Origin of the sequence: Vitreimonas sp. (genome assembly GCF_036392335.1) — a bacterium.
In the GTDB taxonomy this organism is placed as follows: domain Bacteria; phylum Pseudomonadota; class Alphaproteobacteria; order Caulobacterales; family Aquidulcibacteraceae; genus Vitreimonas.
The window spans coordinates 1-55,415 of the sequence record NZ_DASVYD010000036.1 but is presented as its reverse complement, the minus strand read 5'-3'; the positions used below and the strand labels follow the sequence as shown (position 1 = coordinate 55,415).

Genomic DNA, 55,415 nt, shown 5'->3' with positions numbered 1-55,415 from the left:
ACGCAAAACCAAACCGGGGTGGGACGGGACGCGGCGCTTCTGCTGTGTACGGCCCGCCGAGATCAGATTTCAGGGCAGGCAAAAGGGCAGATTATGACGTTGATGAATTCCTTGCTGACGTTCGCGCAGCAGAGCGCCGCTCCGGCGGCTGAAGGCGCGACTCCCGCGCCGGCGCCGGTCCCGGCCGCTCCGACCTCAGCGGCGGAACTTGAAGAAGCCAAGCAACGTGGCGCCGAGGCGGCCGCTGAAGCCGCGGGCCAGCAAGAAGTGTCGATGATGGAACTGCTTCAACACCTCAACGGTGTTGAAATGGGCGTCATGGTGATCCTCGGCCTCTGCGCGATCTATGCCGTCGCGCTGCTGTTCGAGAAGATTTACGTCATGCGCAAGGCTTCCGGCCAAACGAAAGAATTCCTCGCCGCGTTCCGCAAGGCGAACTCGGTGGAAGAGGCTGAAGCCATCGTCCGCAAGCTGCCGAACTCGGGCATCAAGTCGATGTTTGACGCTGGCATGGCGGAAGTCCGCCGCACGCAAGACCTCGGCCTCTACACGATGCGCGATGCGCGCGATCACACCATGCAGCGCGTCAGCGCCGCGATGGCGACGCGCCAAAACGAGCACCTGGACGACCTCGGCTCGTCGATGACCTTCCTCGCGTCGATCGGCGCCAACGCGCCGTTTATCGGTCTGTTCGGTACGGTGTGGGGCATCATGGTGGCCTTCGTCGGCATCGCTAAGACCCAAACCACGTCGCTGGCCGTCGTCGCCCCGGGTATCGCCGGCGCGCTGCTCGCCACCGCCGCTGGTCTGGCCGCCGCTATCCCGGCCGTGCTCATCTACAACTTCGCCGCCAAGCAAATCTCCAAGCAAGGTACGAAGCTCGACGACTTCGCGTCCGAGTTCATCGCGCTGGTTTCGCGCGACATGGACCGCCGCGCTGGTTGAGCTTTAACCGAGCATTGGAGGACCCCCAATGGCGGGTAAAGTAGGAGGAGGTGGCAGCGGCAAAGGGCTGGATGTCAACGCGGATCCCAACGTGATCCCGTTCATCGACATCATGCTCGTGCTGCTGATCATCTTCATGATCGCCGCGCCGATTTCGAGCGTGGATATTCAAGTGGAAATGCCAGAGGCGCGCATTATGCCGTCTCAGCGTCCGCCGCGTCCGACCTGGATTTCGGTGAACGAGGATGCTGCCGGCTTGCACGTGTACGTGATGAACGATGAGGTCAACATCAACGATCTCGGCGAACGCACGTATGAAGCGGTTCAGGCGAACACCCCGACCATCGCCGGCAACGATGATGAGATTCGGGATCAGCGCATCTACATCCGTGCTGACGGAACTCTCGCGTATCGCAATGTGGTGCGCGTGATGAACCGGCTCCAGGACAAGGGCTTCACCAAGATCGGCCTCGTCGCCGAAGATCGGCGGAGGTAGGTCATGGGAGCCAAAGTAGGTGGTAACAAGGGTGGCCCGGTTTCCGAGCCGAACGTCATCCCGTTCATCGACATTCTGCTCGTGCTGCTGATCATCTTCATGGTGACGGCGCCGATTCCGACCGTCGATATTCGCGTTGATTTGCCGCCCCCGAATCCGGTGCCGATCAGACTCCAGGGTTTGAACCCGACGGTCGTGGGCATTCGCGAGGGCGCGGCCGGCATGGAAGTCTTCGTGGACGAACAGGTCGTGCAGATGTCGCAACTCGGCGACGTCACGCTGGAGCATGCGATCCGCAATAATCCGGCCCTGAATATTCAGGACATTTATGCGGAAGCACGCATCTTTGTGCGCGCCGATCAGAGCACTGCGTATGGCAACGTTGTCGACGTGATGAGTCAGCTTCAAGAAGCTGGGTTCGTCAAAGTGGGCATCTTCGCCGAACTGGCAAGCGAGGGGTAAGACTATGGTGCCTCTTCGTTTAGCCTCGCTCGGCCTTGCCGCGCTGATCTGCATCACGTTGGTGTGGATGGCCGTGAACCAGAAGTTCTCGGCGATCACGGACCTTTTTGAAGAACAGGACGCCGTGAAGGTGGAAATTGAGGAGGAGGAAAAGCCGCCTCCACCTCCGCCTCCGCCGCCGGATCGTCCGCCGCCGCCTCCGCCGCCTGAGCAGCGCGTGCCGCCGCCGGATCTGTCTGCGCCTCCGACGCCGACGCCGATCCCGGTCGCGGTCGACCCGCCGCCAGCGCCGCCGACGCCGTCGGTCATCACCAACGCGGTGTTCACCGAGCAACCGGACGCGCGTGACTTCGCCCGCTACTATCCTGAGCGTGCTCAGGAGCGTGGTCAGGAAGGTCGCGCCACCGTCGAGTGTATTGTGGGCGCGGACGGTCGTCTGTCGTGCACGATCACCAGCGAGGATCCGCCTGGCTGGGGCTTCGGTGAAGCCACCCTGCGCGTGTCGCGCCACTTCCGGGTCGCTCCGGCGACGCGGGATGGTCAGCCCACTTCGGGGGGCCGCATTCGTCGAACGATCCGGTGGGTGTTGCCAGACTGATCTCGACAGGAAGTTGAACGGGGCCGTCGGAGCGATCCGGCGGCCCTTTTTCTTGCCGGCTTTCCGGCTTAGGCCGCGTGATTGTGGCTCATTGGCGAACACGTTTGACGGCGCTGGCGGGGGCGACGCTGCTCGTCGCCGCCGTCCTGGTCGCCGTGTTCAGCGCGCGCTTCGTGATGATGCGCGATGCGACATCGGATGTTGCGCCGGTCGTAAGTGAGATCGTGCGTGCAGGGAGCGACGTCCCGACGCTCGAGCCGCCGCCGCGCCGTGAGGAGCCGCGTGTGACGCCAACGCCCGAAAGGGTAGCGCCGCCGCAACCCGGACCACCTGCACCGGCGCAAGCTGAAGCGGAGCTGCTGATTGTCGATCCGATCTGGATCGCGCGACCGTCCAATCCGGAGCGCTTCTATCCACGCGGCGCGTTCATGCGCGGCATTGAGGGGCGCGTAGAACTCGATTGCCTCGTTGAGATCGATGGTCGGCTTTCCTGCGAAGTCGCAAGCGAGAATCCTGGCGATCAAGGATTTGGGGAGGCCGCGCTTGCGTTGGCGCGCGCGCACGTGATGCAGCCGGCGATGCGCGATGGCGCGCCGGTGCGCGGGCGATATCGGATGGTCGTGCCGTTCTCAACGCGCTGATCCCGGAAGCGTGATCAAGATCGCGCGCGTGTGAATTGGGATGCATCGCAACTCGTGGGAGCCTTCGCGATGGACGCTGCGCGTAGACGCGGCGCATGGGAGGCAAACATGGCGATCGCCACACTACCGCGTGCGCGTGCGCGGCGCATGAGTCCGGCTGCGGAGCCGAATGTCATTCCCTTCATCGACGTGCTGCTGGTGCTGCTGATTATCTTCATGGTGACGGCGCCGAAACCCACAACGGACTTGCGTCTTGATCTGCCGAGCAGCGGGCGGTCCGTTCCGCTCGATATCGCGCCCACGATCGTCGACATTGCGCCTAATGCGGATGGCGGCGCGCGCTTGCTCCTCGATGGATATGAAGTGGCGTGGGATGAGCTCAACGACGCTATTCTGCGGCATGTTTCAACGCAGAGAGACGATCTAGGCGAAGGCGCGATACGCGCGGAAGCGCGCGTCTTCGTGCGCGCTGATCTCGAGATCTCGTATGCGCACGTCGTCGCTGTTATTGACCAATTGCAGAATGACGGCTTCGAGAGGGTAGGTGTGTTTGCGCAGTTGGCGGACTGAAGCACGCGCATGTGATCGCGTTCTCGCGCCTGTGAATTGAGTGTGGCGCGTAGGCGAGTGAGCCTCTTACGGACGTCGGCGTTTCGATCGGCGCATATAAGGGAGGCAATCATGGAGCATGCAATGGGCGTGCGCGCGACCTCGTTCGCCGCCGCAGCTGGGGTGATGAGCGTCGCTGCGATCGCGGCCCTCACCGCGACCTTCTCGAATTTCATCCTGCCCATGCCGCCGGCGCCGGCGCCGATCGACATGATGCCGCCGATCGAACCGCCGGCACCGCCGCCGGTCACGCCTCAAACACAGGCCGCGCCGCCGGTGGACGCGCCGTTCGCGCCCACTGACATGACGTATGACGAGATGGTGCGTGTCGAGGAGATATCGACCGAGCCAGTGGTCGGCGGACCCAATCTCGGCCCGCCAATGATTTCCGATCCGCATTGGACGCGCCGGCCGCGCGATCTCGCGCGCTATTATCCCCGCCGGGCGATGGAGCGCGGGGTGGAGGGCCAAGTGGTGCTTGATTGTCTGGTCGCCACGACGGGGAGGCTCAGCTGCGTAGTCGTTTCCGAAACACCCCAGAATTGGGGTTTTGCCGAAGCGGCGCTTCGCATATCGCGCGACTACCAGATGGTCCCCGCGACCCGCAACGGAGAGCCGGTCGTGGGTCGGTATCGGATGGTCGCGCCTTTCCGTTTGGAATGAGCTTTTCGTGACCGCATTTTGGCCGCGTTTGGCTCGCACATGCGGCGCGCGAGGGCTATAGAAGGCGATCCTTCAATGGAGAGGTTTGGTATGAAGTTTCTGATCGGCGCCGCTGCCGCCACTCTGCTCATGGCGTCGCCCGCCCTCGCGCAAACGCCGGACTTGCCGGAAAGCTGCACTGGCTTTGCCGCCCCGCCAACCCTGCCGGATGGCGCGACGGCTGATCGCGATGCGATCACGGGCGCTGATGCGCAATTCCGCGAATGGCATGGCGCCGGCACGACAAAGCTTGGCCAGTGTCGCTCGGAAGTCGAAGCAGCGCGTGCGCGCGTTGCGGCGATGGAAGCGGCGTACAACGCGGCCGTGGCGCAATTGAACGGCACACGCGATGCCTGGGTTGTGGAAGTGGAAGAATTTAACGCCCGCGCCCCGCGTACGGTGCGTGGTCGCTAAGCGATCTTGAAGCGCCAAAGCGGCGTCATTATAGCTAACGCGATCGCGGCGAGCGCTAGTCCCGCGCCTGGGATGAGCGCCGCCGCACGCGAACCGAACTCCGCGGCGGCGAAGCCAACGGCAATCGAGCCAATCGGCGCTCCGCCCATGAACCCCATCGAGTACACTGCCAAGACGCGCCCCAGATAGCGCGGGTCAGCAGCGCCCTGTGTGATGGTGCGGCTGGTCGAGATAGCGATTCCAGCGGCAAAGCCCCAGAGGGCGACGACCAACGCGAATACGTAAAATGGTTTGTCGAATCCGAAGCTCGCTAACGAGAGCGCGCTGATAATGTGGGAGATCAGCATCGCTTGTCCCGGACGCTTCAGTGGCTTCAGGCGGCTCAGCAGCACGGCGGACACGAACGACGCGCCCCAAAAACAGGCGAAGAGAAGCCCTAGCCGGGCCTGCTGCGTTTGCGCGTCGCCGCCATAGGCGTCGCGAACGATCAGCGGGAATAACACTTGAAACGACCCGACGACGAAGATGCCGACATAAGCGGCGGAAATCAGCATCGAGGACATGATCGGATTCCGGAAGGCGTAGCTCAGGCCTTCGCGGACGTCGTTCAGTGCGCCCGTTAAAGAGCGTTCGTGTCCGGTTGGTTTTGGCGCCCGCAGGGCAAGAGAGAGCGCCGCGCCGGCGATTAATATGACAGCCTGCAATGCGATGAAGGGGGCAGGCGACGCGCCCGCGAAGCGCGCAACCAGGATGCCCGCGATCTGCGCCCCGATTTGCACGGCCGTGGTGGTGGCAGCCGCAGTGGCGATCGGCGTATGGCGGCCGCGCTCCGCCTCGCGCGCGATGACGCCGTTGAGTGCGGCATCACGCACCGGCATCATGAATGCCGCGCATCCGCCAACCAAAATCGCGTAGCCAATGAGAATGGGGTAGTTGAGCGCGCCTTGCGCCACGATGGCGCTGAGCGCGATGGACGCGAAAGCGAAGATGAGATGCAGCTGGGCGAGTGTCCGCCCGGCCTTCGCGCGTTCAGCTAGGAGACCGCCGAACAACAGCAAGCAAAACATTGGCGCCGAGAGAGCGGATTGCGCGATGCCCAGGCCTTCGGGCGTTGCGCCAAGATAGAAGGCGACCAGTGACGGGAACAGAACGAACTGCATCCCGAAAGCGAAGAAGTAGAGCCCGACAAGCGTGTAATAGACTGCGAGCTCCGGCACGCCGCCGGAGGCTCGGTTTTGGTCGTGACCGCCCGCTGGATCCATCCAGACTGCAATAAGCGCGGGGGCTCACCCACGTCCAGCGCCTGCGCGTGCGTTAACGGGCGGTTAGCGGCGCGCGTGCTGACTCCGGATGTTATGCCTGCCGCGAATCAGCCCCGGTCGGAACTCTCCGGCGTGCTGCCGCCGCTCGAACTGAGCGAGCCGCAGACGCCGAAGGCGCGCCTGGCGCTGTTAACGCGCCTGTGCGAGCTGGTGTCGTGGCCAGAAAGTCGGATTCCGGCCTATGAACGCCAATTGGCGGCGGACATTCTCGTTGGTCTGTTGCGCACCGCGAACCTGGAGATGCGCCAGCGCTGCGCGCAAGGCCTGGTGCGTATCGCAGACGCGCCAAAAGCGCTGCTCCGCTATCTTGCGCGCGATGAGATCAGCGTCGCCGGGCCACTCCTTGAAGGCGGCGTGGGTTTCGATGATTCTGACCTGATCGCCACGATCCGCGCCGGCATCGCTGCGCACTGGGCAGCCATTGCGCGCCGGCGTGGTCTCACTGAATCGGTTACGGACGCGCTCATTCAGACGGGCGATGTGGCGGTCATAGAGGCAGTGCTGCGAAATCAGTACACAAAGCTCTCGATGCAAGGCGTGGACGTGATCGTCGCGCGCTCGCGTCAAGCCGCAAGTTTGCCGAAACTACTCGTCGCCCGAACAGAATTAAGGCCCACACAGGCCTTGGTGTTGTTCTGGTGGTCTAATTTCGAAGCTCGCGTGCAGATTCTGCGGCGCTTCGCCGTCGACCGCAGCGCCCTGATCGTTGAGCTTGGCGATGTCTTTAAAATGGCCGCGGCCGAAGGCTGGGCGGACGCCGATACACGCAAGGCGCTGCAGGTGGTCGAGCGGCGCCAGCGCAATCGCGCGGCCGCGGCGCAAAGCCCTTATGGTTCGCTCGAAGGCGCGCTCGCCGCTGCCGAGCATGGGCTCGACCGTCACCTGTTGCATGAGATCGCACACCTCGCCGGCATAAAGCCGACGACAGCGCAGCAAATATTTACCGACCCGGGCGGCGAGGCGATTGGCGTGCTCTGCAAAGCGGTCGGCCTGAAGCGTCCGCTGTTCCTCGCGCTCTGGCGCGCGCTGCGGCGACCTTATGGCGACCCCGAAACGACCGACAACCCGTTGGGCCGCGCGGCATACGTGTATGACACTTTGGCAACCGCCAAGGCGCAGACCGTTGTGCGGTATTGGAATTGGTCGTTCACGGCCGATGCGATGGATCTACAGCGTTTGGCCTTCGATGATGACGCGCTGGAGCTGCCGCTCGCGCGGCGCAACGCCGCGTTGCTGCTGAGCCGCAACGGCTGATCCGCCACAGGTCAACAACTGGCGAATCCGTCGCCCAGCGGCTAATCGTTTGAGCCTTCGCGCCGGCGGCGCAGGGAGGCTCAACGTGCTTCACGCCGCGTCCATGCTGACGGGTCTGTGGATAATCTGGCTGCTTGTGGCGGGCGGCTGGCGCACCAACGCGGATCTCGCGATCTCGGTGGCGGCGGCGCTTGCGTGTCTGCTGTTCGCCTGGCGCGCCGGCGGAGTCAGCGGTGCGATATCGAGACTCCCCGCAGCGCTGACGCGCGCTGCCTCGCGCATGGGCGCGGTGCTTGGCGGCGCGTTGGCGACACTCCGCGCCGCGATCGCCGCGGATGTCACGCTCAATCCCGCACTCGTGCGCGTGAAATCGCGAGCGCGGGCGCAAGAAGAGCGCGCTGCGTTTGGCGCGATGATCAGCGCAACGCCAGGTATGGCCGTCGTTGACGCCGATCCCGACGGATTACTGGTGCACGTGCTGAATGAAGACGCGGTCGATGCGGATGATCTCGGCCGCCTTGAGGCGCGGGTCATCGGCCGGCGCGGCGGCGACCGCGAATGATGGGGCTGATCGCAATCCTTGGCGCCGCCATTGCGCTGGTGATGACGCTGATGCGGTTCGTCTCGGGCCCATCCTTGTATGATCGCGCCATGTGCGCGGCGCTGGCCTTGATCGAGATTGCGCTGATCTGCGCCGGCGCAGCGGTGTTCCTGGAGGCGCCCCTGATCATGGACGCGGCATTGGCGCTCGTGTTCGTCGCGGTGACGGTGAGCGTCGCGGTGTTGAAATTCTTCCGCGCGCGGACGTTCCAACCGCCGCTAGTGCGGGCCGGAGATGACAGCTGATGGCGGCGATATTTGAAGCGGCGCGGCTCGGCCTCGGCGGCTTGGCTGTTACTGTCGGTCTCCTTTTCATGCTCGGCGGCGCGATCGGTGTGCTGCGCTTTCCAGATATTTATACGCGTCTGCACGGCGCGACCGTCGCGAATCCGCTTGGTGCGGTGCTTGTCGTGATTGGATTGACGGTCAGCGCGCCGACCGTCGGTCTCGCGATCAAGCTGGCCCTAATGGGCGCTTTGTTGGCGGCGCTTGGGCCGCTCTGGTCGCATGTGTTTGCGAGCGCTGCGCACGCGGGCGGGTTGGCGCCGATCACCGGGAAATACATTGCGCCGCGACCCGGTTCGGGCGTGTCGACAGGTGATGTCTCGTGATCGAGATCGCGCCATGGATTGCGCTCGCATTTTTTGCGGCCGCGTTCGCCGCCGGTATCGGCGCGGTGCTGTCGCGTGCGCTATTCGTCACGTGCATGTATCTCGTCGCGTGCGGCGCGCTGGCCGCGGGAGCGATGGCGTTGCTTGGGAATGGCGGCGCAGCTCTGGTTACGGTGCTGCTTTTCGCCGGCCTCGCTCCGATCATGCTGCTGGCGCTTGTATTGCTTAGCTCGCGAACGACCAAGGTGCAGCGCCGCGCGCGACCCTGGTTGAGCATTGGCGCGGCTGCTGCGGTCGCACTCGCCGTATTGTGGGCGACGCCGGAAATTGGCGTTGGCGGCCAGCGATCGGAGGAAACAACGGACGCGCTCGGCGCCTGGCTGGCGCCCCTCGTTTTCGTTACGGCGATCGCATTCATCGCATTGCTTGGCTATGGCGAGCGTGGCGCGCTGCAGCGCCCGCAAAGTGCGGACGCGGAGCCATGAAGCCCGGCGCCTTCATCATGGTCGCCGCGACGGCGCGGCTGTACGGGCCGTTGATCGTGCTCTTCGCCTTGAGCTTGCTGGCGGGATCGCCCTCAGGCACAGGCGTTGGCTTTGTCGCGGGCCTGGTCTTTGCCTTGGCCTTGACGCTTCACGCGCTGGTGTTCGGCGCGGCCGCCGCCCGGCGCGCGTTCCCACCCTGGTTGTGCCGGGTGCTGATGACACTGGGCCTCGCGACAGCATGCGCTGGCGTTGGCTTGCCGGGGCTTGTGGTCGCGCCGCGCCTGGTGGAGGCGGGCTTGTTTGCGATTACGGTCGGCGGATTGACGCTGATGATTGTGTCGTTGTTCGGCCGAGCGCCGACGTTGCGGGAAGGCGAATGGTGACGCTTGATCCCCTCGTCGCGCGGCTTCTGCTCGCCGTTGCTGTCGCCCTGCTGATGTTGGGTGCGGTGACGGCGTGGACATCCGCCAATGTGATCAAGCGGGTGGTGGGTGTCGTGTTGGCCTGTCTTGGCGCGCTGGGCGGGCTTGCAGCGCTTGGCGCACCTCACGCCGTGCTCGTGTTGGGGGCGGGCGCCGCATTGGCCCAGCTTGCCATGGGCGTCGCGCTGGCTGTTCGGCTGCAGGAGGCTTATGGCGGCGTTGAGGCTGCGGAGTTCGATCAGGCTGATGACGTCGACGAGCCTGCGGAGCCGAAGGCGTGATTGCACAATATCTGGCACTCGCGCAGCTGCATGCGCCTTTGTTGACGATGCTCATACCGCTGTGCGGCGCAGCCTTGGCGATATTGCTGCCCAGCCGTGCGGCATGGGCGGTCGCGGCAACGGCGGCGTTGGCTGCGGCGTTGGTGGCGGTGGACGCCGCGCTGCGATCGTTGCTGCCGGCGGAGCCGCTGACCGCGACGATCGAAGGCGTCATGCTCTATGCGGACGGCATCGCGATTTACACGGCGGCGTTGCTAGCTGTGGCGCTCGCCTTGGTCGTCGTCGGCGCGGGCGCCTTCTTGCGCGATTTCCCGGCCCCGATTGCGTCGACCGCGCTCGCTCTCAGCCTGTGCGCTGGCGGCGGGTGGATTGGCGCGCTATTCGCCCGCGATCTGTTGGGGATTTTTGCGGCCGTTGAATTCGCGTGGCTCGCAACAGTCGGCCTGCTTGCCTTGTCCGCCGAGCGGGGCGCGCTGAACGGCGCTTCCCGCATGTTTGTCGCTGGCGGCGTATCTTCGGCCATGTTCCTGCTGGGCCTGGGCCTTGTGCATCACGGCGTTGGCGCGACTGATCTCGCGGTCTTGCCCATGACGCAGATAGAGGCGCCGAGGCTGGCGGCGGCGGGAATTGGGCTGGTGCTTTTGTCGGTCGCGTTGAAAGCGGGTGTGGCGCCGTTGAATTTCTGGATCGGCGCTGCATACGGGCGCGCCTCGCGCCTTTCTGTTCTAGTGCTTGGCGGGATCGGGGCGATTGGCGCGCTTTGCGTGGTGGTGCGCTTGGCGTCGTTCGCGCTGCCTGCTCCTGCAATCGGGGAAGGCGTCTCGATCACGCTGGCGATGCTCGGCGCGTCGAGCGTCGTGATCGGATCGGTGCAGGCCGTCGGCGCGCGCAATGTGCTGCGCTTGGCCGCCTACGCGGGAAGCGCCCAAGCGGGCGTAGCGCTGCTTTGCGCCGCGCTGGGCTCGCCGGCGGGGTTTGCCGCAGCGGTGGTGCAGACACTTGCGATGTTGGTCACGACGCTGGCGTTGCTCGGCGGCGTGGCGTTCGGCGCGGGCGGCGCTGCAAAGCTTGAGGCGCTGGACGGATTGGGTCGGCGGTCGCCGCTGGCGAGCGCGGCGATCACCGCAAGCGCGATCAGTCTGATGGGGGCGCCGCTGACAATCGGCTTCCTGGGTCGGTGGCGGCTCGTGGAGGCTGGCGTCGGCGCTGGGTGGTGGTGGGCGGCTGGCGCGGTGATCGTCACTTCGTTGGCGGGCGTTTTCTATGGGGGTCGGCTGGTTGAGCGGGTGTATTTCCGCCGTGTGAGCGGCGCGGTCCAAACCGCGAGTGAAATATGGCGCTTCGCCGGCGCGCCGCTGCTGATTGCTTCCGTGTGCGCCACTGTGCTGGGCCTCGCGCCAGACTGGTTGCTGCGCGCGGCCGATGGCGCGGCGGCCTTGATGGCGGGCGCACCATGACGGCCGAGCTTGCCCTGTTCATCGTGTTGGTCGCGCCGGTCGCGCAGGCGCTGCTGGTGATCGCGCTGGCGCGGCCGCCCGGGCTGCGCGACGTGGCGCACATCGCCGGCGCGCTCACAACGGCGCTCGCGGCGCTGTATCTGGTTGGTGTTGTCGCCGACGGCGGCGGGGCGCGGATCGTGTTGGCGCGGCCATTGCCGCAAGTCGACTTGGCGTTCGTGGTCGAGCCCCTCGGTGCGCTGATGGCGGCGACGCTTGCTTTGCTTGGCGTGCTGCACGCGGCGCATTCGGCTGGCGTCGTACGTGCGACGCACGAAAGATCGCCTGCACGCTTGATGGCGTTCATGGCGCTCGCGGCCGCGGCGACGATGGCGATCGCATTCTCCGCTAATCTCTTCACCTTTTTCGTCGCGTACCAGGCGCTCATCTTGGCTGTGTTTCCGTTGGTGGCGCATCGCGGCGATGAGGGCGCACGTAAGGCCGCTCGCGATTTTCTCGCGACTTTGCTGACCGCCTCTGTCGGTCTGTTCCTGCCCGCGATGGTGTGGACCTACGCACTGGCGGGAGCATTGGAATTTCAGGCAGGCGGGATGTTGGCCGGGCGCGTCGATGCGGTGACCGCCAATATCTTGCTCGTGCTCTATGTGCTGGGGCTCGCGATGGCGGCGACGCCGCCACTGCACCGCTGGCTCGCGGCGTCAAGCAGCGCCCCTTACCCCGCGCTGGTGTCCATCCAGGCGCTCGCGGTGCTGCCCGCCGGTGCGATAGGCGTGTTGAAGATCGGTGCGTTCGTGTTCGGGCCAGCCTTGCATGAAGCGCAGAGCGCGACGCGCGCGCTGATCGTGCTTGTTGGCGTGGGGATGTGCGCGGCAGCGCTGATCGCGCTGTCGCGACAGGACATTCGTGAGCGTCTGGCCTATTCGGCGATGGCGCAGGTGTTGGCGGTGACGATGGGCACATTGCTGGCGCTTCCAGCCGGGCTGTTCGCCGCGGCATTGCAGGTGGTCGCGTTTGCGTGCGCCTCCGCGACGCTGATGATGGCGGCGGGCACGACGGCGGCGGTGACTGCGCGTGAGAAAGTGGCGGACTATGCTGGGCTTGGGCGTGTGATGCCGTGGACCTTCGCGGGATTTGCCATTGCCTCAGCAAGCATGATCGGTCTGCCGCCGTTCGCCGGCGCTTGGGCCAAGCTCTGGTTGATCACGGCCTCAGCTGGTGCGGGGTTGATATGGGCGGCGGCGTTGGCTGGCATTGCGGCGATCTTGACCTTCACCCATCTCGGACCGCTGGCCGCCCACGCGCTGGCGGCGCGGGCGCCCACCGACGCATTCAAACGTCCAGACGGCGCCTCAATCCTACTTGCAGCGCCAGTCGTGCTGGGCGCGGCGGCCACACTTCTGCTTCTTCTGCTTGCCGACCCATTGGCCTCATTCCTGTCACCGATTTGGACGCCCGCATCATGACGAGAACCCCGCGCGCACCGTCTCAGGGCGGGCTGCTTGGCGTTGCGACGCTGGTCTGCGGCGTGGCGGCCATCACCGGTCTGGCCTTCGACTTTTCTCTGCGCGGATTTGGCGGCTTTTGGGTGGGCGCTCAGTCGGGCGGCGCGGCGGCCATTGGCGCAAGTGCGGCAATATTCGTCGTGCTCGCGGCGCGCAGCGCCCGTTGGCTGCTGGCGCGAAAGACCTCGCCTGTTGTTGCCGAGCAGAAGGGGGGCGAAGCCGATGCTGACGCTCTCACTTAATCCTGGGTTTGTGCCGATCTTGGCGGCGCTCTTGTTGCTGGCCGCGCCGCGCGGGTTGCGTGCGCCGACAATGGCGGCGGCAGCGATCGGCGCGCTGTGGCTTTTGCTGGATCACGAGTTTGGCGCGGCGGCCGCGATGGCGCAGATGGGGCTGCCGGTCGTGCTGCTCAATCTTGACGCCCTCAATCGCATCTTCGGTATCGCGCTGCTTATCGCTCTTATCCCGATTTCGATCTACGCGAGCGCGCGGCCTAATCGCTACGAGGATAGCGCAATCCTATTGATGTTTGGCGGTGCAGTGTCGGCGCTGTTCGTAGGCGATCTGATCAGCTTCGTGGCGGCCGCGTCCTTGGCGGGCCTCGCAGCCTCATGGGTGGTGTTTTGCTCCCCGCTGGAGGACGCCAGCCGATCAGGCGCGCGCCTGCTCATCTGGCACGGCCTGGAAGGCATGTTGTACCTTGTGGGCGTGGCGCTGCATTTGTCGGCAGGCGCCGAGGCCTCCGTGTTCGCGCGCATGGAAATCGCGAGCCTCGGCGGTGCGTTCATCTTCGCAGCCTTGTTGATCCGGGTCGGCGCGCCGATGGCGCATGTTTGGTTGAAGGATGTCGTGGCGCACGCCTCGCCAGTCGGCTCCGCGGCGCTGTCGGCCACGACGACAATGCTTGGCGTCTACGCGCTCGCGCGGTTGTTTCCGGCTGAGCCGGTGTTGATGTTTATCGGCGCGGGCATGATCGTCATCGGCGCATTCTACCTCGCCGCGGAAGATGATCTGCGCCGCGCCGGCGCTTACGCGCTGACGGCGCAGACTGGCATATGCGTCGCGCTGATTGGCTACGGGTCGCCGTTGGCGATGGCGGCCGCGGAGGGCGCGTCGTTTGCGGCGATCTTGGCCTTTGTGGCCTATCAGGCCACGCTCGGCGGCATCGTCGATCGGACCGGCGCTGCGCGTATCTCCGGGTTTGTGGGGCTCTCGCGGGCCATGCCGTTCACTTCCTTTCTATTGCTCGGAGCTGGTCTGGCCGTTGCCGCCGTGCCGGGCTTTGCGCTCTACGCGACGCATGCAGTTGCGCTGGAAGCTTTCGCGCAGTGGGAAACGATCTGGTTGTGGGCGATGACCGCATTCGTGCCGGGAGTGACCTTTGTTTGCTTGGCGCTGCGGCCGGCGCTGTCAATCTACCGCCCATTGCCGCGACCGATGCGCATGAACGAGGCGCCGTTTCCAATGTTGCTGGGCGCGGGGCTGGCGACGTTCTTCTGTCTGTCGGTCGGCATGGCGCCGCGTTGGCTCTACGATCTCATGCCCGCGCAATTGTCGTTCCAGCCGTTTGAACTCGACCGTCTTGCCCCGCAATTGCAACTGCTTGGTGTGGCGGGGCTCGTGGCGATCGGGTTTCGCGTTACCGCCGTGATGCCACGCGATCTTCCGATCCAGTTGTTGGACATCGATGCCCTTTATCGTGGGCCGTTGGCGAGCGCGGGGCGTTGGGCAGGCGTGCTTTTGTTGCGCGTGTACGGAGGTTGGCAGGATCTGTCGCGGCGCGCGGCTAGAGCCGCCGCGACCGCGGCGCAAGCTTGGATCAGCCGTTGCGACCGCCCCTACGCGGCATCGATCTCAAGCTTCGTGCAACTGACCTCGATCGCCGTGGCTCTCGCGGTGTTGCTCCTCGTTCATTAGTGCAATCCTCGCACACTTCTATCGAGTATTTAGTAATCAGAAACCAAGTCTCGGTCGGTACTAGAAAAATCGCAAATAATGACGCCGCGAATGGCTTGCAGGAAGGGGGTTCTTTCCTGTACTAGACCTACAATTGACTTTGCCGACGGCGGACTGGGTGATGGATCAGCAAAGAGATTTGGTCGGCATGGTGGCCGAGATTGTCTCGGCGTACGTGTCTGCCAATCAAATTCCAGCACAGGAACTCCCGGCGGTCATCCGCACGGTTCATGCCGTGCTTCTCGAAGTGTCGGGCGTTCCCTTGGCCGCCGCTGATCAAGCGCACGAGCCCGCCGTTCCAGTGAAGAAATCGGTCACGCCGGATTTCATCATCTGTTTGGAAGACGGCAAGAAATTCAAATCGCTGAAGCGCCACTTGCGTACGCGGTACGGCATGACGCCAGACGAATACCGGACCAAGTGGGGGCTGCCGCACGACTACCCCATGGTTGCGCCGAATTACGCCAAGGAGCGCTCCACCCTTGCGAAGCGCATGGGGCTCGGCACGAGCCGCAAAGGCGCTTAGGTTACGGTAGCGGAAAAAAATCCTAGAAATAGGAAAAAATCCCTAATTATGCACTTGACACACCGCGACCCCATCGGTAGTGTGGGCGCATGGAAAAGCCGTCCGACCTCCAAAACCCGCTCTTCACCGATGAAGACGCCGCGTGGGCTCACTATGAGACGCTCCGCTGGCCGGATGGCGTCGTTTGCCCGAAGTGCGGCTCCGTAGGTAATGCGACGCGCCTTGCGAACAAGACCACGAGGCGCACGCGCAAGCTGAAGGACGGAACGACGAAGGAAGCCGAGTGGACCCGTCGCGGTGTTCACAAGTGCAAGGATTGCGGCTCGCAATTCACCGCCACGGTCGGCACCATCTTCGAGGACTCGCACATTCCCATGCACAAATGGCTCATGGCCGTGCATCTGGTTTGCGCGAGCAAGAAAGGCATGTCCGCCGCGCAGCTTCACCGCATGCTGGGCTTTGGCTCGTACCGCACCGCTTGGTTCATGCTTCACCGCATTCGCGAAGCGATGGCGGAGCGAGGCTCGCTTCCACCGCTTGGCGGCGCGGGCAGCAGCGGCATTGTCGAGGCCGACGAAACGTACCACGGCAAGGTCGAGAACCCGACTGAATACACGACGAAGGGCGAGAAGTTTCGACGCTCAAAGGCCGGTAAGGGCCCGTCGAATAAGCGTGCGATCGTCGCTCTGATCGAGCGCGGCGGCAAAGCGCGCGTGTTTCACGTCGCGACGGCCAACCGCGAAAGCGTTGAGCGCATTGTTCGCGAGAACGTCGATAAGTCGGCGCGTCTGCACACGGACGAAAGCCGCCTCTATCCGCGCGTTGGGCACGAGTTCGCAGCACACGAGCGCGTGAAGCACTCACGCGGCGAGTATGCGCGCGGCGATGTGCACACGAACACTGCCGAGGGTTTCTTCGGGGTGTTCAAGCGCGGCATGACCGGCGTGTACCAACACTGTGACGAGAAATATCTGCATCGCTATCTCAGCGAATACGAGTTCCGCTTCAACACGCGGACCAAGCTTGGCGTGAACGACAAGGAGCGTGCGACGCTTGCCCTTAAGGGCGCCGCTGGCAAGCGCCTCACGTTGCGACCAACTCAAAACGCCTAGCCTTCGCTACATCGTTGAGCGCAGACGTCGCGCGCTTCGTGTTCATCAAGCATGGGCGCGGCGGCGGAAAATCGGATCGGCCACGGATCGAAACACGACGCGCGACCTATTCGACGAGCCGTGAAACGTAACGGAACGATTCGCGTGCGGAATCATGTGGTGCGCGGTGCCAATGCACACACGCCATTAGCAACCGATTAACCGCGTTATCGGACCTTGCGTGAAGGTAAGTGCTAGCCAGTGCTGCGGGCCGCCACGGGGGCGGAGCTGACGTATCTAAGCCTAGCAAACTGCCGGAGCAGGCCCCCGTGGTGACGACCACGGAGCCCCGCATCCTGCCAGGATCAGATAATTCGCCGTCACGGGAAACCGTGGCGGCGTTGCTCTTTTATGGCCAATACCCTTAATAGGACCCTAATGCGACCCTCATAGGGTCGCGATAGGGTCCTGTCGGTGGCGATTGTTCAAAAGAAGTTTGCGATCACGAACCGCCATCACCGCTTCATCAATGCACTGGTGAAGACCGGACGTTCTGGCGGAGACCGCGGTGAGGTTGTGCGCCGCGCACTAGATCTTTGGATTGACCTCAAAATCCAAGAAGAACTCATTTCGGATGCGGACGGCGGAGATGTCGAGGTCTTGGATGATGCGGACGACACTTAGAGTGCCAGCCCACGCACCCAATCAATCGCGGCGAACACCGCCCAAATCGCAAAGCAAAAGACGATATAGAGCGCAATTGCCGCCACCACTGGCCCGCATCCGTTTGGCGCAATTCGATCCCAGAATTTTTGTCTAGACTGATACACGCTCATGATGATCGCTATGCCAAACGGGGTGACGATTGCCGCGATCAACATCTCCCATGGCATGGTGCGCGCTAAGCCTTGTCGCGCTTCCGCTTCTCGTCCGCGTCCTTGATTAGGCGGCCAATAGGCTCCGGTGACGCGCGGCGCTTTGGCTCGTCCTTGTGCGCTTTTGGGGGCATGTCGATCATGCGACGCATAACTTCATCGCGCTGGCGCTCGATTTCATCGTCCGTCATGCCGCTTCTCCATCAAGTAAGCTGTCCACCCACCGATAGTACGGTCGCGAACTCATGTTCTCGCTGGTTCGACGCCCTTCGTCCACCGTCACCGAGCGGCGATACTCAGTCTCTGTCTTATCGGGCCGCAGGAACGAGTCTTTCAGATCCAATGCATGGCGTGGGTTTTCGTGAAAATGCCGGATCAAAGGGTAGCGATTGAGCCAAACGCCGGCTTGCCCCTCCACCGGCACGCAATGCTCTGTGGTGAAGACTACAGCGTTGACGCGCGCACTGGCGCCAAACAACCGCCTCACGCACCGGTGCAACACCTCGTGCACATTGTCTTCCGCAAACCAGCCTTCTGGCAGCACGCAAATCACAACGCCGGGCTTGTCGGCCGGAAGTTGTGCGCGCTTTGTTTGAAGCGCGTTGAATATTGTTGTCTCATTGAAAGTAGGCGCGGTTAGCGCCGTTACCTCGACGCAGATTCTGCGGCCGTTCTTGATCGCGGTGAAGTCAAAATCCGCTCCGCGCACATTGGTCTCTCTAACAGCAATGATCTTGAACCCATCCTGAGAGAGTGCGTGCGCCCAGAAGCATTCCCAAAAAACGCCGCTCATCTCGCGCGTCGTGAGGCGGCGGTGAAAATCTTCGAAGCACCGAAGATTTCGAAGTGTGAATAGTGCGACGGCGATGGCGCGTAGTCGGCTCAACGCTGGGCCAGGTATCCCGCCCTCGGCATTGAGTTCAAACTTGAAGAATGGATCGGCCTTGCCCGGTATCAATTCGATGTCGAGATACGCCGCGATCACCGCCAACGCTGCGAACGAGTATCGAAGGTCGCCGCGCCGCGCCTGTGGCGGCAGATTTCGGATCATCAGTTCGGCGTCAGCGTGTAGTCGTGCCGCTAACGCGCGCGAGGTTTTTCGCTGTTGCTTGCGCCGCCTCTTCGCAGTCAAACGTGTGCCCCGATGCGGACTCGAATACCTCCCAAGTTACATCGTTCGGAGGCTTCGACCACCACGTGCGCGCGTCGTCGCCGAGGCGCACACGACCGCCTCCCGCGATTTGCAGGAGTAGTACAATTGATCCATCTGGGCGTTTGAACCTCAGGCCATACACAGCTCAGGTCCCGCGTTCTGCGGGTGCAAGGGGAGCCGGCCTGTCACGCAGGAAAAGACTATCCCTAGCACCCGGTGTGTCAAGTGCATAATTAGGAAAAAATCTATTCAACCCTGTTGGGCGGGACTTATCCTGCCGGTTCACGGGCCTAGAGGCCCAAAGCCAAGACAGGAGTTGGATGATGAGGGTGCTTGGACGGCGGGCGCAGGATGCGACGGCCGCTCGCCTCGCGGTGGATGTGACGGCCTACGCGCTCAAGGTCTCCGCGCAGGATGTGATTGAGGGTGGGCGCGGAAGCGCGGATGTCGCCATGGCGCGGCGCGTGGCGATGTATCTGTGCCACGTCGCCTTCGAATTGAGTTTGCAGCGGGTGGCCGAAGCGTTTGCGCGCGACCGATCTACGGTCGCCTATGCATGCCACACCATAGAGGATAGACGCGACGATCCACGGTTCGACGCGTGGATCGCGAGCCTTGAAATGACGTTGCGCACCGCGCCGCCACCTACGCTGAGCGTCCCCGCGGAGCGAGGACCGTGAACAAGGCCCGGGTGTTGGCGCGGTTGGCGTCGTCGGGCGCTGTACTGGCGCCAATCAAAGATGGCGCTGTCTACGGCGTCTTTCCCGGCGGTGATCGTCGACGCCGGCCGACTGCGCGTTTGTCTCGCGCGGAAGTGCGCGAACTCGTGTCGGACGGCGCGATCCGCGAAGCCGGCGCTGGATCTTATGCGCTCAATGAAGCGGGCGGCGCGCGTGTGCGGCGTGAAGCTGCGGCGCCTGGGGAGGAATTCCTGGCGCAGCACGCGTCGATCGTTGATCGATCGGTGATCAGCGGTGCCGCGAATATCCGCGTGCTGCGCGGATTCGCGCTGAACGGCGTGATCAAGCGTCTCGCGGCATTGCGCGATCACGCTGATCGACCGTGGCTCAGCGACGCGGAAATTGAGGCGGCGGCGCGTCTGCGCGCGGATTGGGAGGCAGCCCAAATAGGCTTCCTGCGCGGCTCGGATTGGAGTGCGCCGCCGCGGAGCGGCACGGCCCGCGGATCAAGCGCTGCGGTCGAAAATGCAATGACCCGGCAGAGCGATGCGCGACGGCGTGTGAATGAAGCGCTCAATTCCTTGGCGCCGCCGCTCCGGCGTGCGGTCGAGCGCGGGTGCTTGCACGAAGACGGCATGGAGGCGTTGGAACGGGCTGAGGGCTGGCCGCAGCGATCGGGGAAATTGGCGCTGAAGCTCGGCTTAGCGCAGCTCGCCACGCGCTAGACTGCTTCGCGCGCCTCTTTTTGGATGCGGTTCATCATCGAGAAGAGGCCGTTGGAGCGCTGTGCGGTGAGCGCATCCTTTAGGTCGAGACGTTCGAAGACGGCTTTGGGGTCGATCGAGAGAATCTCCTCCGGCGTGCGCCCCGAAAAGATACGCAGCAACATGGCGATCTCGCCGCGCACAAGGTGGGCGTCTGAATCGCCGCGGAAGAAGAGTTTATCGGGCGCATCCGAGCGACGCTCGCTGACCAACCACACACGGCTGACGCAGCCGCGCACACGATTTTCTTCCGTGCGTTCGGCGTCGCTGATTGGTTCCAGCGCGCGCGCGAGGTCGATCACATGCGAAATGCGCTCCTCCCAATCGGGGAGGAGCGCAAACTCGTCGGCGAGTTCATTGATGGTTTGATCGATGCCGGCCATGCCGACGAAATGCGCCTTCGCGCCCTCGTGGGCAAGAGTGGCCTAGTCGCGACCAGCGCGGCCGGTCGCGGTGGGCATCGGCGACATGGCGGTCGTGTCGGGCTGGGCGACAGCGCCGATGCAGGTGCCGATGTCGCGCAGGCCGTGTTGGCCAAGGCAGAACGCGTTCTCATAACGGAAGCGCGCCGCCGACATGCATTGATAGAGCTGCAATTGCGCCATCTCGAAGCAATCGCGCGAGCGCGGGTCGTTGATGAGGCGCGTGACGGCGCTTTGGTTGGTCTCGGTTGCGTCGAGCGCCTGCAGGGCGGCGACCGCAGCCATGCGGTCGAGCGCTTCGCCGCGGGTCACGTTCACGCGAAACTGACGGCTGGCGGGAGTTGAGGCCACCTCCACCACTTGATCGCCGCCACGCAACGAGTCCCAGAAGCGACGGCCGCCATAAGCGGTGGGGTCGCTGGCGGGCGTCATCGAGAGCGGCGCGACCGTCAGGCGCGGCGCGTAATCGGCTGGCACGGCGTTCGCTGGCGCACCTTCGCGGCCGAGCGAGCGAATGCGCTGTAAGCGCGCGGGCTGCCCCGGCGCGACCTGATTGCCCCAGCGCTGACGTTGCACCGAATAGGCGAATTCCTGGTAGCGGTCGGCCACGGCGGTAATGCGGGCGGAATCCGCGTTGGCGGAGTCGAGCAGGATGCGCGTAGCCTCTTGGCCCCCGCGCAGCCCGCGCGCATAGGAAGGATCGACGGTGACCGCCCAAATCACCGCGTCACGGCCATAATAGGCGGCGGCGTCACGTACCCCTTGCACGAAGGCAGGCGATTGCGCCGCAGCCTGGGCGCCGTACGCAATCCAGCCGCGCGTCAACTGATCGCGATTGTGGCGGGCGACGCGGTCGAGAGCTTGCTCAAGGCCGTTGGCGTCGCGCGGGGTCGTCGCGCGCAACTCCGTTACGTCGTTGTGGTAGGCGGCGTAGGCCGTGACCGCGGTGTGCAGATCGACCGGCGCATCGTTGGCGGGCGTCTGAGCGTTGGCGACGCCCAACAGGGCGACGGCCGCGGTAGTGGTTGTCCAGACCGCAAGGCTACGCATCGGCTGTGCTCCCCTAATCCTGAAATGGTGAGTCCGCTTCCGACATCGACTCAGAGCGGGCATCGTGATCCCCAGCGCGTTAAGAAGACTTTTACTCGCGAGCCGCCTTTCGGTGTCAACGAAATCAGCAGTAACCATCCCTGCAAAAGCAGCGCCGCGCCCATTGGGGGTCGTCCTGGCCCTCTGGGCCTGGGCGGTCGGCGTTGTCTTCGTGGGCATCGTTTCGGCCCTGAATGGCGCGAAAATAGGGCCGTTGGCGGCTGCGAGCGTGTTGGCGCTCGCGCCATCTTTCACAGGTTTCATCTTGCTGCCCCGTCTGGGCAGCCGTTGGGGTGCGCTGAGCTTTATCTGCGTTTGGCTGTTAACCGCGATTGGTCTGATTTCTGGAACCGGCGGCGCCGGCTCGCCGCTGACCGCAGCGCTGTTGATCGCTCCAGCGACGGCCATGGCGCTGGGGCGGCCATGGGCGCCTGAAGCGGGAGCGGCGGCGGTTCTGGGGTTCGCGGTGGCCGCTTTCCTCGCGCGCATTGAGGCAGGTGCGGAGCTTGGGCCGTTCGCCGAGGGTCTGTCCGTTGTGGCGATCGCCCTGGTCGTGGGGCTGATGGCGCTCAGCCGCGACGCGCCGTCGCCTGCACGGACGCAGGTGATGGGTGCTCGCATCGCGGAAGTGTCGCATGAATTGCGGACGCCTTTGACGCATATCCTCGGTTTCTCGGAGATGATTGAGCGTCAGATATTTGGCGAGTTGAGCGCTCGCTATGTCGAGTACGCTGGGCTCATCCGCAGGAGCGGCACGCACCTGCTCGGACTGGTCAACGACCTGCTTGACCTCTCCCGCATCGACGCGGGGCGGTACGAGATCGAAGCGGGCGATTTCGATGTGCGCGGCGTCGTTGAAGAGGTCGTGCGGCTTTCCATCGATGGCGCCGAGAAGAAGCAGATTCAGCTTGGCATGTTGACGCCAGAGGCGCCTCTGCTGGTGCACGCGGATGCGCGCGCGGTGAAGCGCATGCTTATCAACACGGTCGGCAACGCGATCAAGTTTACGCCGGAAGGCGGGCGCGTGATGGTGGTTGCCGAAGCCCGCGACGGCGCGCTTGTGCTTGAGACAATCGATAACGGGCCGGGAATTCCAGAAGAAGACCGCGACAAACTTGGAGAGCCTTATGAGCGCGGCTCGGGCGGCGCGCGTGCGGAAGGCACCGGATTGGGATTGGCCTTGGTACGCGCGCTGGCGACGCTGCATCGTGGAATTCTCAGCTTCCATGATGCGCCTGGCGGGGGGGCGCTGGTGCGGGTGAGTTTGCCCGTGCTGAAATCGCCTAGCGGCGAAGCGTAAGGAACGCGCGTGCTGCTGCGATGTCGCCAACCTCGACCAGCAAACGCTGCGTCACACGGCCGGTTTGCACTTCGATTGCCACGGTCTCGCGTGGGTCGAGCGCGAGCAGGTCGCGGAATGCATCGTCGGGAAAGGTGAAGACGGCTTGGTTGCGATTGGCGTCGACGCGTTCGATGCTGCGCGTGGCGGGGATAGTCTGTTGTGCATGCGCCGGCGCCTCGCCGGCGGCGAGTCCATAGGCCACCCGTTGCGGCAAGCTGATCTCGGTGGCGCGCTCCCGTGCTTGGTCGCGCATGACGAGCCGCGCCGACGTGGGCGCCGCTGCGCCGCGTGCGACGGGGAGTGTCAATGTGAGCCGCTGCGCCGAGGCTTGCTGGCGCACGCCGAACGTCGCCGCGATCGGCGCATCGATCATCTGGCTGATGCGCCAGCCTTCATGAGCGCGGCGTGCGGTCCAACCGCGCTGCCAGCCGGGAAATTGCATCGTCGCGGCATTGGCCCAGGAGGCGAATGAGCGATTGGCGTCAGCGACCGATTGGCGCGAGCGGGGATCATCGCAACGACGCGATTGCGCGGCGCCGACAACGCTCTGCTCAAGTTGGCGGACCTGCGCGGTGGACCAGCCCTCCCGCAGCAGCGAACCGCGCGCTTGCGCGAGGCCGATCTCCAGCGCATCGCGGATGGAGCGATCGAGCAGGCGGCACTGATTGTCGATTTCGATGAGGCCGCGTCGTTCGACGTATGCTTCACGCGCGTTCGGGCCCGCCTGCGCCGAAGCGGCGGCGGCGAAAAAGGCGGTTAAGGCGGCGGCAAGAAGTAAGGCGCGCATAAGAGTGAAAGAGGTTAAGGGAATGTCGTTGCGTTCGCGTGAACGAGAGGCCGCATGGATGAGCTGAAGACAGAGTTCTGGGCGAGCGCGCTCATCCGTCGCGCCCAGATCGGCGGCGCATTTGCGGGCGTGGTGCGCAAGGGCGACAGGGATGCTGGGGCCGTCATGGTCAAAGTGGCGACCCTAGATGGTAAGGCGCGGCTCTATGGGCCGGCGCGCAATGGCGAGGGCGAACGGATTTGGCTGGATCTGTCGGCCGGACCGCTGGGAGATGTGGAGGCCGAAGTGGACGCCCATATCCGCAAACGCGCCGAGACCGATCCGGACCTTTGGGTCATCGAGGTGGAGGATAAGCAGGGGCGGCATTTCCTGCAGGAACCCGTGGATTCCGGGTCCTGAGCGCGGCGGGTTGCCCCACTCAGTCCTTCGGCGTAAACGCGCCGCTTCGCTTTTAGACCGAGATTCATGTCCGCCGACCCCGCCACCGAGGCCGCCCGCCGCCGCACGTTCGCGATCATCTCGCACCCCGACGCCGGCAAGACGACGCTCACCGAAACCCTGCTGCTGGCCGGCGGCGCGATCCACTTGGCCGGTGCGGTGGCCGCGCGCGGTCAGGCGCGACGGACCAAATCGGATTGGATGAAGATCGAACGCGAGCGCGGCATCTCGGTGTCGAGTTCGGTGATGATGTTCGAGCACGACGGCAGAGTGTTCAATTTGCTCGACACGCCGGGCCACGAAGACTTTTCGGAAGACACCTATCGCACGCTGACGGCCGCGGATTCCGCGATCATGGTGCTCGACGCCGCGAAAGGCATCGAGCCGCAGACGCTGAAGCTGTTCGAGGTCTGCCGCCTGCGCGACATCCCGATCACGACCTTCATCAACAAGATGGACCGGGAAGCGCAGGATCCTTTCGCGCTGTTGGATGAAATCCACTCGAAGCTCGCTATGGATACCGCGCCGATGTACTGGCCGGCCGCGTCCGGCCAGCGCTTCGCCGGCATGCTTGATCTGACAACGGATGAGTTCGTGCCGTTCAAGCGACTTGAGGCTGGCGAAGAAGGGTTCGCAAGCCATGGACGCCAGAAGCGCGGCGACCCGAATTTTCTTCAAGGTGTTGGCGATGATGTGCGCGCCGAACTGATGGAGACCGCGGAGCTGGCGCGGGATGGCCTGCCGAAGTTTGACCTTCAGTCGTTCCGCGAGGGCCATTTGACGCCGGTCTATTTCGGATCAGCGTTGCGCCGTTTTGGTGTTCTTGAGCTGTTGGCCGGCATTGGAGCGCACGCGCCCGCGCCGGCCGCGCAAAGGGCGATCGTTAAGGGTGTCGATAGTGAGATCCAGCCTGGCGACGAGCGCGTCACCGGCTTTGTGTTTAAGATCCAAGCCAACATGGATCCCAAGCACCGTGACAGGGTTGGCTTCTTCCGCGTTGTCTCAGGCCGGTTCAAGCGTGGCATGACGTTGAAGAGCGCAATTGGCAAGTCGCTCAACGTGCACAATCCGATGATGTTTATGGCGCAGGAGCGCGAGATCGCGGACGAGGCGTTTCCAGGCGATGTGATCGGCATTCCCAGCCACGGTGGACTGCGCGTGGGAGATTCGCTTTCCGAAAACGGCGACGTGTCGTTCAAAGGCATTCCGAATTTCGCACCAGAGATTCTGAAGCGCGTGCGCGTGAAGGACCCACTGAAGCAGAAGCATTTGCGCAAGGCTCTGGAATCGCTTGGCGAGGAGGGCGTGACGCAAGTCTTCAAGCCGATTACAGGCGGCGATCTGGTCGTCGGCGCAGTGGGGCAGTTGCAATTCGAAGTGCTCGATGAGCGGATGAAGGCGGAATACGGGCTCGAAGTAATGTTCGAGGCTTCGCCGTATCAGGCTGCACGTTGGATCAGCGCGGACTCGCGCAGCGACCTCGACGCCTTCATCGATAAATCGAAGATGCAAATGGCAGAGGATGTAGATGGCTCGCCGGTGTTTCTCGGCAAGAGCGATTGGGAGATCGGCTACGTGCTGGACAAGAACCCGAAGATTAGGTTCAGCGCGTCAAAGGAGCGCCTCTAGGCTCTAGGCGGCGCGCGCACCTTCGGCGCCCTTGCGAACCTTAAAGAAGCGCATGGCGCGTTGGGCGGCTTCGACAGGTACGGAATTGTACATGCGGCCGAACTCCTCGGCCTTGGCCATAGCTTCGTCGCCGCCGCAGGTGAGCACCGCGAGTGTGACGAACAGAGGGCGCTCGATGTTCGACGCACGGCAGATCATCGCCAGACCATCTATGTCCTGACGTTCGATGAGGTCGGCGACAGTCTGGTGGTCCAGATTGGTGATCTCGGCCAAGCCGTACAAGAAGTGCATTTGCTTGGCTTCGCGGTACAGCGACACCAAAAGGCGTGCATCGAGTTCGCCGGAATTCTTCTTCGAGGTGATGAACGCCATGGCGTTCTTGGCTTCGGCGCTCATGTCGGCGGCCGCGACGCGCATCCGCTCGCGGGCCTTGGCCAGTGCGGCGTCGAGGGTTGCCTGATCCACCTTGGAATTGCGCTCCATGATCTGATCGCGCAGCCGGGTCTCGACGACAAAATACATCTCGTTGAGCAGGTCGAGCGGCAGGTCGGCGCGCTTGACAACGCCTTCGTGCAACAATGTGTTGCGGCGGGCGCGGTCGACCGCAGCTTCCATGCTGACGCGCGATATCTGCGCGGTGTCGTTGCGGATGAGCGCATCGAGGGCGTAGTCGTCGCCAAAGCGGACGATGGCGTCGGAGATCTTCTCGCTGACGCCCTCTCGCTGGGCCACGGCCTTGATGTGGCTCTGGCTCTGGTAATTGACGACATGCAGAAGCGTCTGCTCGTCCAGCACCTTGCTGTTGCGCAGCACCGGCCCGGCGATCTCGAACGAGTGATTGGCCAGATCGCGCATCAGGCCCGTCGGGGCGTTGTCGGCGTTGGCAAACCGTTCGGCGAGTTCGGCAAGCACCTCGTCCTGCATCTCTGCAGCGACGAGTTGCATGACGTCGTCGAATAGGGCGGATTCCCGCTCGGTGCGGCTGTTGGAGGTCGCGAAGAAGAGATCAGTGACCTCGCGCAGCAATTCCCGGCGCTGATTGCTGTCTGGCGTCTTGGCCAGATCGATCAGTTTGGCGAAGCGCGCTTGCGTCATGAGTCTTCAGTCCTGAATCGCGCGCACCATAAGGGGCTAGCGTAAACAAACCTTACCGGGCGCCGCCGAAAGCTGGGCGGAGACTGGCGGAGTCTTCCTCTGGGCCGCCCAATAGCGCGGCCGTTTCAACGGGTTCGACAGGCCTTCGCGGCATTGGCTCCGGCGCGTGCGTCCGCGCTGGTGGGGGGACCGCAATTGAGGCGGGAGTCAGGGCTTGGGGCTCTGGCCGGAGTGCGGAAGGCGCGCGGGGGCTGAGGCCTGTCGCGACGCTTGCCGGCAGACTTGCGGGCACGGTGGCGCGCAGGGCGCAGTAGCCTTCGGTGTAAACCCAGGCCATGCACAGCGTGTCGCCCGCACAGAGCCGGGCGCAGGCGTCGGCGTTAGCGACGTGTGTGTTCGAATAGGCGCCATTGGCGCGTGGGGCGTCGAACGCGGCGAGGGCGATCACGGCGAGCGCCGAGGCGGCGGCAATGATGAGGCGCATCGGGTAAGTGTGCCGTGCGCTTGGTTAACAGAGGATTCATGGCTGCGACAGCGCCTCGCGCTTGAGCTCAATGTCGAGCCACTCGGCCTCGGCGGTGTCGCGTTCGGTGCGCGCGGCATCTAGGCGTGCGTTGACCTGCGCAAACCTCTTCGGGTCTCGGGCAAATAGCTCGGGATCGGCCATTTGTTGCTCAAGCGCTTCGATTTCCTGCGCGAGCTTGGGCAGAAGCGCATCGATCTCTGCGGCGCGGCGTTCATCTTTGTAGCTGAGCTTGGTCGGACGCTTGGGCTGCGCAGCCGCTGGGCCTTGCGGCTTGGGTGCGGCAGGCTGGCGCTTGGGCGTAACGCCGCCGTATTCGCGTTCGAAGTCAGCCCAGCCTCCTGGTGTCTCGGCCCAACGGCCATTGCCGATCGGGCCGATGATTTGCGTCGCCACGCCATCGAGGAACGCGCGGTCGTGGCTGACCAGGATCACCGTGCCGTCGTAAGCCGCGAGCATTTCTTCCAGCGCGTCGAGCGTATCCATGTCGAGATCGTTTGTGGGTTCGTCGAGCACGAGCAGGTTGGCAGGTTGCGCGAGGGCGACGGCCAGGGCGACGCGGTTGCGCTCGCCGCCCGAGAGGGCGGAGACCGGCTGACGCAATTGTTCGGGGCCGAACAGGAAATCCTTGGCGTAGGCGGCGACGTGGCGCGGCTTGCCGTGCACCATGACTTGGTCGCCTCCTTGCGGGACAAGCGTGTCCCAGAGTGTGGCGTCACTGTCGATGATCGCGCGCGCTTGGTCGACATAGGCAATGCGCAGGTTCTCACCGAGCTTGACCGTGCCATTGTCCGGCTCGCGGCGACCGAGCAGGATTTCCAGCAGCGTGGTTTTGCCCGCGCCATTGGGGCCAACGACGCCGAGGCGGTCGCCGCGCATGAGGCGCAGGGTCAGATCGCTAATGATGTGCTTCTCGCCATAACTCTTGCTGATTTTCTTGGCGTCGATCACCAGGCGTGCGGATTCGCCGCCGCGTTCGGCTTGGATCGCGGCGGACGCGCCGCCGATCTGCGATTTTCGCTCGCGACGTTCGGCGCGCATCGCCATCAGTTTGCGGCGGCGCCCTTCGTTGCGGGAGCGCCGGGCGGTGACACCGCGTTGCAGCCAATGCTCTTCCGCGCGCAGATGGGTCTCCAGCCGCGCGAGGGCGCGCGCTTCCTCCTGCTCGACGCTCTCGGCCCATTGTTCAAACGCGCTGTAGCCGCGATCGAGCTTGATGAGGTGGCGTTGGCGCAGCCAAAGCGTCGCGGTCGAGACGCGTTCGAGGAAGCGGCGGTCATGGCTGATGATAAGCGCCGCGCCGCGAAACTGCGCGATGCGCTTCTCTAAGTCTTCGATCGCGGCGATGTCGAGATGGTTGGTCGGCTCATCGAGCAGCAGGATGTCGGGATCGGCGGCGAGCGCGCGGGCAAGCGTGGCGCGGCGGGCTTCGCCGCCGGACATGCCTTGCGGAGCGCGATCCGGATCAAGTCCGAAGGCTTCAAGAGCGGCCTCGGCCGCGTGCTCCGGTGTTGGGGCTGTGCTGCCGCGCAGCGATACGGATGGCGCGCAGGCGTAGTCACGCAGCGTGCTGAAGCCGTCGAAGCTTGAATCTTGCGGGGCAAGCGCGACTTTGACGCCGGAGGTGTAGACAATCTCGCCAGCGTCTGGCTCGGCGAGGCCGGCCAGCATGCGCATCAGCGTGGATTTACCGGCCCCGTTCGCGCCAATGAAGGCGACGCGCTCGCCCTTGTGCAGCACAAATTCCGCGCCGTCGAACAGGGGTGCGCCGCCGCCAAGCGTTAGGCGCAAGTCTTTGACGTGCGCGAGCGCGGGTCCAGTCGATGCCATGAGGATTAGTTGAAGATGTCTTCGAGGTCCGGGAAATCGGCGCCCGCCTCGCCAAATGCGTTGGCGAGATTGTCGAAGAAGCTGGCCATCTCTACTTCGCGCGGCGTGCGCACCGGCTGCTCAATGCCTGGCAGGGGGTGATCTTCGACGTCGCGATGGGCGACACGCATGGTGTCGGACCAGATCTGCGCGGGCAGTGAGCCGCCCGTGGTGCGGCCCATCGAGGTGAAATCGTCGTGGCCGACCCAGACGCCAGCGGTGAAATCGGCGCTATAGCCAATGAACCAAGCATCGCGCCAATCCGAGCTTGTGCCGGTTTTGCCCGCGATGTCGCGATCGCCGATGCGTGCGCCGGTGCCGGTGCCACGCAGGACCACGGCGCCCATCATCGAGTTCATCTGCTGCACGATAGCTTCATCAAGCACGCGCTGTCCTTCATAAGGCGGGCGCACATAGAGCTCCTGGCCGGACGAATTGGTGACGCGGGTGACGATGTGCGGATCGACACGCATGCCATTGTTCATGAAAACGGCGAATGCCGAGGTCATGTCCCACAGAGTGGTCTCGATTGATCCCAGCGCGATCGAGGGGGGAACGAAGGCATTGCGCTCCGGCATGCCGTTCACGCCCATACGACGCGCCACATCGGCAACGCGGGCGGGGCCGACTTCGTAGCCGACTTCGGCCGCCACCGTGTTGATCGATTGGGCGAACGCGGTGCGGAGCGTCACCGCGCCGCGATAGCCTTCGTCGTAATTGCGCGGGCGCCAGCCATCGATGACGACGGGCTCGTCATAACGCACATCTTCCGTGCCAAGGCCGCTTTCGAGCGCTGCGGTGTAAACGAATGTCTTAAAGGTCGAGCCGGGCTGGCGCTGCGCCTGCGTGACCCGGTTGAACTTCGAGGCGCTGTAATCGGTGCCGCCGACGAGCGCGACGATGCCGCCCTGGCGGTTCACCGCCATGTACGAGGCCTGCAGCGGCCGTCGGCCAAAAGCGCGGTTGCCTAGGCGGCGACGAATGGAATCCGCGGCCGCGGCCTGCACTTCGCTATCGATCGTCATTTGGATGACGAGATCCGGCACGTCGCGACCGACGGCAGCGCGGGCTTGCTCTACGGCGAGGTCGAAAGCGTAGCCCATGGTGCGTTCGAAGTTCGGGCGCTCGACGATGCGGATGCGCGCTTCGCGCGCTTCGTCGCGCTGGGCTTCGGTGATGAAGCCGGCGTCGACCATCGCTTGCAGCACGACGTGTTGGCGTTCGATAGCCGCTTCGAGATGTGACGAGGGCGCGAGGTCGGACGGCGCTTTCGGCAGGCCGGCGAGCAGGGCGGCTTCCGCGAGCGTAAGTTCGGTGGCGGGATGGCCGAAATAGCGCCGCGCGGCGGCGTCGACACCGTAGGCTTGGTCGCCGAGATAGACGCGGTTCAGATAGAGTTCGAGGATTTCATCCTTGGTGAGCCGTCGCTCGATGCGTGAGGCGAGCACCATTTCGCGGAGCTTGCGATTGATCGTCTGGCGTTGGGTAAGGAAAAGGTTGCGCGCGAGCTGCTGGGAAATGGTGGAACCGCCCTGCACCGTCTCGCCAGCCTGCACGTTGGCCAGCAGCGCGCGCAGCACCGCCATGCGGTCGACCCCCTCGTGCGAGTAGAAGCGGCGGTCTTCGATCGCGAGGAACGCTTGCGGGACGTGTTCCGGCAAATCGCCGAGCGCGGTACGACGCGCGTAATAAGGTCCCCGCATGCCGAGGATGTCGCCTCGGCTGTCGACGAACATGATCGAGTTCTGGCGATTGAGCGCCCAGATCGATTCCGCGTCCGGCACACGCGGCAAGCCCCAATAAATCCAAACCCAGAGTCCGAACACAAAGGCAAGCGCGCAACCCGCGACAATGCTCGCGACGGTGCGCCAAGTGATCCTGCGGCGGCCGGCGACCATGTCGGCGATATGCTGCTGGGCTGCCGCCGCGCGCAGCTTCGCCCAGTCAATGCCGCGGCGAAAATCTGGACCGTTGGGACCTGTATCGGACAAGGGCGTCTCCGGAAGGGTGTGTCCAATAGAGGTATGGCCGAATTCTGGCCAGGGGGAATGCGGGGAGAGAGGCAGCCTCTATCCCTGCTATTGGGCGTTGAGCCTGCTGATTACACAGGGTTTCCTGAAAATCTATCCGACCGGGCCGGCGGTGCGATAGGTTTTGGGCATCGTCGAGAAATTGGGTTGGAACGGAGATCGGAACACATGGCCGGCGCGGAGGCGCTGCGCGCGCTGTTGGACGAGGCATACGCCGCCTTGCGCGGTGGCGAAGCCGTGGACGCCGAGCGGCACGCCCGTGCGGTAAGCGCGCTCATCCGCGCGGAGCGGGAGCTGGCCGAGTTTCACGCTGCGCAGGAACCAGAGCCGGAGGATCATGCAGACGCTCGCGCCGAGCTCTTTGATTGGATCAGTGGGCTTGTTGCCGCGCACCGTGCGGGAGCGCCTGAGGAGGAGCTTGAGCGACTTGCAAGCGGGCCTGCTGCGGCGCGAGTGGAGCTTCGCGGCGAATGAGCCGCAGCGAGCGCCGGACGGGGATTGGCGAACGTGGCTGTTCATGGGCGGACGCGGCGCCGGCAAAACGCGCGCGGGCGCGGAATGGGTTTCGGAACTGGCGCTCAGTGGCGCGGCGAAGCGGATCGCGCTGGTGGCGCCGACGTTTCATGATGTGCGCGAGGTCATGATCGAGGGGCAGTCTGGGCTGCGGTCATTGCGCGTGCGGCCCGATTACGAGGCCAGCCGGCGACGCTTGGTGTGGCCGAACGGCGTTCAGGCTTTTGCATTTTCGGCCGAAGATCCTGCGAGCTTGCGTGGCCCGCAATTCGACGCGGCCTGGTGCGATGAACTTTGCTTCTGGTCGCACCCAGACGAGGCGCTGGAAACCTTGGAGCATGCGCTTCGGCTCGGAGCCAAGCCGCGCATGCTGGTGACGACCACGCCACGACCGATTCCGGCGCTACGCCGGCTGATCGCCGCGCCGGATACGGTGCTGACGCGATCGAGCACATGGGAGAACAAGGCGAACGTCGCGCCGGATTTCATCAATGCGTTGCGGCAGCGTTGGGTGGGCACGGCGCGGCAAAGGCAAGAGCTCGATGGCGAACTCATCGAGGATATTGAAGGCGCTCTGTGGCGCCGGGCGGAACTCGAGGCGCTCCGCGGCGGCCATGACGGCCCCTTTGCCAGAATTGTTGTGGCGATCGATCCGCCAGTGACGTCGGGCGCGAAGTCCGACACCTGCGGCATCATTGCTGCGGCGTCGTACGGTGAAGGCTTTGCACGCCGCGCCGTGGTGCTGGCGGATGCAAGCGTCCAGGGCGCGAACGTGGAAGTCTGGGCGGCGCGTGCCATTGCGTTGGCCGATAGCGTGGGTGCGGATCGCATTGTGGCGGAAGTGAACAATGGCGGCGATCTGGTCACGCATGTGTTGCGCTCAGTAGGCGCGCGGTTGCCGATCAGGCAGGTGCGCGCAAGCTCTGGCAAGCGTGCGCGGGCGGAGCCGATCGCGGCGCTCTATGCGCAGGGCCGGGTGACGCACGCCGCGCCGTTCGCGCACCTGGAAGATGAGATGTGCGTCGAAGAGAAGCGTCGGCTCGCCGGCGTGGAAACACCGGAGCGTGGCCTCCGGGTCAGCGATCGGCGCGCATCAGCCATCTGCTCTTCCAAGCGCGCCAGGCGCTCGGCCACTTCGGGCTGCGTCGCCACCGCCTGTTCGACCTCCTCCAGCCGCGCCACCGCGCGCCCGGCCCAAATCAGGCCGCCCGCCGTCTCCAAAAACAACGCCAAGATCAGCGCGAGCGTGACGCGGGGATCGTCCAAGAAATCCGCGGCGCCCACCCGCGCCCAGAGCGCCTCGCGCTCCACCGCGAGCGCTGGCACATTCTCAAGCGGTGGTCGATGACTTCGGCTCGAGCGGCGGTTTGCCGACATTCAGCGGCGCCGCCGAATGGTCGTATCGGCGCTTTGTGCTGCATAATGCGAAATTGGCGGCGCTCGCGGGCGGTGTCGATTGCTTCATCCTTGGCTCGGAATTGCGCGGGCTGACGATGGCCCGGCGCAGCGCTAGCGATTATCCGGCGGTTCAGGCCTTGCGTGAACTGGCGGCGGACGTGCGTGCGCTTGTGGGCAGCGAGACGACGCTGACTTATGCCGCCGACTGGTCGGAATATCATGGGCATCGGTCGGCCGATGAGTCCGGCGACATGTTTTTCCACCTCGATCCGCTTTGGGCGGACGAGAATATCGATGTGGTTGGACTCGACTGGTACGCGCCGTTGACGGATTGGCGTGCCGGTGCGGCGCACCTCGACGCGCATTTGGCGCGGGACATCCATGATCCGATCTATCTGCGCGGACGGATTGAAGCGGGCGAGTATTACGACTGGTATTATGCCGCGGCCGAAGACCGCGCGGCGCAGGTGCGGACGTCCATCACGGATGAGGATTATGGCGAGGCCTGGGTTTGGCGCGCCAAGGACGTGCGCAATTGGTGGGCGCAGGCGCACCATGATCGACCGGGCGGCGTGCGTGCGGTCTCGCCCACGGCCTGGGTTCCGCAATCGAAGCCAATCTGGTTCATTGAGCTTGGCTGTGCTGCGGTCGACAAGGGCGCCAACGCGCCCAATCTCTTCACGGACAGTAAGAGCGCCGAAAGCGCATTGCCGCCGTTCTCCAATGGTGCGCGCGATGATTTGATTCAGCGCCGCGTGTTGGAAGCGTATCTCGCGCATTGGGATCGCGAGAGTGACGACAATCCGGTCTCATCGGTGAATGGCAAGCGCATGATCGAGGAGATGAGCCTGTGGGCATGGGATGCAAGACCGCATCCCGCGTTTCCCGCGCGTAGCGATGTTTGGGCCGATGGCGCGGCGTGGCGATTGGGGCATTGGCTCAATGGGCGCGCTGGGCTTTCAGGGTTGGGCGAAGTGGTGCTCGACATCTGCACGCGGTCGGGCGTTAGCGATATTGACGTGACAGCGCTGCGTGGCGCGGTGAGTGGTTGCGTCGTTGATGCGCCGATGAGCGCGCGCGATGCGCTCGGGCCGCTCATGGCCGTTTATGATTTTACGGCGGCGGAGCGCGAGGGCCGCATTGTGTTTTTTCATCGCGACACGGGCGGCGCCACGGAGGTTGCGCCGGACGATATGTCGGCAGCAAGCGTCGCGGAGCCGTTCGCGCAACGCAGCGATCATTTGGACACGCCGGTCGAAGCGCGCGTGCGTTTTCTCGATGCCGCGCGCGATTACTTGATCGCCAGCGCGAGCGCGCGGCGGATGGACAATGCCGAAGGCGGCGTGGAAGCCCTTGATGCGCCCTTGGTGGTCGAGCCAGAGGCGGCGGAAGCGCTGGCGCAACGTGTGCTGGCCGATCGTCGCGCGCGGATTGAAACGATGCGCATCGAGCTTGGTCCGCAGCATCAGGTGTTGGAACCGGGCGATCGTGTGGTGTTGGCGGGCGGCGCCGATGTTTTTGAGATCGAGCGTGTCGAGGAAGCGGAGACGCTGCAGCTCGAGCTGCGGCGCGCACGCGCGGATGTTGGCGCGCAGCTTGGCTTGGCTGATCCGAATGCCCCAATATCGCCGCACTTCGCGCCAACGCCTGCTGTCGCGGTGCTTGATTTGCCGCCTCTGCCAGGCGCGGAGGATGATGAGCGGCCGCTTGTCGCCGTGTTCGCGTCGCCTTGGCTTGGCGCGCACGATATCTACGCTGGCGCGAGTGGGGCGCATCGCGGCGCCGCGGCGCATTGCGCCATTCTGGGTGAATTGCTGTGGACGTTGTGGCCCGGTCCGGTTGACCGCTGGGACGATAGCAGTGTCGCCCGCATCAAGCTCTTTGGCGGCGCGCTGTCGAGCGTGACGAAAGAGCAGGTGCTGAATGGGGCCAATGTGTTCGCCATCCAGGCCGGCGATGAGTGGGAGATCGTACAGGCGCGTCAGTGCGTGTTGGTCGCCCCCGGAGAATACGAACTCGCCGGATTGCTGCGCGGTCGCTTGGGCTCGGCGCATGCCATGGCGAGCGCACATCCCGTCGGCGCGCGCATCGTCGCGCTCGACAAAAACCTTGGGCGTATTGCAATTGGCGCTCACGAATGGGGCGAGGCGCTGGACTTCACCGCGCCGCCGGCCGGCCATCCGTCGACGCACGATCGGGCCACACGCTTGACCGTGACTCTTCCGCACGCCGCCGCGCGTCCCTGGGCGCCTGCTCATCTACGCGCGCGCCGGGATGCGACCGGCGATGTCGCGGTTTCGTGGGTGCGCTGCGCCCGGATTGGCGGCGATTCCTGGGGGTCAGGAGAGCCGCCCGTAGGTACGACCGTCGAGGGTTATCGTCTGGAGGTGCTCGACGGCGTCGGCATCGTGGTCCGCAGCACCGACCGGACAGAGTCCAACTTTAATTATACAGTGGCCGAACAAGCGGCGGATTTCGGTGCACCGCCTGCTTCATTGCGGCTCCGAGTCGCCCAATTAGGGGCTTCCGGCGCACCGGGGTTGAATACGGAGTTAACCATACCTCTATAGTGCGTCAGGCCAGAAGGTTGGCGCTCTGATTCCCGCTTGGAATTGCCTGTAGCGCTGCCATCATTCTACGGAAGCCGGAGCGCAGTCTGTCATTGTGAGTTGGGACCCGTACTCAGCCCTCGGCGTCACTCGAACCGCCACCGCCGACGAAATTCGTCGCGCGTACCGTTCGCTCGCCAAAGAACTGCACCCCGATGTGCGCCCGGGCGACAAGGCGGCTGAGGAAAAGTTCAAACGCGCGACCGCCGCCTTCAATCTATTGTCCGATCCCGTCACGAAGCAGCGTTTCGACCGTGGCGAGATCGACGCTGACGGCAACGAACGGATGGCGTTCAATTCTCGGCCCAGGCAGCAAGGCGCGCGCCAACATGCGGGCGCGGGGGCAGGTCCCGGCGCAGGGCCGGGCGCCGACGCATTCGACCTCGGCGACATTTTTTCTGATCTCTTTGGGCCTGGTTTTGGCGGCGCGGGTCGCGGCGGTTACGGCCGTATGCGCGGCCGCGACATGCGCTTCACCCTGGAGATCGACTTCCTCGACGCCATTGTCGGTGCGCGCCGGCGCATATCTCTGGCCGAAGGGCGCACGCTTGACGTCGCAATCCCCGCCGGCGTTGAGACCGGCCAAGTACTGCGCCTGAAAAACCAAGGGGGCGCCGGGGTGCAGGGCGGGCCCGCCGGCGACGCGCTCGTGGAACTCAATGTGCGCCCGCACCCCTTCTTTCGCCGCGAAGGGCAAGATGTTCACATGGACTTGAACATCTCGCTGACCGAGGCCGTGGAGGGCGCAAAGATCCAGGCGCCGACCCCCGGTGGCCCGGTGACCCTCACCATTCCGGCAGGTTCGAACACCGGCAAGACGCTTCGCCTCAAGGGAAAAGGCGTTGCCGGTCAAGGGGATCAGTTCGTCCGGCTGCAAGTCGTGTTGCCGGAGAATGTGGACGACGATCTCAAGAAGTTCGTCAAGAAGTGGCCCAAGCGGGATTACACGCCCACCCGGCCTGCTGGTTAATGTGAAGTACCCGTTACATTCAGGGGGCATTCAGTGCCCCGCCCGTACACGGGAACTGCCATGTGGGCCAAATCTCTCCTCCTTGCCGCATCCATCGCCACCGGCGCCATTGCCGCGCCCGTGAGCGCGACGCAGCATGCCCAGTGGGTGCAGCCGCAAATGGTCATGCCCGTGCAGCAACGGGGCGGTGGCCAGCAGAGCATTCGCTCGCTGCGCGAAGTCGTCGATGAAATCCGCTCCCAATATGGCGGTGAGTTGATCTCGGCTCGCCTTGAGGACGGCGCCCGGCCAATTTATGTGCTGCGTTGGCGAATGCCGGACGGCCAAGTGCGCGATTTCCGCGTGAACGCCGCCCGATAGGGAATAACGCGCATGCGGTTGCTGGTGGTCGAGGACGACAAGAACCTGCGGGAGCAGCTCGCATCGGCGTTGGGCGACGCTGGATATACGGTCGATACGGCCGACAATGGCGAGGACGGGCAGTTCCTCGGTGAAACCGAGCCCTATGATCTCGCCATCCTTGATCTTGGCCTGCCCAAGGTGGATGGCCTGAGTGTGCTGAAGGCGTGGCGCAAGGAAGGGCGCACCATGCCCGTTCTCATTCTGTCGGCGCGCGATCGCTGGAGTGAAAAGGTCGAAGGGCTGGATCTCGGCGCCAATGATTACGTGACCAAGCCTTTCCATATGGCGGAGCTGCTCGCGCGTGTCCGCGCCAATGTGCGCCGCACGACGGATCACCAATCGGCCGTGCTTGAAGTGGGTGATTTGCGCCTGAACGCGGCGACCGGCCAGGTGACTGTGAATGGCGCGCCCGTGAAGCTCACGGCGTATCAATACAAGGTGCTCGATTATCTGATGCACCACGCCGGCCGCATCGTTTCACGCGCTGAACTCACCGAGAAAATCTACAGCCAGGATCACGAGCGCGACTCGAACACGATCGAAGTGTTCATTGGCATTCTCCGCCGCAAGATCGGCACGGACCGTATCATTACGGAAAAAGGCCTGGGCTACAGACTGATCAATCCCGCGGAACAGCAGTGACGCAAACGACGGGCGGGTTCTTCACGCGCTTCCGCGAGCTGATCCGCCGGTCGTTGGCGGCGCGGTTGATCACAATCGCGGTCGTGAGCGTGATTGGCCTCGTTGGCATGGGCTGGGTCGCTTACGCGCAATTCAACGCGCAGATGTTGCGGCTGCTGATCGATCCTGAGCTTGAGAGCGTCGCCAATAATCTCGTCGGCAATTCTGGGCCGGGGCTCGCTGGCGAATTGGCGCTGCAGGATTTGCCCTACGATCCGCGCTACTTGCAGCCGCTGAGCGGGCGCTATTATCAGATTGCGCGCATTCACGATGACGGCCTGCTTGAGGTGCAGGTGATTTCGCCGTCGCTCTTCGATGTCGCGATCCCGCTTGATCCAAAAATCCAAGCCAATCTCATCGCGCCGGACGCGCCGCGCACGGCGCAATTCCTCACGATTGAGGGGCCGGACAGGGAAAAGCTGCGCATTGTGGCGCGCGTAGAGCAGATACCGCAGCTCGAAGGGCGGTACCTCTTCCTGGTGGGCGTGACGCCCGACGCCATCCTCGCGCCCGCCGCCGGCGTGGTGGGCTTTGCGTTTGCCCTCTTCGTAGCATTCTGTGCGATCATGGTTGCGGCGGTGTCGCTCATCCAAGTGCGCGTTGGGCTGGAGCCCTTACACGCTTTGCGGCGTGATATCGCCAGCGTGCGGCGTGGCGACAGCGAGCGGCTCGGCGGCAACTATCCCGCGGAACTCCAGCCGGTGGCGCAGGAACTCAACGCGCTGGTGGATCATAATCGTGAGGTTGTGGAGCGGGCGCGGCGACATGTCGGCAATTTGGCGCATGCGCTGAAGACGCCGATCGCGGTGCTGAAGAACGCAGCCGCCGAAGGGCAATCCGATGACGGCGTCATGCGCCAGTCGATCGAGGAGATGGAAGCCTTCGTCGAGCGCCAGCTTCGCCGCGCACGAGTCGCGGCGCGGGCCGAGGCGCGCGCGGGCGCACAGGCGCCGACGATCGCTTACCGCACGCCGGTGCTGCAGAACCTCGAAGATCTCGTCTTCATGATGGAGCAGAAATACGATCACCTGAAAGCCGTCGACATTTCCATCGAAGCCGAGGGCGACGTAACTTTTCGCGGCGAGCGCGAAGACCTGCTGGAGATGGTGGCCAATCTGGTCGACAACGCCTGCAAGTATGGCAAGAGCCAAGTGGTGCTGCGCCTGCTGCCGGCGTTCGAAAGCAATGGCTTGTTCGAGATCGTGGTCGAGGATGACGGCCCAGGCCTCTCGGAGGAGGAACTCGCCCGAGCCATGGCGCGCGGGGCGCGACTGGATGAAGCAGCGCCCGGACAGGGCTTGGGGCTCTCCATACTTAAGGAAACGGTCGACCTCTATGCGGGCGAACTGCTGTTTGAGCGCGGTCAATTGGGCGGGCTCAAAGCGCGCCTGAGATTGCCGGCTACGGACTAGGCGCAAGACCTGCGGCGTCCGAACGGATTTCGCGCCGCCCCAAACAAGGCTAGGCACGCTTCCGTGTGGACACAGATTGCAGTTCTGGCGATCGCCGCCGTGATGACGGCCGGCGCGGCGTATTGGGCGCTCACCGCGTATCGCCGCGCGGGCGGCGGCGTGCGTTCGCCGTTGCCGGCGCTGGCCGTGTGCGGCTCCGTCGCGATCGCCGCGCTTGGCACGTATCTGATCATCGGCCGGCCGGAATTGCCGGACTCGCCGTATGCGGCGCGGCTTGAGGCGCTGAAGGATCGCGATCCGCGCACCTACACCGTCGACGAAGCGCTTGCGATTCTGAACGAAGCCGCGCGTGAGAACGCAAACGATCCGCTGCCTTATTTCTACACCGGCCAGCTCCTGCTGGATCAGGGCCGCGCCGAGGAGGCGGCGCGCGCTTTTGACATGGCGTTGCGGCGTCAACCGCGCATGGCCGAGGCATTGCTTGGACTTGGTCGTGCTATTGTCGGCGTCGAAGGGCGGGTCACGCCGGAGGCGCTCGCAGCGTTTCAGCAGGCAAGCGCACTCACCAACGATCCCGCACCGTGGATATATCAGGCCATGGCGGCGATGGAGGCGGGGCGCGACGCGGACGCGCGTACATATTGGGGCGAGGCGTACGCGCGTATGAGCGAAGACGACCCGCGCCGCGAAATGGCGCGTCGGATGAGTGCAGGCGAGGGAGCGGAATAATGCGCCGCCGAGATCAACGCTTGATGATGATCGCTGCCGCCGGGGCGGTCCTGGTCGGGGCCATAACGCTTACGTTCGTGGGTCTCCGGGACTCGGTGACTTTCTTTGTCGCGCCCTCGGAGCTTTCGGAGCGCGCGCAGCCGGGACAGCGTGTCCGGCTTGGCGGCTTGGTGGTGGAAGGCACCGTGCGTCGCGCGGACGACGGCGCAAACATGTTCACCATTACCGACGGCGCGACGGCGGTGGAGGTGCGCTATGAAGGCATCCTGCCGGATCTCTTCCGCGAAGGGCAGGGCGTCGTCGCCGAAGGCACATGGTCGCCGGGGCAACCGTTTGAAGCCGAGCGCGTCTTGGCCAAGCACGATGAAACCTACATGCCGCGCGAGGTCGCCGAGGCGCTGAAAGAGCGCGGCGAATGGAAAGGCGACACGCCGCAATGATTGCTGAGATTGGCGCATTCGCGGCGGCGCTGACGCTCGCGCTGAGCTTGGCGCAGGGCGGACTCGGCCTTGTGTCCACGGGGCACAACGAGCGCGCCGCCGCCGCGGCGGCAATCGCGCAAGCCGCGGCGCTCGCGTGCGCGATTTCGTTCGCGTGCTTGGTTTATGCGTTCGTGACGTCGGACTTTTCGGTCGGCGCGGTCGCCGCGAACTCGCACATCGACAAGCCGCTGATCTACAAAATAGCCGGCACGTGGGGGAACCATGAAGGCTCGATGCTCTTGTGGTGCTTCGTGTCAGCATTGTTCGGCGCGATCCTGGCGCTTCGCCGTGGCGAGCAGAGTTACGGCCTCTGGTCGCGTGCGATCGGCGTGCAAGGCTTCGTCACGGCCGGTGCGCTGATCTACACGCTCTTTCTGTCGAACCCGTTCGCCCGTCTCGATCCGGCGCCCATGCAGGGCAGCGGCCTTAACCCGCTGCTGCAGGACCCCGCGCTCGCCGCGCACCCGCCTCTGCTCTACCTCGGCTATGTTGGTCTGAGCGTGCCGTTCTCGCTGGCGATCGCTGCGCTGATCGAAGGCCGGGTGGATCAAGCTTGGGCGAAGGCGCTGCGACCTTGGACGCTTGCGGCCTGGACCTTCCTCACGCTTGGCATCGGATTGGGATCGTATTGGGCTTATTACGAACTCGGCTGGGGCGGCTGGTGGTTTTGGGACCCAGTTGAGAACGCGAGCTTCATGCCTTGGCTCGTGGCGTGCGCGCTGGTGCATTCCGCCATCGTGACGGAACGGCGCGGCTCGATCGCGAGCTGGACGATCCTACTGGCGATCATGGGGTTCGGCTTGGCGTTGCTTGGCACTTTCCTGGTGCGCTCCGGCGTGCTCACTTCGGTGCACGCCTTTGCGGTCGATCCACGCCGCGGCATTGCAGTGCTTGTGCTGTTGGCGATCGCCTTGGGTATCGGCTTCACGCTCTACGCTTGGCGTGCGCCCAAACTGGCGCAGCCCACGGGCTTTGCCGCCGTGAGCCGCGAGAGCATGTTGGTCTGGAATAATTTTGGCTTGGCCGTCGCTGCCGGCGTCGTGCTGATTGGCACGCTCTACCCGCTGCTCGTGGAAGCGATGGGCGGCGGCCTGATTTCTGTTGGACCGCCGTTTTTCAACATGACGGTTGCGCCCCTGTTGGGGGCGTTATTCTTGCTGTTGCCGTTCGGGCCGATGTTGTCTTGGCGCGTTGGTGATTTCCGCGACTCCGCCAAGAAACTCGCGCCCGCGGCCATTCTTGCGGCGCTCACTCTTATCGCCGCGCTGGTGCTCGCGAACGGACGTGCGCTTCCGGCGATTGGTCTGGCGCTCGGTGTCTGGTTGATCGCGGGCGGCCTGATCTATCTGTGGACGCGCGTGCAGCGCGGCGAAGGTAAGGCGCTGCGAAAGTTCGCACTGCTGCCTCTCGCTGTTTGGTCGATGAGTACCGCACACATTGGCGCCGGCGTGCTCACCGTGGGCGCGATCGCCGAGACCGCTTTTCGTAAAGAGCAGGCCGCCGTCATGAACCCGGGTGACAGCGTAGACTTCATCGGTCGCCGCGTAACATTGCTGGAGGTGGGGGAGACCGAGGGGCCGAATTATTCGACGACGCGCGCGAACTTCCGCGTTGAACGCCCCGGCGAGGTGCAGCGTATGTCCGCCGAGCGGCGCTTCTATCCAACCTCGCCGATGCCGACGACAGAAGTTGGCATCCTCAGCGGTCTAGACGGCGATCTCTACGTCGCGCTAGGCGAGGCTGGTCGCGACGGTTCGGGCTGGACGGTGCGGCTCTATTACAATCCGCTCGTGCACCTCATCTTCATCGGCGCGACCATGATGGCGCTGGGCGGTGCGTTGAGCTTGCTCGCGCTGGCGCGGCGCCGGAAGGTGAAGCCATGAGCCTTTCGGCCATACTTCTCGCCGTTGCTGCGCCCGCCGTGTTGGGAGATCCCGCGCAGGATGCCCGGGCGCATGCGCTCGAGATGGAGATCCGCTGCGTCCAGTGTCAGAATGAGCCGATCGCGCAATCCACCTCGGAGATCGCCGCCGACATGCGGACGCTTGTTCGCGAGCGGGTCGCGGCGGGGGACAGCGACGCGGAAATCCGCGATTTTTTCCGCGAGCGTTATGGAGATTTCGTCCTATTTCGGCCGCCGGTGGACGCCCGTACCTGGTTGCTGTGGGCGACGCCGGTGCTGCTTTTTTTGATCGGCTTGTGGGCAATTCTCTCGATCCGGGCCCGAGTGCGGCCAGACGGCGCGCCGCTGACGCCGGAAGAGGGTGAACGCTAAGCGTCGCACCTCATGGGTGTTTCGTCGTGGCTGGCGGCGTTGAGCCTAAAAAAAGGCGCCTGCCGCCGCCTCAATTGATCGCAACTTCGCCCAAAACGGCCCTTACGGGACCGACACATGAGCTTATGTTGGGTGTAAGCGCCTGTCCGGGTTAGGCTGCCCCACGTCCTTTCGAGGGTCTCGATGATTGAAGCTGGTACCGTAAAGTTCCTCCGTCGCACGCTGATTGCCGGCGGAAGCGCGATCGCCCTGTTCGCGGGCTTCGCTGGCGCGCCCATGGTTTTCTCCAATGGCGCCAACGCCCAGGAGATCAACCCGACCGCCATCGCGCCGCCGAGCGGGGCGCCGATGAGCTTCGCGAACTTGATTGAGCGTGTGCGTCCGGCCGTGGTCTCCGTGACTGTGCGCCAGCGCCCCGACGCCGCGACTGGGCCTCAAGTCGAAGGGTTGCCGCCGGGGTTCGAGGAATTCTTCCGGGGCCGACCTGGCCGGCCTGGCGGCCCTGCGCCGACTTCGCTCGGTTCGGGCTTCTTCATTGATCAGAGCGGCGTGATCGTCACCAATCATCACGTTATCGAAGGCGCGGAAGAGATTACCATCCGCACCAGTGAAGGGCGCGACCTCCCGGCTGACATCGTCGGCTCCGATGAAGCCACGGACATCGCCGTGCTGCGCGTGCGCGGCGGCGGCCGTTTCCCGTATGTGACCTTCGACGACGCCAGCCATGTGCGCGTCGGCGATTGGGTCGTCGCCGTCGGCAATCCGTTCGGGCTCGACGGCACTGCCACGGCGGGCATCGTCTCGGCCATGGGACGCCGAGATGCGGGTTCATCCGCCTATGTCGATTACATGCAAATTGACGCGCCCATTAACCGCGGCAATTCGGGCGGCCCGACCTTCGATCTCGCCGGCAACGTCATCGGCGTGAATAGCGCCATCTTCTCGCCGACGGGCGGCAATGTGGGCATCGGGTTCGCCATTCCCGCCAACACCGCCAACAGCATCGTTCAGCAAATTCTGCAGAGCGGCCGCGTATCGCGCGGCTGGATCGGGGTTTCTATCCAGCCACTGGATGAAGACATCGCCCGCAGCTTGGGCCTGGACGAACCGCGCGGCGCACTGATTGCTAGCGTGGTGCCGGACGGTCCGGCGGCGCGCGCGGGCCTGCAACAGGGCGATGTTGTTCTGACGTTTAACGGACAGCGCATCGAAGACAGCCGTGATCTGACGCAGCGCGTGGGGGCCACGGCGATCGGCGCTAACGCGCGCGTGGAAATTCTGCGCGGTGGCAATCGCCGCACGCTAAACCTGCGTCTGCAGGAGCGTCCGTCTGAGCAGCAGCTCGCCGCGAACACGCCGGCGCCGAACGCAACCCCGCCAGAAACCAGGCCAGAAGGCGCCCCCGGTGTTGCGCAAAGCTCGTTGGGCGTCTCGGTGCGCCCAGCGACGTCAGAGGATCGCACGCGCTATGAACTCGGCGCGAATGAAGCAGGTCTCGTCGTCACCGCCGTCGAGCCGGACAGCGATGCCGCGAGCAAGGGCATCCGCGTTGGCGACATCATTCTGCAGGCGGGCGGCCGCAGCGTGCGTACCGCCGCGGAGCTCAGCACCGCGGTTGACGCCGCGCGCCGCGCGAACCGTCCGCTCCTGCTGCAGGTGGATGGCCGCGCGGGCCGCCGCTTCATTGCCGCAGAGGTCAGCGAATAACCGGTGAGGGAGAACGCATGCGGGTACTTCTCGTTGAAGATGACGCCGATATGGCCGCCAGCCTCAAGGCGTCGCTGACGGCGGACGAACACGACGTCGAGATCGCGGCCGATGGCGAGTTGGGCGAGTCGATGGCGCTCAGCGGCGGCTATGATGTCATCGTGCTCGATCGCATGCTGCCGAAGAAGATCGGCACCGCAGTGATCAAGGATTTGCGCGATCAAGGATTGTCGACACCGGTGTTGATGCTGTCGGCGCTGCATGATGAGGATCACCGCGTCGAAGGTCTTGAGGCTGGCGCCAATGATTATCTTGGCAAGCCGTATTCGACGCGCGAGCTATTAGCGCGCGTGAAAGCGCTCTGGAACGGTCGCGACCGTGATGCGCAGACGCGGCTTCAGGTCGGCGATCTGGAGATGGACTTGCTGGCCCGCACCGTGAAGCGCGGCGGCAAGAAGCTTGACCTTCAGCCGCGCGAATTCCGGCTGCTCGAGTATCTCATGCGGAATGCGGGTCAGACGGTGACGCGCAAGATGCTGCTTGAGAACGTGTGGGATTATCATTTCGATCCGCAAACGAACGTGATTGACGTGCATATTTCGCGTCTGCGCTCGAAGATCGATCGCGATTTCGCGCAATCCCTGCTGCACACGGTGCGAGGTTCAGGTTATCGACTGGAGGCATGAGGCCAAGCCTCGCGCTTCTCCGGACCACCACGTTCCGGCTTGCTTTGGTGCAAGCCGGGATTGTGCTCGCCTTTGTCGTCGCGCTTCTCGTCTACATCTACGTGGCGACGATCGGCCAGCTCAACGCCGATTCTGATGTCTTGGCCGAGCAAGAATATGCCGCGCTTGAGCGCGCTTATGGCGAAGGCGGCATTCGTCGGTTGAACCAGGAAGTCGTCGAACGCGCAGCGCGCCAAGGGCCGCTGCTCTACGTACTGGCCGAAAGCAACGGCGCGGTCATCACAGGGGATTTTCAGCAATTGCCGGCTGTGCCCGTCGGCGACGCGGTACAGCGGCTCGACTTCAATTTTGAGCGCACGGACGAAAGCGGCGCCGACCAAAGCGGGCGTGCGCGCGGGCAGGTCGGGCGTTTGCTCAACGGGCCCATCCTGTTGGTCGCGCGCGATCTGGGAGACAGCGCGCTGATCACGGGCCGCATCACGCGCGCGCTTTGGACCGTCGCCTTGCTGGGGCTGCTGACTTCGGTCGCTAGCGGCCTGATCGGCGCTTGGCTGGCCTCGCGACGCGTTGAGGCGCTCACCAACACAACGCGCGATGTAATGTCGGGCGACCTTACGCGGCGCGCGCCGGTTCGCGGCGAGGGCGACGAGTGGGACGAACTCGCGCTTGCGATCAACGCCATGCTCGACCGGCTTGAGCGCTTAATGCACATCTCGCGCACGGCTGGCGACGCGATTGCGCACGATCTGCGCTCGCCGCTAACGCGCTTTCGCCATCGTCTGGAATCCGCGCTCGACGCGCCGGCCGATGTGGAGGCGGATCGCGAAGCGCTGCGTAAGGCGTTGGAGGAGGCGGACCGCCTGCTCGACATGTTCGCGGCGGTGCTGCGCCTGGCGCGGGTGGAATCCAACCCGGATTGGCGCTTTGAGCCAATCGATGCGACGGAGGCGTTGCGCGAATTGGTGGAATTCTACGAACCGGCCGCCGAGGAGCAGGGACGCACCTTGCGCGGCGAGATCAGCGACGGTCTCGTGCTCAGCGGCGAGCATGGCCTCTTTGCCCAGGCTGTCTCCAACCTTATTGAGAACGCGCTCAAATACACGCCTGAGGGCGGCCACGTGGAGGTGCGCGCAGTGCGAAGGCCGGATGGGCGCATTGAAATTGCCGTCTCGGACGACGGCCCGGGTATTCCGCCGGCCGACCGTGAGCGCGTGCTTGAACGCTTTGTGCGTTTGGAGAGTGCACGCTCCTCGCCAGGCGCAGGGTTGGGCTTGAGTCTGGTCGCGGCGGTGGCGCGCCTGCACCGAGGCGGACTGCATTTGCGCGATGGTTTGGGAGATGACACCCATCGGGGACTGTGCGCGGCGCTGGTGCTGCCCGCCATCGACGCGGCGGCGGCGCGTTGATGCGCGCGGTGTCTCGCGCCTTGGCCAAAGCTGCGCCGCCCTCGGCGCTGCAGGGCTCACACTGGGCCGACGCCGCCGCGTCGGCCGTGGAGAACGCGCCCTATTTACGTCATCTGATGGAGCGCAGGCCGGACCTGCTTGAAGGGGCCGAGGCGGATTGGGCGGAGCGGTTGTTGCGCGAAGCTTTGGGCCAAGCGCACGCGATCGCACTGGAGCCTCCTCCTATTGAAGAAGCAATGGCTGTGCTGCGCCGCGCCAAGGACGCTGTCCATTTGGCGACAGCCCTCGCCGATCTTGCGCGTGATTGGCCGCTTATGCGTGTGACGGGCGCGATCACCGATTTTGCCGACGCCGCGTTGCGCGCGGCGCTCGCGGTCGCAGCGCGCGAGGGCGAGCAGCGCGGCGACATCACGCTTGCGGCGTTCGATGGAGACGATGGCCCCGTGCCCGGGCTTCTTCTCATTGCTATGGGCAAAATGGGCGCCGGTGAGCTGAACTATTCAAGCGACATCGATTTCTCGGTGTTCTTCGATAGCGAGCTGCTGCGCACGACCAATGCGCGTGAGCCGCGCGTCGCTGCCGTCCGTCTCGTGGCGCCGCTTGTGCGCGCGTTGGAGGAGGTGACGGCGGACGGTTACGTTTTCCGTACCGATTTGCGGCTTCGGCCCGATCCAGGCTCAACACCGGTGGCGGTGTCGGTCGCTTCGGCCGAGCACTATTACCAAAATCTCGGTCAAAACTGGGAACGCGCGGCGTTCATCAAGGCCCGCGCCGCCGCTGGCGATCGAACCTGCGGCCGCGGCTTTCTCGCGTCGCTCGAGCCGTTCATTTGGCGCAAGCATTTGGATTTCGCCGCCGTCGAAGATGTACACTCCATCAAGCGCCAAATCCTGTCGGCGCACAAGAGCGCCGAACTGAGCGAGCCGGTGTTTGACGTTAAGCTCGGTCGCGGCGGCATTCGAGACATCGAATTGTTCGCGCAAACTCAGCAATTGATCCTCGGCGGGCGCAATCGCAAGCTGCGCGCGCAGGGGACGCTCGCCGCGCTTGATGCGCTGGTAGACGCAGGCGCCATCGCCGCGTCCGCGCGCGATGCATTGCATGAGGCGTATGTGTTCTTCCGCGAAGTCGAGCATCGCATTCAAATGTTGGAGGACGCGCAGACGCATCACGTGCCGCGTGATGCAGAGGTGCGGGCCCGTGTGGCGGCGCTCGCCGGATTTGACTCACTAGGGGCGTTCGATTCCGCGTTGATCGAGCGGCGTAAAATTGTGTCCGACATTGACCATCAATTGTTCGGCCGCGGCGAAAGCCTCGCGGACCCGATGGGCAGTCTGATTTTTACAGGCGTCGAAGATCATCCGGAGACTCTGAAGACGATCGAAAAACTTGGGTTCAAGCGGTCGGACTACGTCAGCCAGACCATTCGCGGTTGGCACCATGGCCGTATCCGGGCCATGCGCTCGGAGCGGGCGCGCGAGTTGTTGACGCGACTGACGCCGCGCTTGCTCCGTGCGCTCGCCGCCGCTGGCGATCCGGACCAGGCATTCGCGCGCTTCGAGACCTTTTTCTCTGGCTTGATCGCGGGCGTGCAGGTGCTGTCGCTGCTTGAGGCGCGGCCTTCGTTCCTCGATCTGCTGGCGCGCATTCTGACGCTCGCGCCACGCTTGGCCGATGCTTTGGCGAGGCGCCCGGCCTTGCTGGACGCGTTGATCGAACCACGTTTCGCCATCCCCCTTGCGCAGGATGAGCCGGGCGCGCTGGCGCGGCAGCTGCAGGAGCGCTTGTCTGACGCCGAAAGCTTTGAAGCCAAGCTTAACGCTGCGCGTCGTTTCCAGCGCGAGGAAGCGTTCCGTATCGGCGTGCAGGTCTTGGACAATGTAGCCAACGCACAGGACGCCGGCGCTGCTTATGCCGATTTGGCGGAGGCTTGCGTGCGCGCCATGGCCGATGCGGCGCTCGGTGAAGTCGAGCGGATGTACGGACCGCAACCCGGCGCCTTTGTCGTGCTCGCGTTGGGCAAATTCGGCGGCCGCGAACTGGCGGAAGGTTCTGATCTCGACGTCATGCTTGTCTATGAGGCATCGACCGAGGAGCCAGGCGGAAAGCTCACCTCTGGCGAGTTCTATGCGCGCCTAACGCAGCGCCTCATCAGTGCGCTCTCGGCGCCGACGGAGGAAGGAGCGCTCTACGAGATCGACACTAAACTCCGGCCCTCAGGTTCCAAGGGTCCGGTGGCGGTGCGGCTATCGTCATTTGAGCGCTATTACGCCGAGGAGGCTTGGACGTGGGAGTTGCAAGCCTTGACGCGATTGCGTGCCGTTGCCGGCGACGACGCGCTCGCCGCGCGGGTGACTGCTATCGCGCACGACACGCTGGCCCGTCCGCGGGACCCTGAGAAGGTGCGCGCGGACGTCGCGAATATGCGTGGGTTGATGGAACGCGAACGGGCGGGACGCAGCGTTTGGGATTTGAAATTGGCGCCCGGAGGATTCGTCGATATCGAGTTCATCGCGCAGGCGCTGCAATTGATCTACGCTTCGGCGCACCGAGAGGTCCTCGTCGCCAATACCGGAGAGGCGCTGGATCGACTCAAGGAAGCGGGCGTGCTGGCGGCGGACGCCCACGGCGACCTTACCGAGGCTTGGCGCCTCTGGAGCGACCTGCAGCAGATATTGCGGATCTGCGGCTCGGGTGAATTCGTAATCGACGTCGCGCCAAGGTTAATGAACCTGGTTGGCGTATCGGATCTGGATGCCCTCGAGGCTACCGTGCGCGTGATGCAGGCGGCCGTTCGGGAGCGCTTTGTGCAAATCGTTGGCGTGCTGGGCGACGGAAGTCGGCCTCTTGGCCGTTAGAGGGCGAAAGACGGAGTTCTCTATGCGGAAGACGTGGTTGATACTGGCGGTCTGTTTTATGGCGAGTCCAGCGTGGGCTCAGGCGGGCGGTATGGCTCAGCGGATCGCGGCGCTCGATCTCAATGGCGATGGCGCGATCACACGCGCAGAGGCGCGCGAGGCGCGCGCGATCGCTTTCGACCGTGCGGACACAAATGGGGACGGCCAGCTCAGCGAGGCCGAGCGCAACGCCATGGGCAACGGCCAAGGCGGACGTATGCGCGGCGGCGGTTTTGGCGACGCCGACGCCAACAATGACGGGCGCATAAGCCGTGACGAAGCCATGTCGGCGCCCTATCGCGCGTTTGATCGCCTCGATTCCAACAATGACGGCGTGATCAGCAGCCAGGAAATGCAAGCCGTGCGTCGCTTCGGCGGCTGAGCTGACGAAGGAGGGCCGAGCGCGAATGATTGATCCGGACGCAGAACTCGTCCGGAACGCGGGGGCCGGGGACGCCCGTGCCGCGGACGCATTGGTGCGCCGGCATTTGCCGAAAATGATCGGTCTCGCGCGGCGCATGCTGAATGACGGCGCCGAAGCGGAGGATGTGGCGCAGGAGGTGTTTCTACGGGTGTGGCGCGAGGCGCCGCGCTGGAAGCCGGGCGCAGCCAAGTTCGAAACCTGGATGCACCGCGTCGCGCTGAACCTTTGCTACGACCGCCTGCGCCGTAGACGCGAAAAGTCCGATCCGGACGCTGGGCTCTACGTGGCCGACCATCGCCCAATGCCAACCGAGCAATGGCTTGCGCGTCAGCGCGAGGCGAGAGTTCATACAGCCCTAGCCGGACTGCCGGAGCGGCAGCGCGCGGCGCTCGTGTTGGTGCATTTTCAGGAGCTCAGCAACATTGCGGCGGCGGAAATGCTTGGGATCAGCGTTGAAGCCCTTGAATCGCTGTTGGCGCGCGGCAGACGCACATTGAAGGCGGCGCTGGCGGATGTCGCAGCGGATTTGATTGGAGACGCCGGCGGCGTCTCCTCGGTGTGAGGACAGAGCGATGGACCGTGCACGGTTCGAGACATTGCTGGCGGCTTATGGCGCGGACAGGAATCGCTGGCCAGAAGAGGAGCGAGCGGAAGCGGACGCGTTCCTAGAGCGCCACCGCGCCGACTTGGACGAGGAACTCAAGGCCGCGCAAGAGATCGACGCACTGCTCTCCCACGCTGTCGCCACGCCAGAACTTGGGGGCCTCTCGGCTAGCATCCTCGCGGCGGCGCCGAGGCGCAGCGAAGGGTTCGATCGGCGGGCGTGGTTGGCGCTGGCGGCATGCGCCGTGTTCGGTGTCGTTCTGGGCTATGGCGGCGGCTTGTTGGCCCCGGCGCCGATCGAGGACGATTCCTATTTCGCCATGGCGTTTGAAGCGCCCATGGCCGGAGATGAAGGATGAGCGAACGACGTTTTCCTTGGCGCACGCTGCTTTTTGTCTCAGTGGCGGTCAATCTGCTGGTGATCGGCGGCATTGTCGGCGCGTTGGCGTCCGGAGTTCGCGTCCAACGCGACGATCCGGAGGCGATGGTGGCGCGCATGCCTGCGCCGCGCGCGTTCATGGCGGCGCTGCCATCCGAGACGCGGGTGAAGATCCGCGCTGAACTGGTCAATTCGTGGACGGAGACCCGGGCGGCGCGCATCGAGGCGCGCAATGCGCGCCGTGATGCGTTCGCGGCGGTTGGCAGCGAGCCGTTCGACGCAGCTGGCGTGAAGGCGGCGTTCGCGCGCATGCGCGCCGCTGATCAAGCGGCGATCGGCGTTTTCCATGACAACATGATCGACGCGTTCGCGCAGCTGACACCGGAGGAGCGGGCGATCGCACTCGAGGCGCTTCGCAACGCGGTGCCTGCGACCCGTCGAGGTGAGATTGATGAAGCGGACGCCGCCCCCACGCGGGCGCCAGCGGCGCAGGAGCGCTTGCAGGAAATGCAAAACCTGACGCCTGAAGAACGGCGCGAGCGTATCCGGGAGCGCCTCCGCGAGCGACGCGAAGAACGCCGCCAGCAGCAGGGCACGCTGACGCCCTAATTAATCACTCCGCGGCGGTGGCTTCTGCTTCGCGCTGACCCCCGAAGGTGCGCGGCAGCGTCACGGTGACGATCGTGCCCCGGCCAACCTCGCTCTGAATCGAGAGCTTGCCGCCGTGCATCTCCGCGAGCGATTTGGTGAGCGCGAGGCCGAGGCCCGTGCCGTGATTGTTGCGTGTGAGTTCTTCTTCGACCTGCTCGAATGGGCGCGCGAGGCGCGGCAAGTGCTCGGGCGGGATGCCGCAGCCGGTATCGACAACGCGCAGCGTCAGTCCCGTGTTTGTACCGCGGGCATGCACCATGATCGCGCCGTGATCCGTGAATTTCACAGCATTAGAGAGCAGGTTCAGCAGAATCTGCTTCACGGCGCGATGGTCGGCTTCGATTTCCGGTAGGTCCTCTGCATCCACAACGATGGAGAGGCCCTTTTCTTCGGCCTTGCGTTTTGTGAGACGCACCGCCTGATCAATGGCGACGCTCGGGTCGAGCGGACGCGGTGTCAGCGTGAGCTTGTTCGCCTCGATCTTGGCCATGTCGAGAATGTCGTTGATCAGATCGAGCAGGTGATTGCCGCTGTCAAAAATGTCGCTGGAGTATTGCTTGTATTGCTCGTTGCCGATGGGGCCGAACAATTCCTTCGACATGATTTCCGAGAAGCCGATGACGGCGTTCAGCGGCGTCCGCAGTTCGTGGCTCATATTGGCCAAGAAGGTGCTCTTGGCGCGGCTGGCCTCTTCGGCCTTCTGACGTTCTTCGTGCGCTTCCTTGGCAAGAGCCTTGATCCGGTACTCTTGGCTTTCGGCGCGGGTCAGTGCGTCCGACAGGCGCTTCTCGTTGCGCGCGAGCTCGAGTTCCTGGCGTTTGAGGGGCGTAATGTCGACGCCGACCGTGATCAGCCCGCCATCGGCGGCGCGGCGTTCAACGATGTGCAGCCATTGACCGCTCGCAAGCTCGATGACGCGCACGTCCGGATTGTCCGGCTCATGCTTTTCCCGGCGGATCGCGGGAATCGAGGCGGCGGCGATCGCTTCGTACGAAGCGCGCTGGCGCAGGATTTCTGGGCCGAGCCTGAAGGCTTCGGCGAAGCTCTGATTCCACAGCAGCAACCGCCGCCGTGTGTCCCAAAGCGCGAACGGACCCGAGAAGTTCTCGATCGCCGCGCGCAACTGGCGCTCCAAATGCGACACGCGTTGCTCGGCCTCGAAACGCTGGGTCGCGTCAATCACGGTGCCGAACACGCGCATCTCGCTGCGGCCGCTGGAATCTTCGACGGCCGCGCCGCGCACCTCGATCCACGCCAACGCACCGTTGCGCATCACCCGGAAGCGGGCGTCGAGCATACCGGCCTCGCGCGTGCGGCGGAAATCCTCTTCGACGCCAAAGCGATCCTCGCTGACCACAAGTTCCAGCAACTCGCGCAAACTCAGGGTGTCGCCGGGGGCGCCGAGCAGCCGTGAGGCTTGCTCGGACAATTGAACTTCGTCCGCGCCAGGACGCCATTCGATGACGCCAACCTTGGCGCCGTCGGCAGCGATACGGAAATGCGTTTCCGCGCGCGCGGCCTCGGCTTCGGCAAGGCGTGCGCGCTGGCCATTCTGGCGCATCAGCAGATAAAGCACGGCAATTGCGGCCAGAGGCGCGGCCGCGACCAGTGAGAAACTGAGCAAGGCGCCAAACCAAAGCTGGAGATCGGTGCGCGTCGGCGAGGATACCATCACCCGGAACCCGCCGATGTGGGCGGGAGCCTCAGCCGCGACCCAGGCCGACCCGGCGCTGTCGCTGATCAGTGCGCCGCCGCCATTTTCGCGCGTTGCGCTCAGGATTTGTTGCTGGGAGCGCACGCCCGCGCTCTGCAGCGCCGGCGACGCGTACACGACCTGGCCATCCGGCGTCGCAATCAGCACCCGCGCGTCATTATCGATTTCTGGGAGCAGGCGCGCGGCGTCGATTATCGTCACAAGGGAGCGATCGCCGATCCGCTGCACCAAGGTCGGCGCAGTCGCGAGTTCGCCCATCGACGGCGCTCCCGCCCACGCACTGCCGCCGGCGCTTTGCGAGGCCTGCACTGCGGCGATCACTAGCGCCGTGTGATCGGGATTGGTGAGCGCTTCAATTTGACCGCCGCGCGAGACAACCGCCGCCGCCGTCGCCGCAGGCGCGCTCGCCGCGGCGGTCGCGATGGCGTTTGCATCGACGACGCCGCCGCTGACAGCGAGGTCGGCCGCGCCATTGGACGCGCCAGCGGTGAGCGCCAGATTGGCATTCACGCGCTCGGCGATGAGGCCCGCCGTCGAGGCCTGCGCGGCGATGATCGTTTCGGCGGCGGAGTCGTGGTGCGCTTTGATCTGCGCGCTCATCGCCGCGAAGAACGCGACGATGAACATGAGCACCAGCACAATAAAGGGCCGGCTGGCCTTGTCGGGTGAAACGCCCGCGGCCGTTAGAGTTTCAGCACTGGACACAAGACTTCCTTCGGCCGCCCCGAATCGCCGTTCGGAATTCTGAAGAGCGCAAATCGTATAGAAGGCGTAAACGTTCTGTCGAGCCGGTCTGCCAGTCTACTCCACCGGCGTGGAAAGTGTCGCCAGAAAGCGTCACATCGGTTACGCCAGTGTGCGCTCCACCATTTCTCGGGTATTTTTCGAGAGATTTGTTAACGCGGCTAGGCGTTCCAGAGCGGTGCGGGCATGGCTCTGTCGCGCCCCATCGAACCGCTTCCATGATTCGAACGGTGTCAACAGCCGCGCTGCCAGCGCGGGATTCAGCGGATCAATCTGTTCCACCAAGGCGGCCAGGAAGCGATAGCCGCCGCCCTCCGCGCTGTGGAAAACGCGCGGATTGCGCATGGCGAACGCGGCGGCGAGCGCGCGCACGCGATTCGGATTCTTCAGGTTGAAATCGGGATGCGTGCGCAGCCGCTCGGCGCGCGCAAGCGCATCGGCGCGTGGCGACGACGCTTGGATCGCGAACCATTTGTCGATGACGAGGGGGTTGCTCTTCCAGCGGTCGTAGAATTGCGTGAGCGCAGTGTCGAATGCATCGCTGCCCGACGCGCCGAGGGCTTCTAGCGCCGCCGCGGACTCTGTCATGCTGCGTGCGCTGCCGTACACAGCGAGGAAAAGGTCGCTTTGCTCGGCGCCAAGTGAAGAGAGCAGGTCGAGCGCCGCCGCTTTGAGGGCGCGTCGGCCCGCCGCCTCGGCGCCAGGCGAGAACGGCGTTTCGCTCCGCGCGCTGGCGAGCGGCGTCAGCTTGTCTCGGAGCGTGGAGGCGACGGTGCGGCGCAAGGCCTCCCGGGCGACATAGAGGGTTTCGGGATCGGGATTTTGCGCGGTGAGCAACAACTCGTTCAAATCGGGCAGGCGCAACGCGAGCGCGGCGAATGCGGGGTCCTCTTGCGCGCGATCCAATTCGCGCCCGAGCGCGGAGGCGAGGGCGGGGGCGGCGCCTGGGGCTTCACCGAGCATGATGTCGCGCGCGATCGACTGCCCCGCTTCCCAACGCGTGAAGGGATCGGGATCGTGCGCCATCTGCGCCAGGCGCTGATCGATCGTGAGGTCGTCATCCAGCGTAACAGGCGCCGAAAAGCCGCGCAGCACCGCTGGGATGGGCTCCTCCACCACGTCCGAGAATCTCAGCGTGGTCTCGTTGCTGGTCAGGACGATTTGGTGTTCGACGCGGGAGATGGTGTCGCCGTCCCGTTTTGAGGCGATGATGACGCCATCCTTGGCGATGAACCCAATCTGCAGCGGGATCGGCAACGGCTCCTTAGTAGGCTGACCGGGCGTGGGGGCTGTGTGCTGGCTCAAAGTCAGCGTGAACGTGCGCGCTGCGGCGTCATATGCGCTCCGCGCCCTGAGCGCAGGCGTGCCCGCTTGCTCATACCATTTCATGAAGTGCTTTAGGCTCTGACCCGAGGCTTCCTCGAAGCAGGCGATGAAATCCTCGACTGTTGAGGCCGTGCCGTCGCGACGTTCGAAATAGAGTTGCATGCCGCGCGCGAAGGCGTCGGCGCCGATCACGCGTTTCAGCATGCGAATGACTTCACCGCCCTTCTCATAAACGGTCGCGGTGTAGAAATTGTCGATTTTCTGATAGCTCGAGGGGCGGACCGGGTGCGCCAGGGGGCCTGCGGCTTCGCTGAATTGCCGTCAGCGCCGGCGCTTC

General features: G+C 64.4%; 58 protein-coding genes. 45 read left to right on the top strand and 13 right to left on the bottom strand.

Annotated elements, in window-relative coordinates; translation table 11 throughout:
* The first annotated feature begins 93 nt into the window (after nt 1–93).
* The 8 genes from VF769_RS08590 (at nt 94) to VF769_RS08555 (ending at nt 4,867) form a co-directional block, all read left to right on the top strand.
* On the top strand, nt 94–945 hold the full coding sequence (locus tag VF769_RS08590) for a MotA/TolQ/ExbB proton channel family protein (RefSeq protein WP_331007980.1): 852 nt from the start codon (nt 94–96) through the stop codon (nt 943–945).
* Between the two features lie 28 nt (nt 946–973).
* Nucleotides 974–1,441: a biopolymer transporter ExbD gene (locus VF769_RS08585; RefSeq protein ID WP_331007979.1), complete on the top strand. Its 468-nt coding sequence runs from the start codon at nt 974–976 to the stop codon at nt 1,439–1,441.
* A gap of 3 nt (nt 1,442–1,444) precedes the next feature.
* Nucleotides 1,445–1,903, top strand: a complete 459-nt coding sequence (locus VF769_RS08580) for a biopolymer transporter ExbD (protein WP_331007978.1) — start codon at nt 1,445–1,447, stop codon at nt 1,901–1,903.
* Between the two features lie 4 nt (nt 1,904–1,907).
* On the top strand, nt 1,908–2,501 hold the full coding sequence (locus VF769_RS08575) for an energy transducer TonB (protein WP_331007977.1): 594 nt from the start codon (nt 1,908–1,910) through the stop codon (nt 2,499–2,501).
* A 104-nt stretch (nt 2,502–2,605) separates the two neighbouring features.
* Nucleotides 2,606–3,142 (top strand): energy transducer TonB, encoded by a 537-nt coding sequence (locus VF769_RS08570; RefSeq protein ID WP_331007976.1) that lies wholly within the window; start codon nt 2,606–2,608, stop codon nt 3,140–3,142.
* Between the two features lie 108 nt (nt 3,143–3,250).
* On the top strand, nt 3,251–3,712 hold the full coding sequence (locus VF769_RS08565; RefSeq protein ID WP_331007975.1) for a biopolymer transporter ExbD: 462 nt from the start codon (nt 3,251–3,253) through the stop codon (nt 3,710–3,712).
* A gap of 111 nt (nt 3,713–3,823) precedes the next feature.
* Complete coding sequence (locus tag VF769_RS08560) at nt 3,824–4,414, top strand: energy transducer TonB (RefSeq protein WP_331007974.1); 591 nt, start codon at nt 3,824–3,826, stop codon at nt 4,412–4,414.
* Nucleotides 4,415–4,504: 90 nt separating this feature from the next.
* Nucleotides 4,505–4,867, top strand: coding sequence for a hypothetical protein (locus VF769_RS08555; protein ID WP_331007973.1), 363 nt, complete (start codon nt 4,505–4,507; stop codon nt 4,865–4,867).
* On the opposite strand, the gene VF769_RS08550 is transcribed toward VF769_RS08555, so the two are convergent.
* Nucleotides 4,864–6,129, bottom strand: a complete 1,266-nt coding sequence (locus VF769_RS08550) for an MFS transporter (RefSeq protein WP_331007972.1) — start codon at nt 6,127–6,129, stop codon at nt 4,864–4,866. The genes VF769_RS08555 and VF769_RS08550 overlap by 4 nt on opposite strands.
* Before the next feature lie 93 nt (nt 6,130–6,222).
* Here VF769_RS08550 and VF769_RS08545 point away from each other — a divergent pair, with 93 nt between their 5' ends.
* The 14 genes from VF769_RS08545 to VF769_RS08480 all read left to right on the top strand — a co-directional run bounded on the left by VF769_RS08545 (nt 6,223) and on the right by VF769_RS08480 (nt 17,058).
* On the top strand, nt 6,223–7,443 hold the full coding sequence (locus tag VF769_RS08545) for a DUF2336 domain-containing protein (RefSeq protein WP_331007971.1): 1,221 nt from the start codon (nt 6,223–6,225) through the stop codon (nt 7,441–7,443).
* Nucleotides 7,444–7,528: 85 nt separating this feature from the next.
* Nucleotides 7,529–8,005, top strand: a complete 477-nt coding sequence (locus VF769_RS08540; RefSeq protein ID WP_331007970.1) for a Na+/H+ antiporter subunit E — start codon at nt 7,529–7,531, stop codon at nt 8,003–8,005.
* Nucleotides 8,002–8,289, top strand: coding sequence for a hypothetical protein (locus VF769_RS08535; protein ID WP_331007969.1), 288 nt, complete (start codon nt 8,002–8,004; stop codon nt 8,287–8,289). Before VF769_RS08540 ends, VF769_RS08535 begins: the two co-directional genes overlap by 4 nt.
* Entirely contained in the window at nt 8,289–8,654 is a 366-nt protein-coding gene (mnhG, locus tag VF769_RS08530) for a monovalent cation/H(+) antiporter subunit G (RefSeq protein ID WP_331007968.1), read from the top strand. Before VF769_RS08535 ends, mnhG begins: the two co-directional genes overlap by 1 nt.
* Nucleotides 8,651–9,139, top strand: coding sequence for a hypothetical protein (locus VF769_RS08525; RefSeq protein ID WP_331007967.1), 489 nt, complete (start codon nt 8,651–8,653; stop codon nt 9,137–9,139). Before mnhG ends, VF769_RS08525 begins: the two co-directional genes overlap by 4 nt.
* Nucleotides 9,136–9,522 carry an MnhB domain-containing protein gene (locus VF769_RS08520; RefSeq protein ID WP_331007966.1) on the top strand — a complete coding sequence of 129 codons (387 nt, stop codon included), beginning with the start codon at nt 9,136–9,138 and terminating at the stop codon, nt 9,520–9,522. Before VF769_RS08525 ends, VF769_RS08520 begins: the two co-directional genes overlap by 4 nt.
* A complete protein-coding gene (locus VF769_RS08515; RefSeq protein ID WP_331007965.1) occupies nt 9,519–9,842 on the top strand; it encodes a hypothetical protein in 324 nt (107 codons plus the stop codon). The genes VF769_RS08520 and VF769_RS08515 overlap by 4 nt, the downstream gene beginning before the upstream one ends.
* On the top strand, nt 9,839–11,299 hold the full coding sequence (locus VF769_RS08510; protein WP_331007964.1) for a proton-conducting transporter membrane subunit: 1,461 nt from the start codon (nt 9,839–9,841) through the stop codon (nt 11,297–11,299). Before VF769_RS08515 ends, VF769_RS08510 begins: the two co-directional genes overlap by 4 nt.
* Nucleotides 11,296–12,762, top strand: coding sequence for a proton-conducting transporter membrane subunit (locus VF769_RS08505; protein ID WP_331007963.1), 1,467 nt, complete (start codon nt 11,296–11,298; stop codon nt 12,760–12,762). The genes VF769_RS08510 and VF769_RS08505 overlap by 4 nt, the downstream gene beginning before the upstream one ends.
* Entirely contained in the window at nt 12,759–13,043 is a 285-nt protein-coding gene (locus tag VF769_RS08500) for a hypothetical protein (RefSeq protein WP_331007962.1), read from the top strand. Before VF769_RS08505 ends, VF769_RS08500 begins: the two co-directional genes overlap by 4 nt.
* Nucleotides 13,024–14,718, top strand: coding sequence for a proton-conducting transporter membrane subunit (locus VF769_RS08495; RefSeq protein ID WP_331007961.1), 1,695 nt, complete (start codon nt 13,024–13,026; stop codon nt 14,716–14,718). Before VF769_RS08500 ends, VF769_RS08495 begins: the two co-directional genes overlap by 20 nt.
* 160 nt (nt 14,719–14,878) lie before the next feature.
* Nucleotides 14,879–15,283, top strand: coding sequence for a MucR family transcriptional regulator (locus tag VF769_RS08490; protein WP_331007960.1), 405 nt, complete (start codon nt 14,879–14,881; stop codon nt 15,281–15,283).
* An 89-nt stretch (nt 15,284–15,372) separates the two neighbouring features.
* Nucleotides 15,373–16,395 (top strand): IS1595 family transposase, encoded by a 1,023-nt coding sequence (locus VF769_RS08485; protein WP_331007959.1) that lies wholly within the window; start codon nt 15,373–15,375, stop codon nt 16,393–16,395.
* A gap of 453 nt (nt 16,396–16,848) precedes the next feature.
* Nucleotides 16,849–17,058 carry a hypothetical protein gene (locus tag VF769_RS08480; protein WP_331007958.1) on the top strand — a complete coding sequence of 70 codons (210 nt, stop codon included), beginning with the start codon at nt 16,849–16,851 and terminating at the stop codon, nt 17,056–17,058.
* Here the strand turns inward: VF769_RS08480 and VF769_RS08475 are convergent.
* The 3 genes from VF769_RS08475 to VF769_RS08465 are packed head-to-tail and all read right to left on the bottom strand — an operon-like array spanning nt 17,055 to nt 18,300.
* Complete coding sequence (locus VF769_RS08475) at nt 17,055–17,267, bottom strand: hypothetical protein (protein ID WP_331007957.1); 213 nt, start codon at nt 17,265–17,267, stop codon at nt 17,055–17,057. The two genes, VF769_RS08480 and VF769_RS08475, sit on opposite strands and share 4 nt — an antisense overlap.
* Nucleotides 17,268–17,275: 8 nt before the next feature.
* Nucleotides 17,276–17,440: a hypothetical protein gene (locus tag VF769_RS08470; protein ID WP_331007956.1), complete on the bottom strand. Its 165-nt coding sequence runs from the start codon at nt 17,438–17,440 to the stop codon at nt 17,276–17,278.
* The gene (locus tag VF769_RS08465; RefSeq protein WP_331007955.1) at nt 17,437–18,300 is read right to left on the bottom strand and encodes a hypothetical protein; all 864 of its coding nucleotides are present in this window, start codon (nt 18,298–18,300) and stop codon (nt 17,437–17,439) included. The genes VF769_RS08470 and VF769_RS08465 overlap by 4 nt, the downstream gene beginning before the upstream one ends.
* 425 nt (nt 18,301–18,725) lie before the next feature.
* Here VF769_RS08465 and VF769_RS08460 point away from each other — a divergent pair, with 425 nt between their 5' ends.
* Together VF769_RS08460 and VF769_RS08455 are read left to right on the top strand one after the other, a co-directional pair.
* A complete protein-coding gene (locus VF769_RS08460) occupies nt 18,726–19,082 on the top strand; it encodes a helix-turn-helix domain-containing protein (RefSeq protein ID WP_331007954.1) in 357 nt (118 codons plus the stop codon).
* The gene (locus tag VF769_RS08455) at nt 19,079–19,807 is read left to right on the top strand and encodes a DUF6456 domain-containing protein (protein WP_331007953.1); all 729 of its coding nucleotides are present in this window, start codon (nt 19,079–19,081) and stop codon (nt 19,805–19,807) included. The genes VF769_RS08460 and VF769_RS08455 overlap by 4 nt, the downstream gene beginning before the upstream one ends.
* Here the strand turns inward: VF769_RS08455 and VF769_RS08450 are convergent.
* Together VF769_RS08450 and VF769_RS08445 are read right to left on the bottom strand one after the other, a co-directional pair.
* A complete protein-coding gene (locus tag VF769_RS08450) occupies nt 19,804–20,229 on the bottom strand; it encodes a SufE family protein (protein WP_331007952.1) in 426 nt (141 codons plus the stop codon). The two genes, VF769_RS08455 and VF769_RS08450, sit on opposite strands and share 4 nt — an antisense overlap.
* A gap of 42 nt (nt 20,230–20,271) precedes the next feature.
* Nucleotides 20,272–21,318 (bottom strand): hypothetical protein, encoded by a 1,047-nt coding sequence (locus VF769_RS08445; protein WP_331007951.1) that lies wholly within the window; start codon nt 21,316–21,318, stop codon nt 20,272–20,274.
* 211 nt (nt 21,319–21,529) lie between these two features.
* On the opposite strand from VF769_RS08445, the gene VF769_RS08440 reads away from it, so the two are divergent.
* Nucleotides 21,530–22,657, top strand: a complete 1,128-nt coding sequence (locus VF769_RS08440; protein WP_331007950.1) for a HAMP domain-containing sensor histidine kinase — start codon at nt 21,530–21,532, stop codon at nt 22,655–22,657.
* Here VF769_RS08440 and VF769_RS08435 read toward each other — a convergent pair.
* Complete coding sequence (locus VF769_RS08435) at nt 22,641–23,486, bottom strand: hypothetical protein (RefSeq protein ID WP_331007949.1); 846 nt, start codon at nt 23,484–23,486, stop codon at nt 22,641–22,643. The genes VF769_RS08440 and VF769_RS08435 overlap by 17 nt on opposite strands.
* A 54-nt stretch (nt 23,487–23,540) precedes the next feature.
* On the opposite strand from VF769_RS08435, the gene VF769_RS08430 reads away from it, so the two are divergent.
* Nucleotides 23,541–23,885 carry a DUF1491 family protein gene (locus tag VF769_RS08430; RefSeq protein WP_331007948.1) on the top strand — a complete coding sequence of 115 codons (345 nt, stop codon included), beginning with the start codon at nt 23,541–23,543 and terminating at the stop codon, nt 23,883–23,885.
* A gap of 66 nt (nt 23,886–23,951) precedes the next feature.
* Nucleotides 23,952–25,553 (top strand): peptide chain release factor 3, encoded by a 1,602-nt coding sequence (locus tag VF769_RS08425; RefSeq protein ID WP_331007947.1) that lies wholly within the window; start codon nt 23,952–23,954, stop codon nt 25,551–25,553.
* 3 nt (nt 25,554–25,556) lie between these two features.
* On the opposite strand, the gene VF769_RS08420 is transcribed toward VF769_RS08425, so the two are convergent.
* From VF769_RS08420 to VF769_RS08405, 4 genes are all read right to left on the bottom strand, one after another.
* A complete protein-coding gene (locus VF769_RS08420; RefSeq protein ID WP_331007946.1) occupies nt 25,557–26,648 on the bottom strand; it encodes a DUF2336 domain-containing protein in 1,092 nt (363 codons plus the stop codon).
* Between the two features lie 520 nt (nt 26,649–27,168).
* Nucleotides 27,169–29,001, bottom strand: coding sequence for an ABC-F family ATP-binding cassette domain-containing protein (locus VF769_RS08415; RefSeq protein ID WP_331007945.1), 1,833 nt, complete (start codon nt 28,999–29,001; stop codon nt 27,169–27,171).
* Between the two features lie 5 nt (nt 29,002–29,006).
* A complete protein-coding gene (locus tag VF769_RS08410; protein ID WP_331007944.1) occupies nt 29,007–31,031 on the bottom strand; it encodes a PBP1A family penicillin-binding protein in 2,025 nt (674 codons plus the stop codon).
* A gap of 132 nt (nt 31,032–31,163) precedes the next feature.
* The gene (locus VF769_RS08405; protein WP_331007943.1) at nt 31,164–31,409 is read right to left on the bottom strand and encodes a hypothetical protein; all 246 of its coding nucleotides are present in this window, start codon (nt 31,407–31,409) and stop codon (nt 31,164–31,166) included.
* 79 nt (nt 31,410–31,488) lie between these two features.
* On the opposite strand from VF769_RS08405, the gene VF769_RS08400 reads away from it, so the two are divergent.
* The 18 genes from VF769_RS08400 (at nt 31,489) to VF769_RS08315 (ending at nt 51,252) form a co-directional block, all read left to right on the top strand.
* A complete protein-coding gene (locus VF769_RS08400) occupies nt 31,489–32,931 on the top strand; it encodes a DNA-packaging protein (RefSeq protein ID WP_331007942.1) in 1,443 nt (480 codons plus the stop codon).
* A gap of 19 nt (nt 32,932–32,950) precedes the next feature.
* Complete coding sequence (locus VF769_RS08395; RefSeq protein WP_331007941.1) at nt 32,951–35,551, top strand: baseplate multidomain protein megatron; 2,601 nt, start codon at nt 32,951–32,953, stop codon at nt 35,549–35,551.
* A gap of 94 nt (nt 35,552–35,645) precedes the next feature.
* Nucleotides 35,646–36,560, top strand: coding sequence for a DnaJ C-terminal domain-containing protein (locus VF769_RS08390; protein WP_331007940.1), 915 nt, complete (start codon nt 35,646–35,648; stop codon nt 36,558–36,560).
* Nucleotides 36,561–36,620: 60 nt separating this feature from the next.
* Nucleotides 36,621–36,920 (top strand): hypothetical protein, encoded by a 300-nt coding sequence (locus tag VF769_RS08385; RefSeq protein WP_331007939.1) that lies wholly within the window; start codon nt 36,621–36,623, stop codon nt 36,918–36,920.
* Nucleotides 36,921–36,932: 12 nt separating this feature from the next.
* Complete coding sequence (locus VF769_RS08380) at nt 36,933–37,604, top strand: response regulator transcription factor (RefSeq protein ID WP_331007938.1); 672 nt, start codon at nt 36,933–36,935, stop codon at nt 37,602–37,604.
* Nucleotides 37,601–39,055: a sensor histidine kinase gene (locus VF769_RS08375; protein WP_331007937.1), complete on the top strand. Its 1,455-nt coding sequence runs from the start codon at nt 37,601–37,603 to the stop codon at nt 39,053–39,055. The genes VF769_RS08380 and VF769_RS08375 overlap by 4 nt, the downstream gene beginning before the upstream one ends.
* A 63-nt stretch (nt 39,056–39,118) precedes the next feature.
* Nucleotides 39,119–39,784 carry a tetratricopeptide repeat protein gene (locus VF769_RS08370; protein ID WP_331007936.1) on the top strand — a complete coding sequence of 222 codons (666 nt, stop codon included), beginning with the start codon at nt 39,119–39,121 and terminating at the stop codon, nt 39,782–39,784.
* Complete coding sequence (ccmE, locus tag VF769_RS08365) at nt 39,784–40,224, top strand: cytochrome c maturation protein CcmE (RefSeq protein WP_331007935.1); 441 nt, start codon at nt 39,784–39,786, stop codon at nt 40,222–40,224. Before VF769_RS08370 ends, ccmE begins: the two co-directional genes overlap by 1 nt.
* Nucleotides 40,221–42,149, top strand: a complete 1,929-nt coding sequence (locus tag VF769_RS08360) for a heme lyase CcmF/NrfE family subunit (protein WP_331007934.1) — start codon at nt 40,221–40,223, stop codon at nt 42,147–42,149. Before ccmE ends, VF769_RS08360 begins: the two co-directional genes overlap by 4 nt.
* Nucleotides 42,146–42,541, top strand: a complete 396-nt coding sequence (locus VF769_RS08355; RefSeq protein WP_331007933.1) for a cytochrome c-type biogenesis protein — start codon at nt 42,146–42,148, stop codon at nt 42,539–42,541. Before VF769_RS08360 ends, VF769_RS08355 begins: the two co-directional genes overlap by 4 nt.
* Nucleotides 42,542–42,724: 183 nt before the next feature.
* Nucleotides 42,725–44,248: a Do family serine endopeptidase gene (locus VF769_RS08350; RefSeq protein ID WP_331007932.1), complete on the top strand. Its 1,524-nt coding sequence runs from the start codon at nt 42,725–42,727 to the stop codon at nt 44,246–44,248.
* Between the two features lie 17 nt (nt 44,249–44,265).
* Complete coding sequence (locus VF769_RS08345; RefSeq protein ID WP_331007931.1) at nt 44,266–44,934, top strand: response regulator transcription factor; 669 nt, start codon at nt 44,266–44,268, stop codon at nt 44,932–44,934.
* Nucleotides 44,931–46,340 carry a sensor histidine kinase gene (locus VF769_RS08340; RefSeq protein WP_331007930.1) on the top strand — a complete coding sequence of 470 codons (1,410 nt, stop codon included), beginning with the start codon at nt 44,931–44,933 and terminating at the stop codon, nt 46,338–46,340. The genes VF769_RS08345 and VF769_RS08340 overlap by 4 nt, the downstream gene beginning before the upstream one ends.
* Entirely contained in the window at nt 46,340–49,198 is a 2,859-nt protein-coding gene (locus VF769_RS08335) for a bifunctional [glutamine synthetase] adenylyltransferase/[glutamine synthetase]-adenylyl-L-tyrosine phosphorylase (protein ID WP_331007929.1), read from the top strand. Before VF769_RS08340 ends, VF769_RS08335 begins: the two co-directional genes overlap by 1 nt.
* Before the next feature lie 91 nt (nt 49,199–49,289).
* On the top strand, nt 49,290–49,619 hold the full coding sequence (locus tag VF769_RS08330; RefSeq protein ID WP_331007928.1) for a hypothetical protein: 330 nt from the start codon (nt 49,290–49,292) through the stop codon (nt 49,617–49,619).
* A 1-nt stretch (nt 49,620) separates the two neighbouring features.
* Complete coding sequence (locus VF769_RS08325; protein ID WP_331008016.1) at nt 49,621–50,223, top strand: RNA polymerase sigma factor; 603 nt, start codon at nt 49,621–49,623, stop codon at nt 50,221–50,223.
* A 10-nt stretch (nt 50,224–50,233) separates the two neighbouring features.
* Nucleotides 50,234–50,623: a hypothetical protein gene (locus VF769_RS08320; protein WP_331007927.1), complete on the top strand. Its 390-nt coding sequence runs from the start codon at nt 50,234–50,236 to the stop codon at nt 50,621–50,623.
* A complete protein-coding gene (locus VF769_RS08315) occupies nt 50,620–51,252 on the top strand; it encodes a periplasmic heavy metal sensor (RefSeq protein WP_331007926.1) in 633 nt (210 codons plus the stop codon). The genes VF769_RS08320 and VF769_RS08315 overlap by 4 nt, the downstream gene beginning before the upstream one ends.
* Nucleotides 51,253–51,256: 4 nt before the next feature.
* Here the strand turns inward: VF769_RS08315 and VF769_RS08310 are convergent, their stop codons facing one another.
* Nucleotides 51,257–53,713 (bottom strand): PAS domain-containing sensor histidine kinase, encoded by a 2,457-nt coding sequence (locus tag VF769_RS08310; protein ID WP_331007925.1) that lies wholly within the window; start codon nt 53,711–53,713, stop codon nt 51,257–51,259.
* A 141-nt stretch (nt 53,714–53,854) separates the two neighbouring features.
* Nucleotides 53,855–55,372 carry a DUF3458 domain-containing protein gene (locus VF769_RS08305; protein WP_331008015.1) on the bottom strand — a complete coding sequence of 506 codons (1,518 nt, stop codon included), beginning with the start codon at nt 55,370–55,372 and terminating at the stop codon, nt 53,855–53,857.
* Nucleotides 55,373–55,415 lie beyond the last annotated feature (43 nt).

What these genes read in the sequence shown, in the direction of transcription:
- VF769_RS08565 (WP_331007975.1), top strand. Translation starts at nt 3,251, where the DNA reads ATGGCGATCGCCACACTACCGCGTGCGCGTGCGCGGCGCATGAGTCCG.
- VF769_RS08415 (WP_331007945.1), bottom strand. Translation starts at nt 29,001, where the DNA reads ATGGCATCGACTGGACCCGCGCTCGCGCACGTCAAAGACTTGCGCCTA.
- mnhG (WP_331007968.1), top strand. Translation starts at nt 8,289, where the DNA reads ATGGCGGCGATATTTGAAGCGGCGCGGCTCGGCCTCGGCGGCTTGGCT.
- VF769_RS08405 (WP_331007943.1), bottom strand. Translation starts at nt 31,409, where the DNA reads ATGATCCTCCGGCTCTGGTTCCTGCGCAGCGTGAAACTCGGCCAGCTC.
- VF769_RS08590 (WP_331007980.1), top strand. Translation starts at nt 94, where the DNA reads ATGACGTTGATGAATTCCTTGCTGACGTTCGCGCAGCAGAGCGCCGCT.
- VF769_RS08335 (WP_331007929.1), top strand. Translation starts at nt 46,340, where the DNA reads ATGCGCGCGGTGTCTCGCGCCTTGGCCAAAGCTGCGCCGCCCTCGGCG.
- VF769_RS08420 (WP_331007946.1), bottom strand. Translation starts at nt 26,648, where the DNA reads ATGACGCAAGCGCGCTTCGCCAAACTGATCGATCTGGCCAAGACGCCA.
- VF769_RS08445 (WP_331007951.1), bottom strand. Translation starts at nt 21,318, where the DNA reads ATGCGTAGCCTTGCGGTCTGGACAACCACTACCGCGGCCGTCGCCCTG.
- VF769_RS08485 (WP_331007959.1), top strand. Translation starts at nt 15,373, where the DNA reads ATGGAAAAGCCGTCCGACCTCCAAAACCCGCTCTTCACCGATGAAGAC.
- VF769_RS08385 (WP_331007939.1), top strand. Translation starts at nt 36,621, where the DNA reads ATGTGGGCCAAATCTCTCCTCCTTGCCGCATCCATCGCCACCGGCGCC.
- VF769_RS08460 (WP_331007954.1), top strand. Translation starts at nt 18,726, where the DNA reads ATGAGGGTGCTTGGACGGCGGGCGCAGGATGCGACGGCCGCTCGCCTC.
- VF769_RS08435 (WP_331007949.1), bottom strand. Translation starts at nt 23,486, where the DNA reads ATGCGCGCCTTACTTCTTGCCGCCGCCTTAACCGCCTTTTTCGCCGCC.
- VF769_RS08555 (WP_331007973.1), top strand. Translation starts at nt 4,505, where the DNA reads ATGAAGTTTCTGATCGGCGCCGCTGCCGCCACTCTGCTCATGGCGTCG.
- VF769_RS08535 (WP_331007969.1), top strand. Translation starts at nt 8,002, where the DNA reads ATGATGGGGCTGATCGCAATCCTTGGCGCCGCCATTGCGCTGGTGATG.
- VF769_RS08330 (WP_331007928.1), top strand. Translation starts at nt 49,290, where the DNA reads ATGGCTCAGCGGATCGCGGCGCTCGATCTCAATGGCGATGGCGCGATC.
- VF769_RS08495 (WP_331007961.1), top strand. Translation starts at nt 13,024, where the DNA reads ATGCTGACGCTCTCACTTAATCCTGGGTTTGTGCCGATCTTGGCGGCG.
- VF769_RS08355 (WP_331007933.1), top strand. Translation starts at nt 42,146, where the DNA reads ATGAGCCTTTCGGCCATACTTCTCGCCGTTGCTGCGCCCGCCGTGTTG.
- VF769_RS08315 (WP_331007926.1), top strand. Translation starts at nt 50,620, where the DNA reads ATGAGCGAACGACGTTTTCCTTGGCGCACGCTGCTTTTTGTCTCAGTG.
- VF769_RS08345 (WP_331007931.1), top strand. Translation starts at nt 44,266, where the DNA reads ATGCGGGTACTTCTCGTTGAAGATGACGCCGATATGGCCGCCAGCCTC.
- VF769_RS08380 (WP_331007938.1), top strand. Translation starts at nt 36,933, where the DNA reads ATGCGGTTGCTGGTGGTCGAGGACGACAAGAACCTGCGGGAGCAGCTC.
- VF769_RS08320 (WP_331007927.1), top strand. Translation starts at nt 50,234, where the DNA reads ATGGACCGTGCACGGTTCGAGACATTGCTGGCGGCTTATGGCGCGGAC.
- VF769_RS08505 (WP_331007963.1), top strand. Translation starts at nt 11,296, where the DNA reads ATGACGGCCGAGCTTGCCCTGTTCATCGTGTTGGTCGCGCCGGTCGCG.
- VF769_RS08340 (WP_331007930.1), top strand. Translation starts at nt 44,931, where the DNA reads ATGAGGCCAAGCCTCGCGCTTCTCCGGACCACCACGTTCCGGCTTGCT.
- VF769_RS08500 (WP_331007962.1), top strand. Translation starts at nt 12,759, where the DNA reads ATGACGAGAACCCCGCGCGCACCGTCTCAGGGCGGGCTGCTTGGCGTT.
- VF769_RS08520 (WP_331007966.1), top strand. Translation starts at nt 9,136, where the DNA reads ATGAAGCCCGGCGCCTTCATCATGGTCGCCGCGACGGCGCGGCTGTAC.
- VF769_RS08545 (WP_331007971.1), top strand. Translation starts at nt 6,223, where the DNA reads ATGCCTGCCGCGAATCAGCCCCGGTCGGAACTCTCCGGCGTGCTGCCG.
- VF769_RS08450 (WP_331007952.1), bottom strand. Translation starts at nt 20,229, where the DNA reads ATGGCCGGCATCGATCAAACCATCAATGAACTCGCCGACGAGTTTGCG.
- VF769_RS08475 (WP_331007957.1), bottom strand. Translation starts at nt 17,267, where the DNA reads ATGCCATGGGAGATGTTGATCGCGGCAATCGTCACCCCGTTTGGCATA.
- VF769_RS08465 (WP_331007955.1), bottom strand. Translation starts at nt 18,300, where the DNA reads ATGATCCGAAATCTGCCGCCACAGGCGCGGCGCGGCGACCTTCGATAC.
- VF769_RS08425 (WP_331007947.1), top strand. Translation starts at nt 23,952, where the DNA reads ATGTCCGCCGACCCCGCCACCGAGGCCGCCCGCCGCCGCACGTTCGCG.
- VF769_RS08550 (WP_331007972.1), bottom strand. Translation starts at nt 6,129, where the DNA reads ATGGATCCAGCGGGCGGTCACGACCAAAACCGAGCCTCCGGCGGCGTG.
- VF769_RS08490 (WP_331007960.1), top strand. Translation starts at nt 14,879, where the DNA reads ATGGATCAGCAAAGAGATTTGGTCGGCATGGTGGCCGAGATTGTCTCG.
- VF769_RS08430 (WP_331007948.1), top strand. Translation starts at nt 23,541, where the DNA reads ATGGATGAGCTGAAGACAGAGTTCTGGGCGAGCGCGCTCATCCGTCGC.
- VF769_RS08585 (WP_331007979.1), top strand. Translation starts at nt 974, where the DNA reads ATGGCGGGTAAAGTAGGAGGAGGTGGCAGCGGCAAAGGGCTGGATGTC.
- VF769_RS08360 (WP_331007934.1), top strand. Translation starts at nt 40,221, where the DNA reads ATGATTGCTGAGATTGGCGCATTCGCGGCGGCGCTGACGCTCGCGCTG.
- VF769_RS08580 (WP_331007978.1), top strand. Translation starts at nt 1,445, where the DNA reads ATGGGAGCCAAAGTAGGTGGTAACAAGGGTGGCCCGGTTTCCGAGCCG.
- VF769_RS08575 (WP_331007977.1), top strand. Translation starts at nt 1,908, where the DNA reads ATGGTGCCTCTTCGTTTAGCCTCGCTCGGCCTTGCCGCGCTGATCTGC.
- VF769_RS08350 (WP_331007932.1), top strand. Translation starts at nt 42,725, where the DNA reads ATGATTGAAGCTGGTACCGTAAAGTTCCTCCGTCGCACGCTGATTGCC.
- ccmE (WP_331007935.1), top strand. Translation starts at nt 39,784, where the DNA reads ATGCGCCGCCGAGATCAACGCTTGATGATGATCGCTGCCGCCGGGGCG.
- VF769_RS08560 (WP_331007974.1), top strand. Translation starts at nt 3,824, where the DNA reads ATGGAGCATGCAATGGGCGTGCGCGCGACCTCGTTCGCCGCCGCAGCT.
- VF769_RS08470 (WP_331007956.1), bottom strand. Translation starts at nt 17,440, where the DNA reads ATGACGGACGATGAAATCGAGCGCCAGCGCGATGAAGTTATGCGTCGC.